The sequence below is a fragment of the Streptomyces sp. NPDC052036 genome (genome assembly GCF_040680495.1).
Taxonomy (GTDB): Bacteria; Actinomycetota; Actinomycetes; order Streptomycetales; family Streptomycetaceae; genus Streptomyces.
The window spans coordinates 244,892-302,189 of sequence record NZ_JBFAWW010000003.1 but is presented as its reverse complement, the minus strand read 5'-3'; the positions used below and the strand labels follow the sequence as shown (position 1 = coordinate 302,189).

Sequence of the window (57,298 nt, the reverse complement as noted above, 5' to 3'; positions counted from 1 at the left end):
GCGATGTTTCACGGGAAACATCAGCCCGGCATCACCGACGCCGTCCAGGCACACGGCCATCTCGCCGCCTTCGACCTGGCGGCGGGTGCGGGCCGCACGGAGGCCGCCGCGCTGCTGCGCCGCTGGTCGGTGACCGCCGAGCGGCTGATGGCCGGTGAGGCGGCACCGCACGATGACACCGACGTCGCCCGTGACGCCGGCCCCTCGGCCCTGACGGTCACGTTCGGCTTCGGGAACAGCTTCTTCTCCCGAACGGGCCTGGAGAAGCAGCGCCCGACCTCCCTGGACCCGCTGCCCGACTTCTCCTCGGACCGGCTGGACAAGTCCCGCAGCAACGGCGATCTCTGGGTCCAGATCGGTGCCAACGACGCGCTCGTCGCCTTTCACGCCCTGCGCGCCCTCCAGAAGGACGCGGGCAGCGCGGCGCGGCTGCGCTGGCAGATGAACGGCTTCAACCGCTCCCCGGGTGCCACCGCACACCCCATGACGGCGCGCAATCTGATGGGCCAGATCGACGGCACCCACAACCCGAAACCCACCGACGCCGACTTCGGCCGGCGGATCTTCGTCCCCGCCCCCGGTGACCCGGCCTGGATGGCCAACGGCTCGTACGCGGTCGTACGCCGGATCCGTATGCTCCTCGACGACTGGGAGAAGCTCTCGCTCCAGGCCCAGGAGGCTGTCATCGGTCGCCGCAAGGCCACGGGGGCACCGCTCAGCGGCGGCACCGAGACGACCGAGATGGACCTGGAGAAGTCCGCTGCCGACGGCTCCCCGGTGGTGCCGCTGAACGCACACGCGCGCATCACCCGGCCCGACCAGAACGGGGACGCGGCGATGCTGCGCCGCGCGTTCTCCTTCCACGACGGCTTCGACGCGGACGGGACGCCCGACGCGGGCCTGCTGTTCATCTGCTGGCAGGCGGACCCGCTGCGCGGCTTCGTCCCGGTCCAGCGCAAGCTCGACCGGGGCGACGCGCTGTCGCAGTACATCCGTCATGAGGCGAGCGGGCTGTTCGCGGTGCCGGGCGGAGCGGCGGAGGGAGAGTACGTGGGGCAGCGGCTGCTGGAGGGATGACAGAGCAGTGACCGAGCGGTGACCGCGGGACGCGATCATCGTTTTCCACAGGTTCGAGCCGGGTCCCGTCGAGGCCCATTAGGGTGAGGTCATGCCAGCCAGCTATGCGTATCTCGGTCCCGAAGGCACCTTCACCGAGGTCGCCCTGCGCACGCTGCCGGAATCCGCGACCCGGGAGCTCGTCCCGATGGTGTCGGTCCCGGCGGCGCTCGACGCCGTCCGCAACGGCGAGGCGGAGGCCGCCTTCGTGCCGATCGAGAACTCGGTGGAGGGCGGCATCACGACCACCCTCGACGAGCTGGTCGCCGGCGAGCCCCTGATGATCTACCGGGAGGTCCTCCTCTCGATCACTTTCGCGCTGCTGGTGCGGCCCGGCACCAAGCTCTCCGAGATCAAGTCGATCACCGCGCATCCCGCCGCGCAGCCGCAGGTGCGCAACTGGCTGAAGGCTCATCTCCCGGACGCCGTCTGGGAGTCCGCGGCGTCCAACGCGGACGGCGCCCGCCTGGTCCAGGAGGGTCGCTACGACGCGGCGTTCGCGGGTGAGTTCGCCGCCGCGCGCTACGGCCTGGAGGCGCTGGAGACCGGCATCCACGACGCGGAGAACGCACAGACGCGGTTCGTGCTGGTCGGCAGGCCCGCCCGGCCGGCGGCTCCGACCGGCGCGGACAAGACCTCGGTCGTTCTGTGGCAGCGCGACGACCACCCCGGCGGTCTGCGCGACCTGCTGGGCGAGTTCGCCGTCCGAGGGGTCAACCTGATGCTGCTGCAGTCCCGCCCGACCGGAGAGGGAATCGGGAACTACTGCTTCTGCGTCGACGCCGAGGGCCATATCTCCGACCGCCGGGTGGCCGAGGCCCTGATGGGACTGAAGCGGATCTGCCTCCAGGTGCGCTTCCTCGGCTCGTACCCGCGCGCGGACATCACCGCGGCGGATGTCCGCGTCCCGTCGACGGGGACGTCGGACGACGAGTTCATGGTGGCCGCGGACTGGGTGGCGCGCTGCCAGGACGGCCGGTTCTAGGACATCGGGTTCTGGAACGTCTGGTACGACCTGCGGATTTTCGTTGTCCACAGAAGTTATCCACAGGTGGGCTTCTCGATCTGGGGACAAGTCGACAACGCCCCGCATCCGGGTCGACAAATCTCTCCGATGGGCCCCGGCTGTCCATCATCGCGTCCGGCACAGTTGTCCACCTGTTTCTCTCGATCACCTCTTCGGGGCGACCCTTTTACACCCGAAAGTGCAAGTGGTGGGGCTTTGTGCGGTGAATTTTCCCCTCCTGGAGGGTCTTCGGAATGATCAATTCCGAAGTCCACAGACCTTCCGCACAGCCTGTGGATAACTTTCTGAGCCCTGTGGATGACTGTGGACAAGCGGATCTCAAATCCCGCTGCCCGCAAGGAATTCCAGTCAACCGAGTACACCCGGACCGCCCCCTTCCGGCGACAGCGTCCCCTTTCTTGACACGCTGCGTAATTGCCGCACAACGGAACATGCGCCACGGATCGATAAACGGAGTCGTAAGCCGTAACTCCGCACCGGTAGCCTTGAGGGGTGATTGACCTTCGCCTGCTCCGTGAGGACCCCGACCGTGTTCGCGCTTCCCAGCGCGCCCGTGGTGAGGATGTCGCGCTCGTCGACACCCTCCTCTCCGCCGACGAGCGGCGCAGGTCGTCCGGCGTCCGCTTCGACGAGCTCCGTTCCGAGCAGAAGGCGCTCGGCAAGCTGATCCCCAAGGCCTCCGGCGACGAGAAGGCCGAACTGCTGCAGAAGGCGAGCCGGCTCGCCGCCGACGTCAAGGCGGCCGACGCCGAGCAGCACGAGGCCGACGAGGAGGCCAAGCGGCTTCTGCTCCAGCTCGGCAACGTGGTGCACCCCGACGTCCCGGTCGGCGGCGAGGAGGACTTCGTCGTCCTGGAGACGCACGGCACCGTTCGCGACTTCGGCGCCGAGGGCTTCGAGCCCAAGGACCACCTGGAGCTCGGCGAGGCACTCGGCGCGATCGACGTCGAGCGGGGTGCGAAGGTCTCCGGATCGCGCTTCTACTACCTGACGGGTGTCGGCGCCCTGCTGGAGCTGGCGCTCGTGAACGCGGCGATGGCGAGGGCCGGGGAGGCCGGGTTCACCCCGATGCTGACCCCCGCCCTGGTCCGCCCGCGCGCCATGGAGGGCACCGGCTTCCTCGGCCAGGCCGCGGAGAACGTGTACCACCTGGAGAAGGACGACTTCTATCTGGTCGGCACCTCCGAGGTCCCGCTCGCCGCGTACCACATGGACGAGATCATCGACGCGGACAAGCTGCCGCTGCGCTATGCAGGCTTCTCCCCGTGCTTCCGCCGCGAGGCCGGCACCTACGGCAAGGACACGCGGGGCATCTTCCGTGTGCACCAGTTCGACAAGGTCGAGATGTTCTCGTACGTCGACCCCGAGGACGCCGAGAACGAGCACAAGCGGCTCCTGGAGTGGGAGAAGGAGTGGCTCACCGCCCTTGAGCTGCCGTTCCAGGTCATCGACGTGGCGACGGGCGACCTGGGCGCGTCCGCCTCGCGCAAGTACGACTGCGAGGCCTGGATCCCCACCCAGGGCAAGTACCGCGAGCTGACCTCGGCCTCGAACTGCGACGGCTTCCAGGCCCGCCGTCTGTCGGTCCGCATGCGGGACGGCAAGAAGGTGCAGCCGCTGGCGACGCTGAACGGCACGCTGTGCGCCGTACCGCGGACGATCGTGGCGATCCTGGAGAACCACCAGCTGGCCGACGGCTCCGTGCGGGTGCCCGAGGTTCTGCGCCCTTACCTGGGCGGCCGGGAGCTGCTGGAGCCCGTGGCCAAGTGAGCACGGCCGAGGGCGCCCGACTTCCGTACCGACTGATCGCGACCGACCTCGACGGGACGCTCCTGCGTCCCGACGAGACGGTCTCCGCGCGCACCCGTGCGGCGCTCGCCGCGGCCACCGAAGCGGGCGCGGCGCACATCGTCGTCACCGGCCGCGCCGTCCCCTGGACCCGTCCCATCCTCGACGACCTCGGATACCGGGGGCTCGCGGTGTGCGGCCAGGGGGCGCAGGTGTACGACGCGGGGGAGCAGCGGCTGCTGACGTCGGTGACGCTGGACCGGCAGATCGCGGGTCTCGCGCTGGCGAAGATCGAGGCCGAGGTGGGCCCGCTGCTGCTGGCGGCGAGCCGGGACGGGCTGGACGGTGAGGTCCTGGTCGCCCCCGGCTACCGGGTCCATGAGGGGCCGCTGCCGCACCAGCCGATCCGGGACGCGGCGGAGCTGTGGTCGGCGCCGCTGAACAAGGTGTACCTCCAGCACCCGACCCTGAGCGACGACGAACTGGCCGAGGCGGCACAGCAGGCCGCCGGGGGCCTGGTCGGAGTGACCATGGCGGGCGAGGGGATAGTGGAAATCCTGCCGCTGGGCCTGACGAAGGCCACGGGTCTGTCGCTGGCGGCCCGCCGCCTGGGGATGAAGGCCGCGGACACGATTGCCTTCGGCGACATGCCGAACGACATACCGATGTTCGCGTGGGCCGGCCACAGCGTGGCCATGGCCAATGCGCACGAGGACCTCAAGGCGGTGGCGAACGAGGTGACGCTGTCCAACGAGGAGGACGGCATCGCGGTCGTGCTGGAGCGGTTGCTGGGTTAGAGGGTGCTTGACCGGGCGGGGGCGCCGGCCGGTTCGGTGCTGTGCGCCGGGAAGGGCGCCGGTGTCTCGCGGAGGATGCGCGGATCGAACGCGCGCGGGGACTGACCCCGACCACGGCTTAGCAAGCCGGTGCCTTACCACTCGGCCAATCCTCCGGGTGGGCGGCCCGCGCGAATCCTGTCGCGCGCTCGAAGCGGCCGCCCCGGGCAGCTCCCCGTGTGGAGCGGGGCTCGACGGAGAGGTGGCTACTCCGGAGCCCGCCGCGGGCTGCCCTGTCGGGAGCTGGGCGTACTGCCGTGCAGAGACATCGCCCGGCTCCTCTCCCAGAACATGGCGCCGGCTCGGTCCGGCGTCGTGGACTCCACTGTGCCCGTCCGTCGTATCGGACGCCACTGAATAAAACGCACCGGCCGTGCGGGGAGAGCCCACCGGACTCCGGGGCAGGACGCACCGGACTCCCGGACAGGACCGCACCGCTCTCGCGAACAGGACGCACCGCTCTCGCGGGGAAAGCACACCAACCCCGCGGGCAGCACGCACCAGCCCCCGTGGCGGCTACGGCCGCTACCGGCGGCGCCACCTGCGACGGCGCGCCTTGCTGAAGAACCATCCGGCGGGCGGCTCGTCCGAGCGCCACGGCTGGGGGTCGGGCGCCTCGTTCCGCCAGCGCGCGGCCAGCATCCGGGCGCGCGCGGAGGGCTCCGTCGTCGGCGCGGACCGTATGAAGTCCTCGTCGAACACGGCGCCGTCCCAGGCGTCCCCGGCCTCGCCCGGCCCTTCGCCCCCTGGTGCCTCCGCTGTCATCCCCAGTCCTTTCGCAGCACATCCCCTTTGCCCAGTGTGCCCAGGCAGATGTGAAGCCGCTGTCAAAAACGCCTTCGAAAAGGGCAAGAACGACGGCTCGCCGCCGAGCCCGGTACGGGTGCGGCCTTCTGCTCGGCCGCACCCGTACCTGAGGCCCGCCGGGGCCCCGCGGGGTCCCTTACTCCTCGCCCGCGAGGGTCAGCGTCCGCAGCTTCTGGCCCGCGTACCAGGTGGTGGCCACGGTCACCACGATCAGCAGCACCGTCGCGGTGGGCAGTCCGACGTCCGAGGTGACGAGCGAGCTGTCGGAGACCTTGTGCGCCACGGCGAGCGCCCACTGCTGGATGCTGAGCGTGCGCGCACCGGAGACCAGCGAGCCGAAGAGCGCCTCCCAGACCAGCGCGTAGACCAGCCCGAAGACCACCGCGTGCCGGCTGACCGTGCCGAACAGCAGAAACAGCGCCGCGTAGGCGATGGAGGCGACCAGCGCCGCCACCGTGTACGCGACCGCGATCTGCTGGCCGTTGCCGTTGAGGATCATGCCCGCGACGAACGTGGGCAGCGCCGAGAACGCCATGGTGACCGCGATGGCGACGATCAGCTTGGTGATGATGATCGTGGGCCGCTTCACCGGCTTGGCCAGCAGATACACCACCGAGCCGTCGTCGATCTCGGGCCCGATCGCACCGGTGCCCGCGATGACGCCGATGATCGGCACCATGGTGGCGAGCGCGAATCCGCCGAGCACGTCATGCGCCACCTGGTCGTCGGCGCCGGTCAGCGCCCGGACGACCACGGAGATCACGATCAGCAGAGCGGGCAGCGCGCCGAGTATGAGGGCCCGGCGACGGCCGAGCAGGCCCCGGTAGGTGAGCCGGGCGACTGTGGGGTCGTACATCTTCGGCCTCCTACGCCGCGACCAGATACGAGAACACGGACTCGAGGGACTCGTCCGACGGGGAGACCGTGAAGAGCCGGATGCCGTGCTCGCGCGCGACCTTCGGCAACAGGGCCGTGAATCGGCCGAAGTCCACCGCCTGGATGCGCAGCGCGCCCTCCACGAGGTCGACCTCGATGCCGGACGTCGACGGGTCGGCGATCAGCGCGGCCGCGAGTGCCCGGTCGTCGCTGGAGCGCACCAGGTAGCGGTGCGGACGGTCGGTCATCAGACGGCGGATCTTCCGGAAGTCGCCGCTCGCGGCGTGCCGTCCGGCGACGATCACCTCGATGTGCGAGGCGAGCTGCTCGACCTCTTCGAGGATGTGGGACGAGAAGAGCACCGTGCGGCCCTCGGCACCCATGCGCCGCAGCAGTTCCATCAGCTGCATGCGCTGGCGTGGGTCCATGCCGTTGAACGGCTCGTCGAGCAGCAGCAGGGACGGATCGTGCACCAGGGCGGACGCCATCTTCACGCGCTGGCGCATGCCCTTGGAGTACGTGGAGATCTTCCGGTCCTGCGCGTACTCCATCTCGACCGTGGCGAGCGCCCGTTGGGCGGCCTTCGCGCCCAGGCCGTGCAGCTCCGCGTTGGCGACGACGAACTCCCGGCCGGTGAGGAAGTCGTACATCGCCTCGCGCTCGGGGACGATGCCGATGTGCCGGTAGATCTGCTCGTTGCGCCACACGGGCCGGCCGTCGAGGGTGACGGTACCGGTGGAGGGAGCGAGGAAGCCGCCCATCATGTTGATGAGGGTGGACTTGCCCGCGCCGTTCGGGCCGAGCAGGCCGGTGACGCCGGGGCCGACCGTCATCGTGACGTCGTTGACGGCGACCACGTTGCCGAACCAGCGCGAGACGTGGTCGATGGTGAGCGTGGTCACAGTCCGGCCTTTCGGTAGCGGCGCATCAGCAGGCCGTAGCTGCCCGCGATGAGTCCCAGGACGACGAGGAGGTAGACGAGTCCCTGCCCGGTCGAGGGTCCTACCCCGCCGGGGAAGGAGGAGCTCGCGCCCAGGAAGGCGGTCTGTACGCCGTCGATCAGCGTGACGGGCGAGAACAGTCCCATCCAGACGATGGCGGCGGTGTCGCCCGACTGCGCGTCCGCGATGGCCTGGATGGTGGAGACGGCTCCGTACGAGATGGTCAGGACGGCGATGACGGCCGCGATGCCGAAGCCGCGCCGGGGGGTGGCCGCCGCGATGACCAGGCTGATCCCGGCGAACAGCAGGGAGAGCAGGGCCACGGAGACCAGTCCCTCGGCGAATCCCTTCGTCTGGTGGCCGAAGTCCAGCTTGGCGAGCAGCGCGCCCACATAGAGGACGAGCAGCGGCGTGGCCGTCAGGACGAACATCGCGGAGGCCAGGGCCGCGTACTTGGCGCGGACGTAGTCGGAGGTCTCGATGGGGCGCGAGAAGTACAGGGGCACGGTCTTGAAGCGCAGATCCCGGGAGACTGACTGGGGCGCCTGGGAGGCGACGTACAGACCGATGACGGCCTGCATGATGATCGCGTAGCGCGTGTACTCGACCGGCAGGTCCTTCGCCTTCGTGGCGACCGCGACCGCGACCATGATCAGCGCGGGGGCGCAGATCACCACGAAGAGCAGCATCGGCAGCACCTTGGACTTCACCGAACGGCCGAGGCCGTAGGCGCCGCGCAGGGACTGCGAGTACAGCGACCGGCGGGCGTAGGCACGGCCCAGGCGCGGGCCGTCGTACGAGCGGTAGCCGATGTTGTGGATCCGGGTCTGCTCGGCCTCGTGAGCCGTGGGCTGCTCAACCGCCATGGCCGACCGCCTCCTTCCGCTGCTCGTCGCTGTCCTTGAAGACCTCCGCGATGTGGTGCCTGCGCTGTTCCATGCGGACCAAGCCGAGGCCCAGGTCGGCGACGACGTCCCGGACCAGGTCGTACGTCTGCTCCCCCTCCGCGGTCAGCAGCAGGACGTGCCCGGCACCCGGCAGCCCGCTGCCGTCGTGGGTGGTCACCCCGCGCGCGTGGAGCGCCTCGCGCACCGCGCGGGTGCCGTCCGGGTGCTCGTCGGTGTCGGTGACCTCGATCGCGAGGGTCGTGGTGGTCTGGGTGAAGTCCTGGGTGGAGCTGGAGCGCAGCAGCTTGCCGCCGTCGATGACGACGACGTGGTCGCAGGTGCGCTCCAGCTCGCCCAGGAGATGCGACGTGACCAGGACCGAGATGCCGAAGTCGGTGTACACGCGGCGGATCAGGCCGAGCATCTCGTCGCGGCCGACCGGGTCGAGACCGTTGGTCGGCTCGTCGAGGAACACCAGCTGGGGGTCGTGGACCAGGGCCTGCGCGAGCTTCACGCGCTGCTTCATGCCGGTCGAGTAGCCGCCGATGGGGCGGTAGCGCTCCTCGTACAGGCCGACATGGCGCAGGGTGTCCGCGGTGCGCTCACGGGCGGCGGCCGGGGGCAGCCCGGACATCCGCGCCATGTGGACGACGAACTCGGTGGCCGACACATCGGGCGGCAGGCAGTCGTGCTCCGGCATGTACCCGACGCGCTCGCGGATGGCGCCGCCCTTGGAGGCGACGTCGAGGCCGAGCACCTCGGCTCGGCCCTCGGTGGCGGGGGACAGACCCAGCAGGATCTTGATCAATGTGGACTTGCCGGCTCCGTTGGCGCCGACGAGCCCCGTCACACCGGGTCCGACATCCACGGAGAGCCGGTCAAGCGCGGTCACCCGGGGGAACCGCTTGCTCAGGCTTTCGGTCGCGATCACAGTCACACCGTCGACGGTAGTGACGCGTACCACTGACGTCGTCAGACCGCAGAGCTGTCTGCGGGTCAGCCTCCAGTCGTACGGGCCCGTAAGGGTCACCCTGAGGTCGAACAACCGGCCGGCCGAACCGGCTCGCATTGTCCCCCTTGCCGCGGTTGTCCACAGATGAACCGGGGCCTGTTGACGCGCTCTCTAACAACTGTCACATTCGCCGGTGTCACGCGACGGACACCAACTGTGGTCGGCGTGGACGGCGGTGCGGTCGCGGCAGGAGGCCCGGCACACCGACGTGTCCGCGGGGCCGGGCGGAGGACAAGTGACTCTTGAGGGGGCGCGGGAGCGCCGGGTACGGACGGGCGGGGTCGAGCTGAGCGTGGCCGAGCTGGGGGATCCCGGCCGGCCCACGGTGGTGCTCGTCCACGGCTACCCGGACAGCAAGGAGGTCTGGTCGGAGGTGGCTGTGCGGCTGGCCGGCCGGTTCCATGTGGTGCTCTACGACGTCCGAGGCCATGGCCGGTCGACGGCGCCGAGGCCACTGCGGGGCGGGTTCACGCTGGAGAGGCTGACGGACGACTTCCTGGCCGTCGTGGACGCGGTCAGCCCGGACCGGCCGGTGCACCTCGTGGGGCACGACTGGGGTTCGGTGCAGTCGTGGGAGTTCGTCACCGTCCGGCGCACCGAGGGCCGGATCGCGTCCTTCACCTCGATGTCCGGGCCGTCCCTGGACCACTTCGGCCACTGGATCAAGCAGCGGCTGCGTCGGCCGACCCCGCGCCGGGCGGCCCAGCTGCTCGGCCAGGGCGCCCGGTCCTGGTACGTGTATCTGCTGCACACCCCCGCCCTGCCGGAACTCATGTGGGGCGGCCCGCTCGGCAGACGCTGGCCGGAACTGCTGCGGCGCGCCGAGAAGGTCACGGGCGGCGGCCACCCGGCCCCGACACTGCCCACGGACGCGGCCCACGGCGCCTGGCTGTACCGAGACAACGTACGACCGCGGCTGCGCCACCCGCGCACCGACGCGTACGCGCACGCGCCCGTCCAGCTGATCACCCCCCTCGAAGACCCGTTCCTGTCGCAGCGGCTCGACGATGAACTGGAGCGGTGGGTACCGCAGTTGACGCGCCGCACGCTGCCGGCGAAGCACTGGATCCCGCGCACCCGCCCCGACCAGGTCGCCTCCTGGATCGGGGAGTTCGTGACGTCCGTCGAGGACGGAGATCCGTCACCGACGGCGAACGGACGGTACGCGGACCGGTTCGGGGGGCACCTCGTGCTGGTCACCGGCGCGGGCAGCGGCATCGGGCGGGCCACGGCCCTCGCGTTCGCCAAGGCGGGCGCGCGCGTGGTGGCCGTCGACCGGGACCCGCGGAGCGCGGCCGGCACCGCGGAACAGGCCCGGCTGCACGGCGCCGCCGGGGCATGGGCCGAGCAGGCCGACGTGTCGGACGAACAGGCCATGGAGAAGCTCGCCGAGCGCGTCGCCGCGGACCACGGGGTGGTGGACGTGCTGGTGAACAACGCGGGGATCGGCCTGTCGGGATCCTTCTTCGACACGACCGCCGAGGACTGGCGCACGGTGCTGGACGTCAACTTGTGGGGTGTGCTGCACAGTTGTCGGCTCTTCGGGAAGCGGATGGCCGAGCGAGGCCAGGGCGGCCACATCGTCAACATCGCGTCCGCGGCCGCTTACCAGCCGTCCAGGGCGCTGCCCGCCTACAGCACCTCCAAGGCGGCGGTCCTGATGCTGAGCGAGTGCCTGCGGGCCGAACTGGCCGGTCAGGACATCGGGGTTACGGCGATCTGCCCCGGTTTCGTCCGCACGAACATCACCTCGACCGCACGCTTCACGGGCGTGGACGCGGAGGAGGAGAAACGCCGGCAGAGGAGGGCGACGCGTCTGTACGGTCTGCGGGGGTATCCGCCGGAGAAGGTCGCCGCCGCGATCCTGCGTGCTGTCGTACGCAACCAGCCGGTGGTGCCGGTGACTCCGGAGGCGCGTGCGCTTCGCCTGGTGTCTCGCTTCGCTCCAAGCGCACTACGGGCCATGGCTCGTTGGGAGCCGCGATGGTGATGCGCGGTGGTGGAGCGGGTGGTTGGGGCGCCATGGTCTGCCACATCCCTTGCTGACGCTCAGTCAAATTGTCTGCGCTTCAGGGCATATCGCCAATCCGACGGGAAAGTGACCTCGGTTGGCGCACCAGTGAGTCAACGACCGGGTTACCGGTCTCGCAACAAGGCACAGGCAAGGAGCATTTGCCACGAACACTCCGCAACAGTCGCTGATGGGGCATAAATTGAGGAATACCTCGTAATCGCACGCCAGTTGTCCACAGTGGCGCCAATTCCCCTGTGGATAACCGCACTTGCTTGTGGATCAAACATCCGGAACAAAATCACATGCGTGATCCGCGTCTCTCCCGCACGCTGGGAGGATGACAGAAGGGAACGACGAGAGACGCACCGTGAAGGTGTCGAAGTACCTCTCGAAGCATCTGCGGCACCAGCCGGAGCGGATCGGCCTCACACTCGACGAAGGCGGCTGGGTGGAGATCGACACGCTGCTCGCCGCGGCGGCCTCACACGGCTTCCGGATCACCCGCCCGGAGCTGGACCACGTGGTCGCCACCAACGACAAGAGGCGCTTCGCGATCGAGGGCACCCGCATCCGCGCCAGCCAGGGACACAGCGTCGACATCGATCTGGGGCTGCCCCCGGCGACCCCGCCCGCGTACCTGTACCACGGGACCGTGGCACGCCATCTGGACGCCATCCGGGCGGAGGGCCTCAAGCCCATGAACCGGCACGACGTCCATCTGTCGCCGGACCGCGAGACCGCCACCCGGGTCGGGGCCCGCCGCGGCCGTCCCGTCGTCCTCACCGTGGACGCCGGCGCCATGCACCGCGACGGCCATGTCTTCCATAGGAGCGCGAACGGGGTGTGGCTCACCCAGGCCGTCCCCCCGCGCTACCTGCGATTCCCGGGGCCGCACTGACGCTGCGCCTCCGATGCCTAAGCCCGGCCGATCAAGCCCGCGCAAAGAGCACCCCGTGCCTCCGCTTAGGCTCGAAGCATGAGTCTGCGTCTGAGCACCGTGATCCTGCCGTACCTCCGCTGGCACGAGGGCGGGCGTTCCGCATGGCAGCGCGCGGAGCAGCTCGGCTTCCACACCGCGTTCACCTACGACCACCTGTCGTGGCGTTCCTTCCGCGACGGCCCCTGGTTCGGCGCGGTGCCGACCCTGACGGCTGCCGCGGCCGTCACCGACCAGCTGCGTCTGGGCACCCTGGTGACCTCGCCGAACTTCCGGCACCCGGTCACCCTCGCCAAGGAGCTGATCTCCCTCGACGACATTTCCGGAGGCCGGATCACGCTGGGTGTCGGAGCGGGCGGCACCGGCTTCGACGCCACCGCGCTCGGCCAGGATCCTTGGACCCCGCGCGAGCGCGCCGACCGGTTCGGCGAGTTCGTACCGCTGCTCGACCGGCTGCTCACCGAGGATTCCGTCTCCTACGAGGGCGTCCACTACTCCGCCCATGAGGCGCGCAACATCCCCGGCTGCGTCCAGCGGCCCCGGCTGCCCTTCGCGGTGGCCGCGACCGGGCCCCGCGGCCTGAAGCTCGCCGCCCGCCACGGCCAGGCGTGGGTGACGACCGGCGACCCGAAGCTGTACGAGAGCGGCACCCCGGAGCAGTCGGTGGAGGCCCTGCGCGGCCAGACCGAGAAGCTGGCCGACGCATGCGCGGCGATCGGCCGCGATGTGACGGAACTCGACAAGGTCCTGCTCACCGGCTTCACCCCGGACCGCGGACGGCCGCTGGAGTCCCTCGACGCGTTCGTCGACTTCGCCGGCCGGCACGCCGAGCTCGGCTTCACCGACATCGTGATCCACTGGCCCATCCCCGACTCCGACTTCGCCGCGGACGAGAAGGTCTTCGAGCAAATCGCCATGGAGGCCCTGGCCCAGCTCGACTGATCACGACCGAGCATGCCGGGGCACGACAGAGGATGGCGCGGCATGGCGCGGCATGGCGCGGAGTGACGTGGTGTGACGGCGCTGGTGAGGAGCGTCACCACTCACGTGTGCGGACTCACGCACGCCCGTGCGGGCATATGCGCGAGAATGGCGCCCGTGACCTCAGCGACCCGACAGCCCGAGACCCCGGCCGCCACCGTTCCGCCCCGGCTGATCGCGACAGATCTCGACGGCACCCTGCTGCGCGACGACAAGTCGGTCTCCGCGCGCACGGTCGCCGCACTGGCCGCCGCCGAGGAGGCCGGTATCGAGGTGTTCTTCGTCACCGGCCGCCCGGCCCGCTGGATGGACGTCGTCAGCGACCACGTCCACGGGCACGGGCTGGCCATCTGCGGCAACGGCGCGGCCGTGGTGGACCTGCACGGCGGCCCCGGCACACACCGGTTTGTCAAGGTCCGTGAGCTGGCCCGGGAGAACGCGCTCGACGCGGTACGGCTGCTGAGGGACGCCGCCCCGGGGACGGTGTACGCGGTCGAGCAGACGTACGGCTTCTACCAGGAGCCGGCGTACCCGAAGCTGCACATGGAGGTCCCGGACCTTCTCGCGCCCGCCGAGAAACTGCTGGCGCCGGACGCGCCGGGCGCCGGCGAACCGGTACTGAAGATCCTCGCCTACCACCCGGAGCTGGACCCGGACACCTTCCTCACCCTGGCCCGCCTCGCCGTCGGGGACCGCGCGACCATCACCCGGTCCAGCCCCAGCGCGCTGCTGGAGATCAGCGGCCCCGGTGTCTCCAAGGCGAGCACGCTCGCGCTGTGCTGCGCCGAGCGGGGCATCTCCCACAAGGAGGTCGTCGCCTTCGGCGACATGCCGAACGACGTGGAGATGCTCACCTGGGCGGGCCGGTCGTACGCGATGGGCAACGCTCATCCGGACGTCGTCGCCGCGGCGTCCGGGCGGACAGTCGCCAACAACGAGGACGGGGTGGCCGTGGTGATCGAGCAGATCCTCGCGGACCGCTCGTAGGTCACCGGGGGACTGACAGCCGCACGCCGTGCGCCGCCAGCCAGGGCACGGGGTCGATACCCGACCCCCACTCCGGGGTGGACCGGACCTCGAAGTGCAGATGCGGTCCGGTCGAGTTGCCGGTCGTGCCCGACTGGGCGATCAACTGCCCGGTCGTCACCCGGTCGCCCGGCCCGACGGTCACGGCGGCGAGATGGGCGTACTGCGTGCAGTAGCCGCCCGGATGTCTGATGACGACCTCCATGCCGAACGCGCCCCCGCACTTCACCCGTACCACCTGCCCGGACCCGACCGCCCGCACCGGCGTCCCGATGGGCACCGCGAAGTCCTGGCCCGTGTGCCCGTGCGACCAGTGGTCGCCGCCGCTGCCGAAGCCCGCGGAGAGCCGGTACGCCTCCACCGGCGCGATCCAGGGATGTCCGGCCCTGCGGCCCGGCAGATCCAGGCGGACCGCTGCCCGGCACGTCCCCGAGGCCGCTGACGCGTTGGCCTGGCTCTGCAGGGCCCATCGCGCCTGCTCCAGCTTCGCCTCGAGGGCCTGCTTGCGCGCCACCAGTTCCCCGTTCCGCTTCTGCAGCGCCCGCCACCGCGCCGATGCCTGTGCCCGCTCGGCGGCGAGGCCGGCCTCCGCCAGGCGACTCCGGATGACCGCGTTCGCGACCGCGAGATCCAGCCGAGCGAACGTGCTCTGACTCGCTATCAGCTCCTTCGCGCTGTCCGGGAGCAGGGTCTGCGCGCTGTACGGAAGTCCGCCGCTCTGGCGGTACTGGGCCCGGGCCATCCGGCCGAGATCCTGGTGCAGGGCCGATATGAGCCCGTGTTCACGGGTGAGGAGCTGGTCGTCCCGACCGGCTATGGCGCGCTGCTTCTGGGCCTCCTGGCGCCCGGTGTCGTACTGCCGTGTCACCGTCGCCGAGTCCTCGTAGAGCCGCGCCACCCTGACACTGACCCCGGTGTCCGCACCGTCGCTCGCCGCCCCGCTCCCACCCCCTGACGTGGCGGACCAGGCAGGGTGCACCGCGACCGTACCCAGGAGAAGGGGAACAAGCGTGGATGAAAGGAGAAATGAAGGCATGTCAACGATCGTGGCCCGTGTCCCGGCCGCCGTCCTGCTGACGTCCCACGGCCGGCGGAACGAGCGGCCACGGATGGCCCAGCGGCGTCCCCCGGCCGGGGGTCCGCCGCGTCGGCCTTGGTGCTGCGCGGGTGCCGTCCGTCAGACGTCGGCGAGGGCCGGCACCGTCCGGCCCCGGTGTCCCGCCCCGTCGTCCAGCAGATCCCCTCGGGCCTCCCGCTCCGCCATCGTGCGCAACGGCCCTTCCACCGCCGCCAGTTCCTCGTACGGGCCGCGCTGGACCACTCGGCCCTCCGCGAGCACGATCACCTCGTCGACCGCGTCCAGCCCGGCCAGCCGATGGGTGATCAGCACCGTCGTACGGCCCTCCGTGACGGCCAGCAGGTCTCTGGTGAGCGCGTCCGCCGTCGGCAGGTCGAGGTGTTCCGCGGGCTCGTCGAGAACGAGGACGGGGAAGTCGGCGAGCAGGGCACGGGCCAGCGCCAGCCGCTGACGCTGACCGCCGGACAGCCGTGCGCCATGCTCGCCGATCAGTGAGTCGAGGCCGTCGGGCAGCCCGTCGGCCCAGTCCAGGAGGCGCGCCCGCGCGAGCGCGTCACGCAACTCCCCCTCGCTCGCGTCCTTCCGTGCGAGCAGCAGGTTCTCCCGTACCGAGCTGTCGAAGAGATGCGCGTCCTGAGCGCACAGTCCGACCATGCGGCGGACCTCGTCACCGTCCAGCGCGCGGGCGTCCGTGCCGCCCAGCGTGTACGCGCCTGCCGCCGGGTCCAGGAACCGCAGCAGCACCTGCGCGAGCGTCGTCTTGCCCGCACCGGACGGGCCGACCACGGCGATCCTGCGGCCCTGTTCGAGAGTCAGCCCGAGTCCGGTCAGCGCGTCGCGCTGCTGTCCGTCATGGCGGGCGGTCAGCCCTTCCAGGACGAGCGGGAAGGGCGACGACGGCTGCGGCAGGGGCCGTTCCGGCTCGCGTACGGGCTCCGCGGCATCCAGCACCTCGTACACCCGCTCCGCGCTCCTGTGTACCCGCTGCCGGTGCTGCACCGCGAGCGGCAGCCCCAGGACCGCTTCGAACGCGGCCAGCGGGGTGAGCACCACGACGGCCATGGTGACGCCGCCGAGCCGTCCGCCGGCGACGGCCTGCGCCCCCACGACAGCCGCCGCCGCGACGGTCAGCCCGGTGACGAGCGCGGTGAGCCCGTCGCCCAGGGCGGTGGCGGTCGCGGCACGGGAGGCGATCCGCGTGAGCACCCCGTCGGCCCGCCGTACCTCGGCGGTCCGCCTAGGCAGCGCACCGGCGACCGTCAGTTCGGCGGTTCCTGTGAGCAGATCGGTCACCCGGGTCGCCAGCGCTCCACGGGCCGGTGCCAGTTGGCGCTCCGCACGACGCGCCACGGCACCCGTCACCAGGGGCACGCCGACTCCGGCCGCCAGCAGCCCGGCAGCGAGGACGGCACCAGCCTCAGGCAGCAGCCAGGCGGTGAAGCCGACCGAACCCGCCGAGACGACCAGCGCGGCCCCCACGGGCAGCAGCCAGCGCAGCCAGTAGTCCTGCAGGGTGTCCACGTCGGCGACGAGCCGGGACAGCAGGTCGCCGCGCCGGGTCGCGCGCAGTCCGGCCGGTGCGAGACGTTCCAGGCGCCGGTAGACCGCGACCCGGGTGTCGGCCAGCATCCGCAGCACGGCGTCGTGCGACACCAGCCGCTCCGCGTACCGGAACACGGCCCGTCCGATGCCGAACGTCCGCGTGGCCGTCACGGCGACCATCAGATACAGCACCGGCGGCTGCTGGGAGGCCCGCGAGATGAGCCAACCGGAGGTCGCCATCAGACCGACGGCGCTGCCGAGTGCGAGGCCCCCGAGCAGCAGGGCGAGGACCAGCCGCCCCCGGCGGGGGCCAGCCATCGCACGGACGCGGGCGAGCGCGCCGCCGCGCTCTGCCGGTGTGGGGACAGAGGGCAGTTCGGGGTGAGTCGTGGGCGCCTCCGGCGTCCGGGGGCGCGGCAGCGGCGCGGCTCCGGACGGCAGAGGACCGTTCGAGGGGTGCTCGTGCACGTCCAGGCGGACGATCCGGTCGGCGAGGCCGAGCAACGCCGGTCGGTGCACGACCAGCAGCACCGTCCGACCCGCCGCCAGCCGGCGCACCGCCGACACGACCTCCGCCTCGGTCGCCCCGTCCAGGGACGCGGTCGGCTCGTCGAGCAGCAGCACCGGACGGTCGGCGAGGAAGGCCCGGGCCAGGGCCAGCCGTTGCCGCTGACCGGCGGAGAGCCCCGCCCCGTCCTCACCGAGCAGGGTGTCGGCCCCGGCGGGCAGCGTGTCCACGAACTCCAGCGCACCGGCATCGGCCAGCGCACCGCGCACTGCCGTGTCGTCCGCATCGGGCCGTGCCAGCCGTACGTTCTCGGCAATGGTCCCCGCGTACAGATGCGGCCGCTGCGGCACCCAGGCGACCCGTGAGCGCCACTCCTCCCGATCGGCCGTGGCGAGATCGACTCCCCCGACCCGTACGCGCCCCTCGGTGGGCGTCACAAACCCGAGCAGAACGTTCAGCAGCGTCGACTTGCCTGCGCCGCTCGGTCCGACGAGAGCGACCGTCTCGCCCGGTGCGACCGTCAGAGACAGCCCGGACACCGCGTCGGACGACCGGCCGGGGTAGCGCACGGTCAGTCCCTCGAAGGCGATCTCCCCGTGGGGGAGACGCTGTGTCCCCGAGGTCGGCACCGGTGTCTCCAGCACCGTGAAGATCTCCTCGGCCGCGGAGAGTCCCTCCGCCGCCGCGTGATACTGCGTGCCGACCTGCCGCAGGGGCAGATAGGCCTCCGGCGCGAGCACAAGGATGACCAGCCCGATGTAGAGGTCCATGTCGCCGTGGACGAGCCGCATGCCGATGGTCACCGCGACGAGCGCGACCGAGATCGTGGCCAGCAGTTCGAGCGCGAAGGACGACAGGAAGGCGATCCGCAGGGTCCGCATCGTCGCCTGCCGGTACTCGCCGGTGATCCTCTTGATCGACTCGGCCTGCGCCTTGGCCCGGCCGAACACCTTCAGGGTCGGAAGCCCGGCGACCACATCCAGGAAGTGACCGGACAGACGGGAGAGCAGCCGCCACTGACGGTCCATCTGGGAACGCGTGGCCCAGCCGATGAGCATCATGAAGATCGGGATCAGCGGCAACGTGCCGACGATGATCGCCGCAGACACCCAGTCCTCGGTCACGATCCGCGCGAGCACGGCCGCCGGCACCACGACCGCGAGTCCCAACTGAGGCAGATAGCGCGAGAAGTAGTCGTCGAGGGCGTCGACTCCCCGTGTGGCCAGAGCGACCAGCGACCCGGTCCGCTGTGCGCTCAGCCATCCCGGACCGAGCGCCCCCGCACGCTCCAGCAGCCGCCCCCGCAGTTCGGACTTCACGGCCGCGCTGGCTCGGTGGGCGGCGAGTTCGGTGAGCCACGACACCAGTGCGCGGCCCACCGCGACAGCCACCAGAAGCAGCACCGGTGTACGCAGTGCGGCAACCGAGTCATGGTGCTGGAAGGCACCGACCACCACGGTGGCGATCAGCGTCGCCTGGGCGACGACCAGACATGCCCCGACGACGCCCAGACCGACCACCGCCACCAGGAAGAGGCGGGTGGTACGGGCGTACCGGAGGAGACGGGGATCGATCGGTTTCACGTGAAACACGCCCTTCGGTCCGGGTGGGGTGTTTCACGTGAAACACCCCACCCACCAGACTCAGTGCATGGCTCCGGCAGCTGCATCGGCGGCGATGTGCTGCGTCCCGATGCGCTTGCGGAACACCCAGTAGGTCCAGCCCTGGTAGAGCAGGATGATCGGCATGGCGATGCCCGCACACCAGGTCATGATCTTCAGGGTGTAGGGGGTCGACGAGGCGTTGCTCACCGTCAGGCTCCAGGCGGGGTTGAGCGTGGACGGCATGACGTTCGGGAAGAGCGTCAGGAAGAGCATCGCGACCGCCGCCACGATGGTGAGGCCGGAGAGCGCGAACGCCCATCCCTCACGCCGGGCCTGGTTGGCCACGAGCGCCCCGACAAGGCCGGCGACCGCCACCCACAGGGCGACCAGACTCTTGCTGTCACCCTGGTCGATCTGCGCCCAGCCGAGGAAGACCAGCGCCACCACCGCGGCCACCAGCCCGACTGCCAGAGCCAGCCTCTGCGCCCGCCGCCGGATGTCCCCGACGGTCTTGAGTGTCGTGAACACCGCCCCATGGAAGGTGAACAGGCTCAGGGTCACCAGTCCGCCGAGAAGCGCGAAGGGGTTCAGCAGATCCCAGAAACCGCCCACGTACTCCAGATGCTGATCGATCTTCACCCCACGGACGATGTTGCCGAAGGCCACACCCCACAGGAACGCCGGGATCAGCGAGGTCCAGAAGATCGCTGTCTCCCAGTTGCGCTGCCAGCTCTCCTCGGGCCGCTTGGCCCGGTACTCGAAGGCCACACCGCGCACGATCAGACAGACCAGGATGGTCAGCAGCGGGAGATAGAAGCCGGAGAAGAGGGTCGCGTACCACTCGGGGAACGCGGCGAAGGTCGCGCCGCCCGCGCTGAGCAGCCACACCTCGTTGCCGTCCCAGACAGGGCCGATCGTGTTGATCAGGACCCGCCGCTCGGGCCGGTCGCGGGCCAGCAGCTTGGTGAGGACGCCGACCCCGAAGTCGAAGCCCTCCAGGAAGAAGTAGCCGGTCCAGAGAACCGCGATGAGGACGAACCACACGTCGTGAAGTTGCATGATGTGAGCGCTCCCTCGGCCTAGTACGAGAAGGCCATCGGCTTGTCGGCATCCTGGGGGTCGCCGCCGATCCTGGTGGGCGGGTTGAGATCGGACTCGGTGAGCTCCGGGGGTCCGGCCTTGACGTACTTCGCGAGCAGTCTGAACTCGATGACCGCGAGGATCGCGTAGAGCAGCGTGAGTACGGTCATCGAGGTGATGACCTCGCCCTGGGAGACACCGGGGGAGACCGCGTCACGGGTGCGCAGCACGCCGTAGACGACCCAGGGCTGGCGGCCCATCTCGGTGAAGATCCAGCCCCAGGAGTTGGCTATGAGCGGGAACGCCAGGGTCCACACGGCGATGCGCCAGAACCACGTGGTGAGCACGGGGGCGAGGGCCTTGTTCCTGAAGAGGACCAGATGCGGCACCTCGTCCTCGCCGACCCGCAGATGCGAGGCCAGCATGAACTTCTTGCGGGTGAGCCAGAGTCCGGCCAGGCCGAGGGCGAAGGACGACATTCCGAAACCGATCATCCAGCGGAAGCCCCAGAAGGTGACGGGGATGATCGGGCGGTAGTCGCCCGGGCCGAACTTCTGCTGCTCTGCCTTGTTGGTGTCGTTGATGCCGGGGACGTACGAGCCGAAGTCGTCGTTGGCGAGGAAGGACAGCACTCCGGGGACGGACAGCTCGACGGAGTTGTGGCCCTTGCTCACATCGCCGTAGGCGAAGATCGAGAACGGCGCGGCGTCCTGGCCGTCCCAGAGCGCCTCGGCAGCGGCCATCTTCATCGGCTGCTGCTTGAACATCACCTTGCCGAGGGTGTCACCGCTGACCGCGGTGAGCAGACCGGCTATGACCACGGTGATCAGGCCCAGCCGCAGCGACGTCTTCATCACGGCGACATGCTTCTTGCGGGCCAGGTGGTAGGCGGCGATGCCGACCATGAACGCGCCGCCCGTCAGGAAGGACGCAGTCAGGGTGTGGAAGGCCTGGGCGAGTGCGGTGTTCTGCGTCAGGACGTGCCAGAAGTCCGTGAGTTCGGCCCGCCCCCTCGCCTTGTTGATCCGGTAGCCGACGGGGTGCTGCATCCAGGAGTTGGCCGCGAGGATGAAGTACGCCGACAGGATCGTGCCTATGGAGACCATCCAGATGCAGGCGAGGTGAAGCTTCTTCGGCAGCTTGTCCCAGCCGAAGATCCACAGCCCGATGAAGGTCGACTCGAAGAAGAAGGCGATGAGGGCCTCGAACGCGAGGGGCGCCCCGAAGATGTCACCGACGAAGCGTGAGTAGGCGGACCAGTTCATGCCGAACTGGAACTCCTGGACGATGCCCGTGACCACGCCCATCGCGATGTTGATCAGGAAGAGCTTGCCCCAGAACTTCGTCGCCCGGAGGTACTTCTCCTTCTCCGTGCGCACCCAGGCGGTCTCCAGGCCGGCGGTCAGCGCGGCGAGCGAGATCGTGAGCGGGACGAACAGAAAGTGGTAGACGGTGGTGATGCCGAACTGCCATCGCGCCAGAGTCTCCGGCGCCAAAGCCAGGTCCACGTCGTCTCTCCTTACGTCGCCGTGGTCGCAAGCGGCAGCTTGCCCCCGTTTGGCACACCCCTGGGGAGGGGCTTGTGAACGCGTTCACATTCACAAGCAATTATGGCGCATATGGGTTCGAGGGCGGACGGGCGGGGGGGCCTGAAAGGGCTGCCGGGCGTCGACACCCCCAAGCGCCCCGACCGCGCCCCAAGTCCGGAGATCCTTGGCGCATGCATGCCGTGCACAGCACAAAGCGGGGCGGCACATGTCCGCCCCGCCGCACCCCGCGGGGGCTGCCCCGTGCCCTCTCACAGCACAGGGCAGCACGGGAGAACCACCGACCCGTGGCCCGGAGGGCCAGGGGATGGCCCCTGAGGGCTGAGGGTATCCCCTAGAGATCCCGGCGGAAGCCCTCCGCCACCTTCACAAAGATGTCGTTCGCCTCGGCCTCGCCGATCGTCACGCGCACACCTTCGCCCGGGAATGGCCGGACGACCACGCCGGCCTGCTCGCAGGTGGCCGCGAAGTCCACCGTGCGCTCCCCCAGCCGCAGCCACACGAAGTTCGCCTGGGTCTCGGGAACCGTCCAGCCCTGGGCGCGCAGGGTGTCGACCACACGGTTGCGCTCGCACACCAACGAGCCTACCCGGCCGAGCAGTTCGTCCTCCGCGCGCAGGGACGCGATCGCCGCCACCTGCGCCAGCTGACTCACCCCGAAGGGCACCGCCGTCTTGCGCAGCGCCGCCGCCACCGGCTCATGGGCGATCGCGAAACCGACCCGCAGACCGGCGAGGCCGTAGGCCTTGGAGAAGGTGCGCAGCACGCAGACGTTCGGCCGCTCGCGGTACAGCTCGACGCCGTCCGGGACCTGGACGTCGCGGATGAACTCCCGGTACGCCTCGTCGAGCACCACCAGCACATCGCTCGGCACCCGGTCGAGGAAGCGCTCCAACTCGGCCCGGCGCACGACTGTGCCGGTCGGGTTGTTGGGGTTGCAGACGAAGATCAGCCGGGTCCGGTCCGTGATCGCGTCCGCCATCGCGTCGAGGTCGTGCACCTCGCCCGGGGTCAGCGGCACCCGGACCGAGGTCGCGCCGCTGATCTGCGTGATGATCGGGTACGCCTCGAAGGACCGCCAGGCGTAGATCACCTCGTCACCCGGACCGCTCGTGGCCTGCAGCAGTTGCTGGGCGACACCGACCGAGCCCGTGCCCGTCGCGAGGTGCGACTGCGGCACACCGAAACGCTCCGACAGCTCAGCCATCAGCCCCGTGCACGCCATGTCGGGGTAGCGGTTGAAGGACCCGGACGCCTCGATCACGCTCTCCATCACGCCCGGCAGCGGCGGATAGGGATTCTCGTTCGAGGACAGCTTGTAGGCTGCCGGGCCACCGGACGCGGCAGGCTTGCCGGGCCTGTAGGTGGGGATACCCTCCAGCTCGGCACGCAGCCTCGGGCTCGTCTCGCTCACCGCTGTCCTCCTCGCGCACGCACCGGCTCATGACCGCCACCGGCTTCCCATGCTCCTCACCTTATGAGGATTCGGCGCCGCTGCGAATGGGCTGTGGACAACCGAATCGGCTTGGGTGCCGTCCTCCCGGAAACCGGGCCGGAGGCGCCGTACGAACCTGGGCGCATCGTCACAGAAAGGCGCATGGATCAGGGGGCGCGTCGCCTTTCATCGCACGCGCCGGTAGCTCGCGCCGTGGCGCGCATCCCTCGTGAAGGTGAGTTGAGACCTCTTCGAAATATGGCCACCTTGGCAGGCCCATACGTGTCAACGCGTCACGTACTGTCCTTGGATCGCTCAAGCCCCTTACATTCCAAGGCTTTTCCCCACTCCTCACCATGCAGAAACGTGCCTGTCAACGCGTGCATATGCGTCCGCACTACCCCACCACATGAGCCCTACTATCGGCTCGCCATGACAGCAGCAGGGAAGCACCAGGTGAGCCGGGCGGAGACCGCCCGCCGAGGCAGTCGGCCGGGCCGGGCAGGCATCAGAGACGTGGCCGCTGCCGCCGGAGTCTCCATCACGACCGTCTCCGACGCCCTCAACGGCAAGGGCCGGCTGCCGGACGCCACCCGACGCCATGTCCGCGAGGTCGCCGACCGGCTGGGCTACCGGCCCTCGGCCGCGGCCCGCACGCTCCGCACGGGCAAGTCGGGCCTCATCGGCCTGACCGTGACCACGTACGGGGATGAACCTTTCACCTTCACCGAGTTCGCGTACTTCGCGGAGATGGCCCGAGCCGCCACCTCAGCGGCACTCGCCCGGGGCTATGCCCTGGTCATCCTGCCCGCCACCTCGCGCCACGACGTGTGGTCGAACGTCGCCCTGGACGGCACCGTCGTCATCGACCCGTCCGACCAGGACCCGGTGGTCAGCGAGTTGGTCCGGCAGGGGTTACCCGTCGTCTCCGACGGCCGGCCCGCCGGCACCCTCCCGGTCACCGCCTGGGTGGACAACGACCACGAGGCCGCGGTCCTGGGCATTCTCGACCATCTGGCCGCCGCAGGCGCCCGGCGCATCGGACTGCTGACCGGCACCACGACGGACACCTACACCCATCTGTCCACGACCGCCTATCTGAACTGGTGCGAGCGCGTCGGGCAGGATCCGGTCTACGAGGCCTATCCCGCCCACGATCCCTGCGCGGGCGCCGTCGCCGCCGACCGGCTGCTGGCCCGCCCCGACCGCCCCGACGCGGTCTACGGACTCTTCGACCCGAACGGCACCGATCTGCTCGCCGCCGCGCGCCGCTACGGACTGCGCGTCCCCGAGGACCTGCTGCTCGTCTGCTGCAGCGAATCCGCCGTCTACGCGAACACCGAGCCGCCCGTCACGACGCTCTCCCTGAAGCCGCGCCGGATCGGTACGGCAGTGGTCCAGCTCCTCATCGACGCCATCGAAGGCATCGAGTCGGACCAGCCGGTCGAGCAGGTCATACCGACGGAACTGATCGTGCGCACCTCGTCCCAGCGACGGCCGCCCCGGACCACGGTCAGTCCGCCCCGGTCGCCCGAGCAGGGGTGAGAGCTCCGTACGCAACGGACGCCCGGCTCGTACTCCCGTTCTATTCGGGAGCTCCGAGCCGTCGGTGTGCCACGAGTCACGCTCAGGCTGCCCACGGGCGGGTGACGCGCAGATCCCCCGCGGGCGGGTGACGTGCCTGGTCGCAGCGAGGAAAGCCCCGCCCATTTAGGGCGAAAGCCGCGGTGAGGCGGGGTCCTTCCCCGATTCACCACCCCTGGGTCATCACATGGCGCGATCCGCATTCCTATGATGGGCCCACGACACCGTGGACCGCTGCGACCAGGCAGTCCGATGCGGTGCAGATGCGGCGCGATGGTGGAGGGGTCGATGACTCAGGGGGCCGGTCAGGGAACCGAGGCGGAGCAGGCGGCGACGTTGCGTGACTTCCGGGTGCCCGCGTACGTCCACGAGACCGGTCCGTACACGCAGAGCACACCCCCCGGCGAGATCCCCGGACCCGTCGCACCAGCCGAGGCCTACCCCCACGGCTACTCCGACGCGTACACGCCCACCGAGCGGGACCTCCCGGTCATCAACCGCGGCGACACGCTCCAGGTGCCCGTCGACCCGGCGTCCGAGCCCGCCCCGCACCCCGCCGAAGGGCCAGGGCCACTGTTCGTGGTCGGGGACGTCCACGGCTATCTCGACCAGCTCCTCGCGGCGCTCCAGGAGAAGGGGCTCATCGACGCCGAGGGCCGTTGGTCCGCGGGCACGGCCAGGCTGTGGTTCCTCGGGGACTTCACCGACCGCGGCCCCGACGGCATCGGCGTGATCGACCTGGTGATGCGGCTGTCCGCGGAGGCGGCGGCGGCCGGCGGCTACTGCAAGGCGCTCATGGGCAACCACGAGCTGCTGCTGCTCGGCGCCAAGCGGTTCGGCGACACGCCCGTCCACTCGGGCGCGGGCACCGCGACCTTCCAGGCCGCCTGGCTGCTCAACGGCGGCCAGAAGACGGACATGGACCGCCTTCAGGACCACCATCTGCAGTGGATGGCCCGTCTCGACGCGGTGGAGGAGGTCGACGGGCACCTCCTGGTCCACTCGGACACCACCGCCTACCTCGACTACGGCGACTCCATCGAAGCGGTCAACGACACCATCCACGACACGCTCACCCGCAATGACGCGGACGAGGTGTGGGACCTCTTCCGGAAGTTCACCAAGCGCTTCTCCTTCCGGGACGAGGGCGGTGCCGACGCCGTGCGGTCCCTGCTGGGGACCTACGGCGGCCGGCGGATCGTCCACGGCCACAGCCCCATCCCCTACCTGCTGGGCGAGGTCGGCTCGGAGGACGGCGACGACGCCTCGGGTCCGGTCGTCGAAGGTCCCCACGTCTACGCGGACGGACTGGCGATCGCGATGGACGGCGGCGTGACCATGGCCGGAAAGCTGCTGGTCCAGCAACTCCCCCTGGATAGCTGAGGGTTCACCGGGCAGGCATGTCCCCGACGGGGGACGACCGAGGAGTGCCCGGGCCGTGGGGCAAATTCTGGAAACCCCCTGTCACCGTGTGCCGTCGCCGCTCTACCATCGGCTTATCCGTAGCAGGCTCCCCTCCGTTTCTGCCCGACGGCTCGTCAGCATGCCGAGCCACCAGCCCTACGGAGCATCGGGGGATGCACATGAACAGCGTTCCGCAGCACCTGCTGAGCGAGGACCGCCAGGACTATGAGCGGGTCCTCGGTGAGGCGCTGCGCTCCGCACCACACCACCCGGATCTGGCCGCTGTGGGACAGCGGCTCAACGCCGAACAGCTGCGCACCATGGCGCTGAACGCCACCGCCTTCATCACCGCCACGGCGGCCGCCGAATACCAGCACTACGTACTGGTACGGGAGCAAATGCGCCGACCGGCACCGCCCGCCCCACCCGTCCACGAGAGCATCGACGACAGCGACTCCACGGAACCGGACGCGGACGGCCAGGGGCTCGCCGCCACGGTGGGGGAGGCCGCGGCGGGCGCCGGAGCCGGTGCCGTCGTCGCCGTCCTCGCCCCCTTCCTCGCCGGTGCCGCCGCGGCGATCTTCCTGCTCGTGGGCTACATCCTCAAGATGGTCAACCCCCACCAGGTGTTCGCCCGGACCCTCCTGACCACCGGGTGGGTCTTCGGCGCGGTGACCGCGGCGGCGATCCTGGTCGCCGCCACCGGCCTGCTGCTCACCGCCCTGCGCAACAGCTCGTCGGCTCACGATTCCGACGCCCAGAGCGAGTTGATCGCGGAGGTGACCCGAGCCCGGGAGCTCTGGCACGAGGCCTTGCTGGAGCGCGGCATCCTCCCGTTCCTCCGCGAGGCCCTCGCCGCCCCGGGCACGGCCGCGATGAGCCGGAAGGAACCGGAGACGACCCCCAGCCGCATGCCGCACCTCGGCTACGACCGACCGGGCTTCAGCAGCCCCGACAGCGGCCCCGCCGCGGGCCCGCGCCCCAGCTTCAGCAGCCCGGACTTCACCAGCCCGGACTTCGGAGGCCCCGACCACCAGCCGGAGTGACAGGCCTCGACCGACACTCCGCCGACCGAACCGAGCAGGCGACGCAGGAGGCCGTCCCACGCCCCCAGGCCGTCTCGGCCCGAACCACCCGCCGAAGCCCGGCCCGCCCCTCACAAAGGACTGCGGGCCGGAACTTCAGCCTGGACCCGCGACGGCACCAGGCCATGTGCGTCACGGGCGCCAGGGAAGGTCAGTCCGCTATCGGCAGATACACCCGGTTCCCGCCCGCCGCGAACTCCTTCGACTTCTGGAGCATCCCCTCGGCGACCTCCTGCTCCGACGCACCCTCGGCCACCGCACCGCCGAAGCGCTGCGTGATGTCCTGGCTGATCTTCATGGAGCAGAACTTCGGACCGCACATCGAGCAGAAGTGGGCCGTCTTGGCCGGTTCGGCGGGAAGGGTCTCGTCGTGGAAGTCGCGGGCCGTGTCCGGGTCGAGGGCCAGGTTGAACTGGTCCTCCCAGCGGAACTCGAAGCGCGCGTCGGACAGCGCGTCGTCCCACTCCTGCGCACCCGGGTGCCCCTTGGCGAGATCGGCCGCATGGGCGGCGATCTTGTAGGTGATGACGCCGGTCTTGACGTCGTCACGGTTGGGCAGGCCCAGGTGCTCCTTGGGTGTGACGTAGCAGAGCATGGCCGTGCCCCACCAGGCGATCATGGCGGCACCGATACCGGAGGTGATGTGGTCGTACGCCGGCGCGATGTCCGTGGTCAGCGGGCCGAGCGTATAGAACGGAGCTTCATCGCAGATCTCCTGCTGCAGATCGATGTTCTCCTTGATCTTGTGCATCGGGACGTGTCCCGGGCCCTCGATCATCGTCTGTACATGGAAACGCCTGGCGATACGGCCGAGTTCCCCGAGGGTGCGCAGTTCCGCGAACTGTGCCTGGTCGTTGGCGTCGGCGATCGAACCGGGTCGCAGACCGTCGCCCAGCGAGTAGGTGACGTCGTAGGCCGCGAGGATCTCGCAGAGTTCCTCGAAGTTCTCGTACAGGAACGACTCCTTGTGGTGGGCGAGACACCACGCCGCCATGATCGAGCCGCCGCGCGAGACGATGCCGGTCTTGCGGTTCGCCGTCAACGGTACGTACGCCAGGCGCACGCCCGCGTGGACCGTCATATAGTCCACGCCCTGTTCGGCCTGCTCGATGACCGTGTCCTTGTAGATCTCCCAGGTCAGCTCCTCGGCCTTGCCGTCGACCTTCTCGAGCGCCTGGTAGAGCGGCACCGTACCGATCGGCACCGGGGAGTTGCGCAGCACCCACTCACGGGTGGTGTGGATATTGCGGCCGGTGGACAGGTCCATGACCGTGTCGGCGCCCCAGCGGGTCGCCCAGGTCATCTTCTCGACCTCCTCCTCGATGGAGGAGGTCACCGCGGAGTTGCCGATATTGGCGTTGACCTTCACCAGGAACCGCTTGCCGATGATCATCGGCTCGATCTCCGGGTGGTTGACGTTGGCCGGCAGTACCGCACGGCCCGCCGCGATCTCCTCACGGACGACCTCGGGCGAAACGTTCTCCCGGAGGGCCACGAACTCCATCTCCGGCGTGATCTCCCCACGGCGCGCATAGGCGAGCTGCGTCACCGCGTTCCCGTCGCGACCACGACGCGGCTGACGCGGGCGTCCCGGGAACACCGCGTCGAGATTGCGCAGGCCGCCCCGCGGCGAGGTGTGCTTGATCCCGTCGTCCTCGGGACGGACGGGGCGGCCCGCGTACTCCTCGGTGTCACCGCGAACGATGATCCAGTTCTCCCGGAGCGGCGCGAGCCCCCGGCGGACGTCGGTCTCGGCGACCGGATCGGTGTACGGGCCGGAGGTGTCGTACAGGGTGACCGACTGCCCGTTGGTGAGATGCACTTGCCGGACCGGCACCCGCAGATCGGGGCGCGAACCCTCGATATACGCCTTGTGCCAGCCGATGGACCACCCGGCCTCCTGAGGCTCTTCTCCCTGAGCGGAGGCAGGCGTGCGTACGTCCTTGACGGTCATGAGACCTACTCCCTACGCCGGCATTACCCGGTAACAGGTTCAGCGGTCGGCACAGCCCTCTCCGCTCGCTGATGTTCCACGTGAAACATCGCGTCTACGGAGGTCAGCGCCCTCTCAGCCCGGTGCTCCGAGCTCCCGCGTGTGCAAAAGTCCCTTCACGCTAGCGTCTAATTAGGTGAGCTGAACAGTGGGCCTTGCGCGTTCTTGCGATGATCGGGGGGTGCCCCCGACGCAGCATCCCCCCTCATACCCGCCGTCCGAGCCGCCGCACCACCGCGGCCCGGGCGACAGACACAGCCCCCCAGACGGGCACGGCCATGGGTCCGACGGTGGACACGGCCACTCCCACAGTCACAGCCATGGCCCCGCGGCCCCCGTGTCACGGCATCTGCGCAAGGTCATCGCCGCGATCCTCATCCCGTTCACCGCAGCGGTCATCGTCGGTCTCGTGGTGCTGTGGCCCGGAGGAGTCCCGTCACACAAACGCTCCGGCGTCGGATTCGACCGGCAGACCCAGCAGGCCACGGTCACCACGGTCGTGGCGGTGGACTGCAAGTCCGTGAACGCCTCGGGTGGGGGGCCGGTCGGCGACACCTCCCTCACCGGCGGCTCGTCGGCCCCGCAGACGCCTGCCGGCACCTGCAAGAAGGCGACCGTCCGCGTCGACACCGGCAAGGACAAGGGCCGTACGTTCACGGAGATCGTCCAGCCGGACCAGTCACGGCAGTTGCACCAGGGCGAGAAGGTCGTTGCGGCGTACGAGCCCTCCGCGCCCAAGGAACTCCAGTACTCGGTGACCGATGTGGACCGCAAGTTCCCCATGGCCCTGCTCGCCGGCATCTTCGCCGTGGCGGTGGTGGTCGTGGGCCGGATGCGCGGCGTCATGGCACTCGTCGCGCTGGCCGTCAGCTTTCTGCTGCTCAGCCTCTTCGTCCTGCCCGCGATCCTGGATGGCTCGAATCCGCTGCTCGTGGCCGTGGTCGGGTCGAGCGCCATCATGCTGCTCGCCCTCTATATGTGCCACGGACTCTCGGCCCGCACCTCCGTGGCGGTGCTCGGCACGCTTGTGTCCCTGTCGCTGATCGGTCTCCTCGGCTCGGAGTTCATCGGCTGGGCCGCGCTGACCGGCAACACCGACGACAACACCGGCCTGATCCACGGCCTGTACCCGCACATCGACATGAGCGGTCTGCTGCTCGCCGGGGTCATCATCGGTTCGCTCGGCGTCCTCGACGATGTGACCGTCACCCAGACGTCCGCGGTCTGGGAGCTGCACGAGGCCAACCCCTCGATGGGCTGGCGCGGGCTGTACCGGGCGGGCATCCGCATCGGCCGCGACCACATCGCCTCGGTCGTCAACACGCTCGTCCTGGCATACGCGGGTGCGGCCCTGCCCCTGCTGCTGCTCTTCTCGATCGCGCAGAGCAGTGTGGTCTCGGTCGCGGGCAGCGAGCTGGTCGCCGAGGAGATCGTGCGCACGCTGGTGGGCTCGATCGGGCTGGTCGCGTCGGTGCCGGTGACGACGGTCCTGGCGGCCATAGTCGTCTCGGCGGACCGTCCGGCCACGGCAGACGCCGCCTCGGCTCCCGTCCCGGCCCGTGGGGGAAGAGGGCGCCGCCGCAAGCGCTGAGGCTTCCTGCCGCGTTCCAGCTCCACCCGGGACTTCACCATGGCCACCGGGGACTTCACCCGGACCACCACGACCTTCGCGATCAAGGTCCGCAGAAGCGTTACGGCATCTCACCGCGCCCGTACCGTCGTCGAGGAACCGTTACGGCGTGAGGAACCGTTCCGGCGCCGCACGCCGTCTCAGCCCGCGCTCTGCTCCTCCGCCAGGATCCGGTCCAGAGCCTCGTCCAGATGCGCGTCGAAGTCGGCGAGGGAGCCCTCCTGCCCCAGCGGCACCAGCTTGTCGGTGCGGTCGAGGAACGCGACCAGAGGCACCGCGCCCGACCGGAACAGTGCCCGGTCGGCGCCCACCTGGAGGCGGATCAGCACATCGCCGAAGGTGTCCGGCTCGGCGGGCGCGATGTGCACATCGCCGTCGCCGCACGGCCGGCCCACCCCGTCCACCAGCAGTTCACGACCGAACGCCCATGTCACGGGGGCGTCGCCGGGCAGATGGAAGGTCAGACGCACCGCATAGGGATCACAGGTTTCGTAACACAGCTCCACCGGAATGCGGAAGGAGAGCTCCTCCGACACGAGAAAGCTCATCATGACCTCTGCCTGCACCGACTCGCGCATCGCCTACCCCGTCAGTAGCCGTCGACTGGCCAGGAATGATCCCCCTGACACCTGCTGGAAGTTTGCTGAAAGTGCATGGCAGATCACAAGGAGTGAGTTTTCAGATGCTGATAGAGATGGCGAGTGTCCCTGTCAGCCTGTCGATCTCCGACTGCAGCCGACGGACCGTCGGCAACAGCCGGTCGGCCTGGTGGGAGGGCAGGGAGATGGCCACTGCGGCTGCCGTCGCGCTCGTGGCGAGGGGGAGCGCCGCACAGGCCGTACCGAGGGCGTACTCCTGGCGTTCGGTGACCGGTTCCGTACGCTCCAGGTGCTCCAGACGGCGCAGCAGGCTGCGGTTGTCACGCAGCGTGTAGGGGGTGATCGGCCGCGCCGGATAGCGGTCGAGGTGGTCGCGCCGGGCCTCCTCGTCGAGCTGTGACAGCAGACACTGACCGAGCGCGTGCGCGTGCCCGGTCTCGCGGAAGTCGGCCCATTCCTCGGCCGCCGGGAGGCCCGGGCTGTCGGCAACACCGAGGACCTCGATCTCACCCTCGCGGTAGACCGCGTAGTAGACGGGCGCACCGATCGAATCACGCCATTGTGCGAGCGCTTCGTTCACCATGCTGCGACGTTTCTGCTGGGTCGCGCTGCCGCTCAGCCGCTCGGCGGCCTCCCCTAGGAAGAACAGGCCCTTCTCCCGGCGCAGATAGCCCTCGTGGGTCAGGGTGCGCAGAAGGTGGTACGCGGTGGGGAGCGCCAGGCCGACCTCGCGGGCCAACTGCTTGGCGGGGGCCCCGTATCCATGGTCGGCGACGGCCTCCAGCAGCCGCATCGCCCGCTGCACCGATCCGATCAGGGTGGTGGACTGCGCCGGCGTCGGCGGAAGGTCCGCTTCCGCCGGTGAGGCGCGCCGCTGTGCGGGCGGGGTGGTCGAGTGTGCGGGCGCGGTGCCAACCGTGGCCAAAGGTCACTCCCGGAGCACGAGGTCGGCCTCCCGTGGAAGAACACGGGAGGGGATGCACCGCGCGCGGGACCTGCCGCGCGCCGGGCTCCGGACTTTAACGGCCTCCCACCGGCCGTCGATGACGTCCCCGGGAAAACTTCCCTCGCCCGAGGGAACCTCAATTTCCCGTTACCGGCGGCCTCTTGCCGACCTCCGGTCCCGCCCTGCGCCACCCCCGGAGTGGCCTCAGGCCCGATACGCCCCCGGGTGGCTCACCAGTCGCCGCGTGACGACGAACTCGACATGAACTTCCGTACGACGTAGATCAGTCCGCCCACCAGGGCGACGAAGAGCAGCACCTTGAACAGCAGCAGGACGACGAACCCGACGACGGTCGCTATCACGCCGCCGAAGACGACGAGGGCGATGACCGGCACCGCGATCCACTTCACCCACCACGGCAAACCCGCGAAGATCTCTCGCATCGCCCTTGTCCTTGTCTGTCCGCCCGTTGCCCCGCGCCTTTTCGGGGGCTCCCCAACCGGGTCCTTCCGTACTGCTTCGATGCTAGGACCGCTCGGGGGCCGAACGCGGGCCTTGCGCCCCTTGTCCTCCCCTGATCGTCCCCTGAGGGAACCCCGAGACGGGACTCAGCTCTCCGGCGGAGAGAACACCACCAGAACCCTAAGATCCTCGGTGATGTGGTGGAACTTGTGGGCGACGCCGGCAGGCACGTAGATGACGCTTCCGCGTGCGATCTGGGTGGTCTCCAGGCCCACGGTGATCGAGGCGCGGCCGCTGACGACGAAGTACACCTCGTCCTGCTGGTGCGGCTTCTGCGGGTCGAGGTCGCCGGCGTCGAGCGCGTACAGGCCGGCCGACATGTTCCTCTCCCGCAGGAACTGCAGATAGGCGCCGTCGTTGGCGGCGCGCTCCGCCTCCAGTTCGTCCAGCCGGAAAGCCTTCATCGCTCCTGCCCGCCCTTGCTCACTACTCGCCGCTGATCCCGTCTGCCACGATCAGACACATGAAGAATTTCGTAGTCAAGACGATCGCCAACGCGGGGGCTCTGGCCGTCGCCGTCTGGGTACTCGACAAGATCACCCTGACGGGTACGAGCACCGGCAAGAAGGTCGGCACGCTGATCGTGGTCGCGCTGATCTTCGGACTGGTGAATTTCCTGGTCAAACCGGTCGTGAAGGTGCTGACCTTCCCCCTGTTCATCCTGACGCTCGGCCTGATAACCCTCGTCGTCAACGCCTTGATGCTTCTGCTCACCTCGTGGGTGGCGGGCAAACTGGACCTGAGTTTCCATGTCGAGGGCTTCTGGACCGCCGTGCTGGGCGGCCTGATCATCTCGATCGTCTCCTGGGCGCTGCACCTCGTGCTGCCCGACGACGAGGACTGAGAGAGCCGCATGACCTATCGCGTTTGTTTCGTCTGCACCGGCAACATCTGCCGCTCACCGATGGCGGAGTCCGTCTTCCGCGCCCGTGTGGCGGAGGCCGGTCTCGACGACCTGGTCGAGGTCGACAGCGCGGGCACGGGCGGCTGGCACGAGGGGGACGGGGCGGATCCGCGCACCGTCGCCGTCCTGGAGGAGAACGGCTACGGCGGCGGGCACACCGCGCGCCAGTTCCAGCCCTCCTGGTTCTCCCGGCTCGATCTGGTGATCGCCCTGGACTCCGGCCATCTGAAGGCCCTGCGCCGTCTCGCGCCCACCCCCGAGGACGCGGCCAAGATCAGGCTCCTGCGCTCCTACGACCCGGCCGCCGACGACGACCTCGATGTGCCCGACCCGTACTACGGGGGCATGGAGGGGTTCGAGGAGTGTCTTGAGATGGTGGAGGCGGCGAGCCCCGGCCTGCTCGCCTCGGTACGCGAGCACATGGAGGGACGGGCGGCATGACCACACGGGATGCGAACGCGTCCGGTCCGGGGACCGGCGACGGTACACGGGCGGTGCGGGCGGGGCTGCCCGAGCCGGTCAAGCACGAGCCGACCCTGCCGGGCCCGGTCTTCGCCGCGCACTTCCATCTGCCCGGCGAGCCGACCGGCCCGTACACCTACGGCCGGGACGAGAACCCCACCTGGACGCATCTGGAGCGCGCGATCGGCGAGCTGGAGGCGCCCGGCGAGGAGGACGTCGAAGCGCCCGGCGAGGAGGACGTCGAGGCGCTCGCCTTCGCCTCCGGCATGGCCGCGATCTCGGCGGTGCTCTTCTCCCAGCTGCGCGCCGGCGACACGGTGGTGCTGCCCGAGGACGGCTACCAGGTCCTGCCGCTGGTGGGCGAACAGCTGACCGCGTACGGCATCGATGTGCGCACCGCGCCGACCAGGGACGACGCCCAGCTCGGTGTCCTCAAGGGCGCAAAGCTGCTGTGGATCGAGACCCCGTCGAACCCGGGGCTCGACGTCTGTGATGTGCGGCGGCTCGTCGCGGCGGCCCATGCGCAGGGCACCCTCGTCGCCGTCGACAACACCCTGGCGACGCCGCTCGGCCAGCGGCCCCTGGCGCTGGGCGCCGACTTCTCCGTGGCCAGCGGCACCAAGATGCTCACCGGGCACGGGGACCTCCTGCTCGGCTATGTGGCGTCCCGGAATGCAGGGCTGATGACCGCCGTACGGCGCTGGCGCAAGATCGTCGGTGCGATCCCCGGTCCCATGGAGGCCTGGCTCGCACACCGCTCGCTGGCCACACTTCAGCTCCGCGCGGATCGGCAGTCGGACAGCGCGCTCGTGGTCGCCGAGGCGCTGCGCGGCCGCGCCGAGGTGACGGGGCTGCGCTATCCGGGTCTGCCCGACGACCCCTCGCACAAGATCGCCGCGCAGCAGATGCGGCGCTTCGGGTGCGTGGTGTCGTTCTCGTTGCCCACGCGTGCGCGTGCCGACCGTTTTCTGGACGCGCTTCGCATCGTGGACGACGCGACCAGTTTCGGAGGGGTGCGGTCCACCGCCGAGCGGCGTGGACGCTGGGGCGGCGACGTGGTCCCGGAGGGCTTCATCCGGCTCTCCGTCGGTGCCGAGGATCCCGAGGACCTCGTGGCCGATGTGCTGCGTGCGCTCGACGCATCGGCGGAATGACGAGGTCCTACAGGCTTCCGACTACGCCCGTCCAGCGGGCGATGGGTCCCCCCTGGGCCCTGCTACGTACGACGGACGGTCCGAACCTCCCCCCTCGTGGCTCGGACCGTCCCGGTTCCGCACGCGAAGAACCGCGCAGACAAGGCTAGTTGACTCTGTGTCAGTGTCCAATCACAGTAGGGGCAGAGACCTATCGACTTATTTATAGTTGGGCGCGGCAGCGGGGTGCCGGGACGGGAGGGAGCACCATGGATCTGGCCCTGCTGCGCACCTTTGTGACGGTGCACCGGGCCGGTTCCTTCACCCGTGCCGCGGCACTGCTCGGTCTCTCGCAGCCGGCGGTCACCTCCCACATACGCACCCTCGAACGGCAGCTGGGCCGCCCCCTCTTTCTGCGCCAGGCCCGCGGGGTGACCCCGACCTCCATCGGCGACGAGCTCGCGCACAAGGCCGCTCCGCATCTGGACGCCCTGGTCGAGATCGCGGAGACCGGCCTCGACGAGCACTCGTCGCTGCGCACGCTCCATCTGGCGGGACCGCCGGAGTTCACCGCCGAACGTGCCCTGCCCGCGCTGGCCAAGCTGACCGACGAGGACGGCCAGGGGCTTGCCCTCCGCGCCTCCTTCGGGAACGCCGAGGAGACCCTGGAAGGACTCGCCGCCGGGCACCATGACCTGGCCATCACCACGACCCGGCCCCGCGGAGCCCTGCTCACAGCCACCCCTCTCTGCGACGAGGAGCATGTCCTGGTCGCGGCCTCTCGCTGGGTCCGCCGCATCAGCTCCGGCAAGGTGCACCGCAGGGGTGCGCACCTGCTGGAGAACCTTCCGGTGGTCGAGGTGCACGAGTCGCTGCCTTTTGTCTCCCGCTACTGGGCGTCCGTCTTCGACTCCCGGCCCGCCGCCTCCGGCACGGTCGTCGTTCCCGACCTGCGGGCGGTTCTCGCCTGTGCCGCCACCGGCGCCGGGCTCGCCGTGCTGCCGCGCTACCTGTGCGCCGCCGCACTGGAGCGGGGCGATGTCGTGGCCCTTCATGAACCGGCGGTGCCTCCCCTGCGGACGTACTTCCTCGTGGTCCGCACCGGCACACTCGCCATGCCCCATATCGCCCGTGCCCATGAGTGGCTGCTGCGGGCCGCGGCCGCCTGGGGCTGAGATCCGGGGGCGAGAACACCACGCCGTGGTGCCGCGGTCCCCTGCCCGTTCCACCCGCTGTTCACGCTGGGTTCGGCGCCATGTGGGGTGCGGGATGTTTCACGTGGAACAGGCTGGGCCACATTTCACCCATGACCGTTCGCCCCGTGGTCAAGCGCACTGCCCGCGCCATCCTGCTGGATGGTGACGACCTGATTCTGATCAAGCGGACCAAGCCCGGAGTCGATCCCTACTGGCTCACGCCGGGCGGCGGGGTCGAGCCGACGGACGCGACCGTGGTCGACGCGCTCCACCGTGAAGTGCACGAGGAACTCGGGGCCAAGATCATCGATGTGGTCCCCTGCTTCGTGGACACGGTCGAGCACATCGGCGAGAACGGCGGGGCGACCGGCGTGAAGGTCCAGCACTTCTTCGTCTGCCGTCTCGAGTCCATGGACGAGCGCCTGCGGCACGGCCCCGAGGTCGAGGAGCCCGAGGGCGAGTACGAGATCGTACGGGTGCCCTTCACCCGCGTCGGGATCGCGTCCGTCCATCTCGTCCCGCTGTCGCTGCGGCACTACCTGGACGGAAACATCGAGGGAGTACGCGCGATGCACGCACCCGACCTGGGCTGACCCCTCGTTACGCGAGTGTGCCGAGACGGCGCTCGCGGGAGGGCGGCCCTACGGGCCCTGCACGCCGGCGAGGGCCAGTTCCTCCACCGAGTCGTGGCGTATGCGTTCCGACGGGACACCGACGTTCCGGAGCACTTGCACACCGCTGCGGATCATGCCGGGCGGACCCGAGAGATACACGTCGTACTCGTTCCACGGTCCGTACGCGCGTATGGCGTCCGGCAACCGGACGCGTGCCTGCTCGTCGACCACCGGGCGGACCGAGAGCCAGGGGTGGTTGTGCTGCAGCCGCAGCATGGTGTCGATGTCGTACAGATCGTGGCCGGTGCGGGCGCCGTAGAAGACCTCGACCCGGCGCCGCGCACCGTGCTCGGCGACGTCCTCGACCAGGGCCTTGATGGGTGCGATGCCGGTACCGCCGCCGAGGCAGAGCAGCCCGCTGTCCGTGGTGTGATCGACGGTCATCGTGCCGGCCGACGGGCCGAGCCGGATGATGTCGCCGGGGCGGGCCCGGTGGACCAGCGCATTGGAGACCCAGCCCGCCGGGACCGCCTTCACATGGAAGGTGAGCAGTCCGTCGGAGCGTGGTGCCGAGGCAAAGGAGTAGTGGCGCCATATCCGCGGCCACCAGGGGGTCTCCATGCTCGTGTACTGACCGGCCAGGAACGGGTACGGCTGGTCGGGGCGGACCGTGATCACCGCGATGTCGGGGGTCCGCAGATCGTGCGAGACGACCTCCGCGTACCACCAGGCCGGGGCGCGCAGCGCGTCCGCGGCCGCCGCGTCGATCATCACCTGGGACATCGTCGTGTACGCCCGCACCCAGGCGGCCTCTGTCTCGTCGTCCCAGATCGCGGAGGCGTACCTGCTCAGCGCTCCGATGAGGCACTCCCCTACGGCCGGGTAGTGCTCGGCCCGGGTGCCGTACTTGCGGTGCCCGCGGCCGAGGTTCTGCAGATACGCGACCAGGACCTCGGTGTCGTCGATGTGCTCCGCGGCGGTCAGCAGGGCCCTGAGCAGGCGGTCCCGCTGGGTGTCCATCGCGGCGGGGAACAGCGACCGCAGCTCGGGGTGGCGCACGAAGAGCAGTGCGTAGAAGTAGGAGGTGACCTTGTCGGCGATGGGTGCGACCTCGGCCATGGTCCGCTGGATCAGCACGGCGTCACGGGATGCCCGGGGCTCGGGGGCCGGTCGCTGAGCGGAGAGCTGTGGCCGGGCGGGGTCGGTGGTTCCGGGTGTCTCCTGTTCTCCGGTCGGGGCCGTCTGGGGGGTGTCGCGGGACGCGAACCAGCCGCCCCCCTCGTTGCCCCCGGACGCGCCCTTGTCGGCCGACGTGGTGGTCGGAGCCTCCATGGTGTGCCTCGCCTCGAACATCTTTCGGTCGGTCTGCGCACTTCCCCTGCCGGCGGGCGTCAGTATCCACACCGAGGGCTCTGCTTCTTTTCCCCGTTCCATCCCTGATGGTCCATGCGGCCACATTCCACCCGCGTTCCCGCCGTGTGCGGACAAGCAAGACGAGAGTGTGACAGGGACCGCGGTACTCAGACCGCAGCATCGCACTCCGGACCTCCGCCCGGCCGCGTAACAGAAAATGCGGGTCTTCGATCTCTCCGTCCCGTTAGGCTGCGTCGGCCTGCGTTCGCGCCCTGCAGACCGTGCGCACCTCACACCGGACGCGAACCGGACTCGACCATACCGGTCACTGTCGCACACACAAGCACCCCCTTGGCCTACCGTCAAAGGACGGCCGTTCCCGCAGGCAATTCCCTCAACTTCCAGGCATACGGCGCGAATTCACGAAGCCGTTCCGGAGCGGTCCCGATCGGTCCCTCACTGTTTCACGTGAAACGTCTGTCCATGTGCGGTGTAGAGGCATGACTTGGCCAAAAGCATGTGCGTTCGGCAGCAAACGGGTGGACGACCGTGGCCCCCGTCGGACAGCCTGACCTGCGTGTCGACACCTCCCCTCAGCGCTCTGCCCATCCGCCGCCTGACGCCTCGCGATCTCACCGCCTGCGCCGACTTGTCCGAGGACCGGGGGTGGCCCCGGGAGGAACACAAATGGGGCCTGCTCCTGGCCGCCGGAAGGGGGTACGGCATCGACGACCCCGAGGGGGGCCTTGTCACGGCCTGCGTCGTGACCGAATACGGATCGCTGTCCCGCCCGGACCTCTGCGGCATCGGCATGGTGCTCGTCGCCCAGCGGCATGCGCGCCAGGGTGTGGGCCGTCGGCTGATGCGTCATGTGGTGGCGGACATGGGCGGCGCCCCACTCACGCTGTACGCGACCCCCTACGGCCGTCCCCTCTACGAGGAACTCGGCTTCAAGACCATCGGCAGCTCCGAGATGGTGCGGGGACACTTCACGGCCGGTGGGCCGCCGTCCCCCGTCCCGACCCGCCCGGCCACCGGGGAGGACCTCGCCACACTCGTCAGACTCGACGAAGAGGTCTTCGGCGCCGACCGCACCCATGTGATCACCCGGCTGCCCGCCTTCGCCGACCAGTTGCGTGTCGCCGAGGAGAACGGGCGGATCACTGGATACGCCGCCGCCTGGCCCAATATGGACACGCATGTCGTGGGTCCGCTCATCGCGCGCGACACCGAGACGGCCAAGGCACTCGTCGCGTCCCTCGCCGCGCACACCGATCGCCCGCTGCGCACGGACGTCGACGTGCGGCACACGGACCTGCTGACGTGGCTGAAGGAGCGTGGGCTCGTCTCCGTCGGCATGAACGCGGTCATGACGTACGGCATCCCGGATCTGCCCGGCGACTGGATGCGGCGCTTCGCTCCGGTCACGGTGGCGGCGGGCTGAGCCCATCAGCACGGAACGCGTGCCTCCGACGGTCGGAGGCACGCTTCGCGCTTGTGGTGGCGGATCCGCTCAACGGCGGAGGGCGGCTGCCTGCCGTTCACTCGACGCGCTTTCCCCGACGGCGGCGCCCGGGGCGGTCTCGCGGCGCTCCAGGGCGGCCGAGAGGAACGCGAGCAGCAGAGCGGCCACAGCGAGAACGGCGCCCACCCAGTTCGGGGCGGTGTAGCCGAGACCGGCGGCGATGACGATGCCGCCGAGCCAGGCCGACAGTGCGTTGCCCAGGTTGAAGGCGCCGATGTTCGCGGCCGAGGCGAGGGTCGGGGCGCCGTGTGCGTGGTCCAGGACCCGCTTCTGCAGCGGAGGCACGGTCGCGAACCCAAGAGCGCCGATCAGCACGATGGTGGGCGCGGCGAGAGCCTTGTGGTGCGCGGTCAACGTGAACAGGGCGAGCACGAGGGCGAGCCCACCGAGCGACACATACAGCATCGGCATCAGCGCACGGTCCGCATACCGGCCACCGATGAGGTTGCCGCCGACCATGCCGAGGCCGAAGAGGACCAGCAGCCAGGTGACCGAGCCGTCGGCGAAGCCGGCCACCTGCGTCATCATCGGCGCGATGTAGGTGATGGCGGCGAAGACACCGCCGAAGCCGAGCACGGTCATCGCCATGGCGAGCAGCACCTGCACATTCTTGAAGGCGGCCAGCTCATGGCGCAGATGCACGCCCTCCGGCTTGGGTATCTCGGGCACGAGCTTCGCGACTCCGAGCAGTCCGAGCACGCCCAGCGCGGCGACCAGCGCGAAGGTGATCCGCCAGCCGGCCGACTGCCCGATCAGCGTGCCGAGCGGGACCCCGATGACGTTGGCCACGGTCAGACCGCTGAACATCATCGAGATGGCGCCGGCCTTCTTCTCCGGGGCGACCAGTTCGGCGGCGACCACCGAGCCGATGCCGAAGAAGGCGCCGTGGGCCAGCGAGGCCACCACCCGGCCCAGCAGCATCAGCCCGAAGACGGGGGCGATGGCGGAGAGCAGGTTGCCGATGATGAACAGACCCATCAGCGCCATCAGCATCCGCTTACGGGAGACCTTGGTGCCCAGCGCGGTCATGATCGGCGCACCGAACATCACTCCCAGGGCGTAGCCGGTCACAAGGAGTCCGGCGGTGGGGATGGAGACGCCGAAGTCGCCCGCCACCTCGGGCAGCACTCCCATGATCACGAATTCCGTGGTTCCGATTCCGAAGGCCCCGATCGCAAGGGCCAGAAGCGCGAGAGGCATACGGGCTGTACCTTTCAGACGATTGCATGAGCGCTTTGCGCCCCAACAACGTTAATTGCATACGCGGGATATATGCAACAGGCGTCTATTGCGATGGTGCTCTATCCTGGACACGAGCCGCTCCGGGACGGAGGAGAACGCCATGACAGCGACGGACCCCGCGCTCACCGCCCTCGCTCAGGGCTGGTGCGCCCTCTCCCTGCTGCACGGGAGAATCGAGGCCCACCTCGAACGAGCCCTGCAGGCCAAGCACGGCCTGAGCGTGCGGGAGTACTCCCTGCTCGACGTCCTCAGCCGGCAGCACGACGGCGTGGGCGGCCATCTGCAGATGAAGCAGGTCGCCGATGCGGTCGTCCTCAGCCAGAGCGCCACCACTCGGTTGGTCACCCGGCTCGAGGACCGTGCACTGCTCGCGCGCTACCTCTGCCCCACCGACCGCCGCGGCATCTACACCAATGTCAGCGAGGCCGGCCTCAAGCTCCTCGAAGAAGCCCGCCCCACCAATGACGCCGCGCTGCGCGAGGCACTCGACGAGGCGGCGAAGAACCCGGAGCTGGAGCCCCTCGTCCGTGTGGTCGAGTCGCTGAACGTGCCCCTCTCGAACCGCCTGCTCCCTGCACACCCGGGAGTGCCCAGCCCCGCATAGGCTGCGGACATGGGAGATCTTGAGATACGGCATGCCGTCGTGGACGACGTCCCGGCGATCGTTGCCCTGCTCGCGGACGATCCGCTCGGCGCCCAGCGGGAGTCACCGGACGATCTGACGCCCTACCTGACCGCGCTGGACCGGGTCGACAGTGATCCGAACCAGCATGTGATGGTCGCCGTCCGGGACGGACGCGTCATCGGCACCCTTCAGCTCACGATCATCCCGGGGCTGTCCCGCAAGGGCGCGAACCGCTCGATCATCGAAGGGGTACGCATTCACGCCGACGAGCGTGGCAGCGGTCTCGGCACTCAGCTCATCGAGTGGGCCATCGATGAATCGCGGCGCCGGGACTGCCAGTTGGCCCAGCTCACCTCCGACATCAGTCGCACCGACGCCCACCGCTTCTACCAGCGGCTGGGCTTCGAGGCCTCGCATGTGGGCTTCAAGATCCGACTCTGACACGGCGGTGTCCCGACCGGACGAGCGATGCCCTGCCCCGACCATGCGAAGGGTCCTGTTTCACGTGAAACAGGACCCTCCCCGGATCTGCCGAGCGACAACGCCTAGCCGATCCCCCGCCATCCCTCCGGATCCACTCCGCCGGGCACCGGGGCGCCCTCGTCGTACGGCCGGCGGGTGAAGACGAACGATCCGAGGTCCAGATGGCTCACGGACCCGTCCGGCCGCCGTACGGCCCGTAGCCGCTCTCCCGCGTAGTAGCCCTCCAGCCCCGTCCATGTGCCGTCGCCGTTCGCCCAGAACCGCGCGCGTCGGCCGCCACCGGCGAGCGGCCCCAACGACAGGAGCCCGTCCGCCGTGAGCCGCAGGGCGAAGGCCTGCGTGCCCCAGTACCACTGGCCCGCCAGCTCCAGTACGGACGGATCGATGCTCTTCGCCGGGCGCCACGGCTCGGGGATCCTGGGTTCGGCCTCGGCCACGATGCGGACGAGATCCGCACCCACGGCCGACAACAGCGGGCCGGAGGTGCAGTTGGCCAGGACCACGGCGGCGACATCGTCCTCCACGCTGAAGGTGAGGCAGGCGAGAAAGCCCGGCAGAGAGCCTGTGTGCCCGACGAGGAGCCGTTCACCCGAACGCCGGATCTCCAGCCCCAGACAGTAGGCGTACCCAGCCGCCACATCCGCGGCTTCGGGCGGAGCCGCCGGAGTGCGCATCTCCCGGAGCGACTCGGCGCTCAGCACCCGCTCGTCGCCCTGGACCAGAAAGACAGCGAAACGCGCCAGATCCCCCGTGGTCGACCAGAGTTGCCCGGCCGGTGCCATCCGGCCGAGGTCTTCGGCCGGCTCGGGCAGCATGACATCGGCCCAGGGATGCACCGCCCAGCCCCCGGCGTGCGGCGCCTGCGGGCTCGTACTCGTGCGGTGCAGGTCCAGGGGTTCGAGCACTTCGCGCCGGAGGACCTCCTCCCACGGAGCTCCGCGCAGCTCCTCCACAAGCGCTCCCAGGAGGGTGTAGCCGGGGTTCGAATAGTGGAACCGCCGGCCGGCCGTATGCAGGTGCGGCTGCTCACCGAGCACATCCGTGAGCGCCGGGCGCAGCGAGCCGGGTGTGCGTTCCCACCATGGCCCGGGCGTCTCAGCCGCAAGCCCGCCCGTGTGCGCGAGCAGTTCGGCGATGGTCGCCTCCCCCGTCCCCGTACCGGGCAGATGCTTCTCCAGCGGATCGCCGAGGTTCAGAGCGCCCTCGTCACGCAGCCGCAGTACCAGGACGGCGGTGAAGGTCTTGGTGATCGAGCCGATCCGGTACTGCACGTTCTCATCCGGGGCATGGCCCTCCACGGAGGTGCGCGCGCCGTGCCACACCGCCCGTCCGTCCCGGACGACCGCGGCGACCAGTGACGGCGCCCGCCCCTCGGCCTGGGCCACGGCGATACGGTGCAGCAGAGCCCGCCGTGTGGCGGGGAGCAGTTCTTCCTGCGATGTCGTCATGACACCCAGTCCACCTGTCACGGAATCCCGCGTCGAGTCCATTTCCCCGGAGTCCCCCGCACTGTCAGGGTCTCGTGGCTGGTGTCGGAGACCGCCCTCATCACCTGTAGCTTCTCCACAGCCTCACCGCGTGTCGGGCATCGAAGTCTCAACTTCGTGTCGTTTCCCCTGCGGTTGCCAGGTGGTTGGGGGACCAGCACGCCGGTGCCGGGTCGGCGTGCTGGCTCTCGCCGACGCCGCCGGCGAGAGCCAGCCGGCCTGGTCGCGGGCTACCGGAGCGGAACCCGCGTGGACAGGCCTCCAGGTGTGCGAGCACGCCCGATCGCGCCGTGCGGCCGATGAGCCTTCCCGGGCCCCGGACTGACAGGCGGGTCAGCGCAGTCCGGCGAAGAGATCGTTCTCGGGTACGGCCGCGCCGGTGGCGTCCTGGACACGTACGAAGGTCTCCATGCCCATCAACTCGCCGAACCTCTCCTTGCCCATCTTGAGGAAGAAGATGTTCTCGCCCTGACTGGCGTGCGCGGCCAGCGCGTCGAACTTCTGACCGCTGAACGCGACGGTGTCCACCCACGTGGTGATCTCATCGTCGGGGAGGCCGATCTCGGCCATCGCGGCAGCCTCGGCAGGATCCGGCTCCGGCATGTCCTCATGAAACTCGCGCATGATTTCGCCGAACCGCTGCATCATCGAGCGGGGCATCGTCGTCCAGTACACCTTCGGTGTCAGCGCGGTCATCTTCAGCGCCGCCATCGTGATGCGGTGGGCCTGGATGTGGTCGGGGTGGCCGTAGAAGCCGTTCTCGTCGTAGGTGACGACCACATCGGGTCGGTAGTGCCGCATAAGTTCCGCAAGTCGGGCGGCGCCTTCCTCCACGGGGGTCTGCCAGAAGGATCCGGGGGCGTCGTTGCTCGGCCAGCCCATCATCCCGGAGTCGGCATAGTCCAGCATCTCCAGATCGCTGACCTTCAGGACGTCACAGCTCGCCTTGAGTTCTTGACGGCGCATCAAGGCGACGGCCGCCGAATCGTGTCCGGGATCGCCCGGCTTGACACCTCCCGGTCCGTCACCGCAACCGCCGTCGGTACACGTCACGAGAACCGTGCGGATGCCCTCCGCCGCGTACCGCGCGAGGACCCCTCCGGTTCCGGTGGCCTCGTCGTCGGGGTGGGCATGCACTGCCATGAGCGTCAAGGGCCGGTCAACCATGAAACAGTCCTCCTGCAGAAATTCGTCTCGGTCCGGGTGTGCGGCGGGTGTAAGGCGATCCCGAGGGCCCGGATCCCGTCGGGGCGACGGCCTTGTGGTCTCCGTGTCCCCCGCCCGTGCGGCGCCGGTCCCTCGGTCGATGCAACAGCGCCGTCCGGACCGGCTGTTCCCGGCGTGCACGGAACACCTCGACACCTCGGGTCACTGGGCGGTCGGGGGCGCCGGAATCAGAAGGTGATCTCCAGGCCGATGACGAGATGCCTGACAGGGCGGCGGGTGAGCGCAGAGACAAATTTGAGACCCTCCATGCACGGGGCTCAGGTCTGTGCCATGTCCACGAAGCGGGAGTAGTGGCCCTGGAAGGCGACCGTGATCGTGGCCGTGGGGCCGTTACGGTGCTTGCCGACGATGATGTCCGCCTCGCCCGCGCGCGGCGACTCCTTCTCGTACGCGTCCTCGCGGTGCAGCAGGATGACCATGTCGGCGTCCTGCTCGATCGAGCCGGACTCACGCAGGTCGGAGACCATCGGCTTCTTGTCCGTCCGCTGCTCTGGGCCTCGGTTGAGCTGGGAGAGCGCGATCACCGGCAGCTCCAGCTCCTTGGCCAGCAGCTTCAGGTTTCGCGACATCTCGGAGACCTCCTGCTGCCGGCTCTCGGACCGCTTGGAGCCGGACTGCATCAGCTGCAGATAGTCGATGACGACCAGCTTGAGGTCGTTGCGCTGCTTGAGGCGGCGGCACTTGGCGCGGATCTCCATCATCGACAGGTTCGGCGAGTCGTCGATGTAGAGGGGCGCGGCCGAGACGTCCGGCATGCGGCGCGCGAGACGGGTCCAGTCCTCGTCCGTCATCGTGCCGGAGCGCATGTGGTGCAGGGCCACGCGTGCCTCGGCGGACAGCAGACGCATGGCGATCTCGTTGCGGCCCATTTCGAGCGAGAAGATCACGCTCGGCAGGTTGTGCTTGATGGACGCCGCTCGGGCGAAGTCCAGGGCCAGCGTCGACTTACCCATGGCGGGGCGGGCCGCGATGATGATCATCTGGCCGGGGTGCAGACCGTTGGTGAGCTGGTCGAGGTCGGTGAAGCCGGTGGGCACACCGGTCATCTCCCCCGAGCGTGAACCGATCGCCTCGATCTCGTCGAGCGCACCCTCCATGATCTCGCTGAGGGGCAGATAGTCCTCGGCCGTCCGCTGCTCGGTGACCGCGAAGATCTCGGCCTGGGCGGTGTTGACGATCTCGTCGATGTCGCCGTCGGCCGCGTATCCCATCTGGGTGATACGGGTGCCTGCCTCGACCAGTCGGCGCAGGACCGCGCGCTCGTGCACGATCTGCGCGTAGTACTCGGCGTTCGCCGCGGTCGGGACCGTCTGCACCAGGGTGTGCAGATAAGGGGCGCCGCCGACCTTGGTGATCTCGCCGCGCTTGGTCAGCTCGGCGGCCACCGTGATGGGGTCGGCCGGCTCGCCCTTCGCGTACAGATCGAGGATCGCCTGGTAGATCGTCTCGTGCGCGGGCCGGTAGAAGTCATGGCCCTTGAGGATCTCGACGACATCGGCGATCGCGTCCTTGGACAGGAGCATGCCACCGAGGACGGACTGCTCGGCGTCCAGGTCCTGCGGCGGGACACGCTCGAAGGAGGCGCCACCGCCGTCCCAGGCGCGGCCGTCGTCACCGCGGTCGTGCTGCTCGTCGCGGCCCCGGCCGCCGTCACGGCCCCGGCGGGAGGCGGGGACACGATCGCTGGGACCGCTGTCGGCCCACGGATCGTCCAAGGGCTCGGAAATGCTCACCGGCCCGCCTCCTCCCGTCCGCCACGCGGACCTCGCCGTGCCCCTCATTTCTAGGGCACGACACTGACAAAGCGAGAAGCCCAGCTCCGGTTCGGACGCGACTTTTCGCGTACTTTCCCAAGGCGGGCAGGGGAGTGGGCGCCGCACCACGTTAGGCCTGTCGGCAGCGTCAGCCAATCTGGTTATCCACAGGCCATGTGGACGACGGCCCCGATGCTGTGGAGAACTCCGCAAAACCTGTGCACGACACGGTGGACAGCCCTGTGAACAAGCCCTCAGCTGATTGAGCGAACCACGCCTGACCTGCATCTTTGCCATCCACCGGCTGTGCAGAAGAAAAACTTTCCCAGCAGGATCAAGATCACCGCGAAGGGGGCACGAGGCCGCACCCCGCCCACACAGAAGTAAGGACCCGCAGGGCTTTGCATCTCTTACCTGTGGACGATTAGATTGGTGGCCGTGACACAGACTCCCGCGCCACCCGGCGCCACCCGACGCCGACATGACCGGGAGATCATCGGCCTGGCCGTTCCGGCCTTCGGCGCGCTCGTCGCAGAGCCGCTCTTCGTGATGGCGGACAGCGCGATCGTCGGCCATCTCGGCACCGCTCAGCTCGCCGGGCTCGGCGTCGCCTCGGCGCTCCTGACCACTGCGGTGAGCGTCTTCGTGTTCCTCGCCTACGCCACCACGGCCGCCGTCGCCCGCCGCGTCGGTGCGGGCGATCTGCGCGCCGCCATCCGCCAGGGCATGGACGGCATCTGGCTGGCGCTGTTGATCGGGGCGGCCGTCATCGCCGTCGTGCTCCCCACGGCACCGGGCATCGTGGAACTGTTCGGTGCCTCCCAGACGGCCGCCCCCTATGCGACGACGTATCTGAGAATCTCCACGCTCGGTGTCCCCGCCATGCTGGTCGTGCTCGCCTCGACCGGCGTGCTGCGAGGCCTGCAGGACACCAGGACACCGCTGTACGTCGCGGTCGGCGGCTTCGCCGCCAACGCGGCCCTCAATGTCAGCCTCGTCTACGGAGCGCACCTGGGCATCGCCGGCTCCGCCTGGGGCACCGTCATCGCCCAGTGCGGCATGGCCGCCGCCTATCTGTATGTCGTCGTCCGCGGCGCCCGTCGGCACGGCGCCTCGCTGCGACCGGATGCGGCGGGCATACGGGCCAGTGCGCAGGCGGGGGTGCCGCTGTTGGTCCGTACCCTCTCGCTGCGGGCGATCCTGATGATCGCCACCGCCGTCGCCGCCAGGCTCGGGGACGCGGATGTCGCCGCACACCAGATCGTCCTGTCGCTGTGGAGTCTGCTCGCGTTCGCCCTGGACGCGATCGCCATCGCGGGGCAGGCCATCATCGGGCGGTACCTCGGCGCAGGCGACGCACAGGGCGCCCGGGATGCCTGCCGCCGTATGGTCCAGTGGGGGATCTCCACGGGTCTGGCCCTCGGACTGCTGGTTCTCGCGGCGCGTCCGCTCTTCCTGCCGTTGTTCACCGGCGACACGGCCGTCCACCGCACGGCCCTGCCCGCCCTGGTCCTCGTGGCGGTCTCCCAGCCTGTCTGCGGCGTCGTCTTCGTGCTGGACGGCGTCCTGATGGGCGCGGGCGACGGCCCGTATCTCGCCTGGGCCATGGTGCTGACCCTGGCCGTGTTCGCTCCCGTGGCCCTGCTGGTCCCGGTCCTCGGCGGTGGGCTCACCGCGCTGTGGGCGGCGATGACGCTGATGATGACCGTTCGGATGCTCACGCTGTGGCTGCGTTCCCGTTCGGGTCGCTGGGTCGTGACAGGAGCGACCCGCTGAGCCAGGCCGCGACCTCACCTCGCGCCGTTTCACGTGAAACGGCGCCATCCGGGAGTCCAGCGGGACAGGGACAGCCGCCGGTCACGCGGAAAGGGCCGCACCCCACGGGGTACGGCCCTTTCTCATCTGCTCGAACCGAGCGCGGCGTCAGGCCGAGACGACCTCGATGTTGACCTTGGCGGCAACCTCGGGGTGCAGACGCACGGACGTCTCGTGGGCGCCCAGCGTCTTGATCGGCGTACCCAGCTCGATGCGGCGCTTGTCGACCTCGGGGCCACCGGAAGCCTTGATCGCCGAGGCGACGTCGGCCGGGGTGACAGAACCGAAGAGACGGCCGGCGTCGCCGGAGCGGACGGCCAGACGGACCTTCACGCCCTCGAGCTGGGCCTTGATCTGGTTGGCCTGCTCGATGGTCTGGATCTCGTGGATCTTGCGAGCACGACGGATCTGCTCGACGTCCTTCTCGCCACCCTTGGTCCAGCGGATCGCGAACTTCCGCGGGATCAGGTAGTTGCGAGCGTAACCGTCCTTGACGTCGACGACGTCACCGGCGGCACCGAGGCCGGACACCTCATGGGTCAGGATGATCTTCATGAGTCGGTCACCCTTTCCTTATCGCGCGGTGGAGGTGTAGGGCAGCAGCGCCATCTCACGGCTGTTCTTGACGGCCGTGGCGACGTCACGCTGGTGCTGCGTGCAGTTGCCGGTCACGCGGCGGGCACGGATCTTGCCGCGGTCGGAAATGAACTTCCGCAGCATGTTCGTGTCCTTGTAGTCCACGTACGTGACCTTGTCCTTGCAGAAAGCGCAGACCTTCTTCTTCGGCTTGCGCACAGGCGGCTTCGCCATGGTGTATCTCCTGTGTGATCAAGAAGTTGGGTATACGGCCCACCCTCGACCCGTCCGAGTCCGGGGACCCGGCACTAGGGCCTAGAAGGGGGGCTCGTCCGAGTAGCCGCCACCGCCACCGCCGCCGGAGCCGGAGCCGGAACCGCCGCCCCAGCCGCCACCGCTCTGGCCACCGGCCGGAGCGCCGGACGCCCAGGGGTCGTCGGCCGGAGCGCCGCCCTGCTGGCCGCCACCGGGGCCGCCGCCCCAGCCGCCGCCACCCTGGCCGCCGCCGCCGTAACCGCCCTGGCCACCACGACCGCCGGCCGCGGCCTTGGTGACCTTGGCCGTGGCGTTGCGCAGGCTCGCGCCGACCTCGTCGACGTCGAGCTCGTAGACCGTGCGCTTGACGCCCTCACGGTCCTCGTAGGACCGCTGCTTCAGCCGGCCCTGCACGATGACGCGCATGCCTCGCTGGAGCGACTCGGCGACGTTCTCCGCCGCCTGACGCCAGACCGAGCAGGTCAGGAAGAGGCTCTCGCCGTCCTTCCACTCGTTCGTCTGGCGGTCGAAGGTGCGGGGAGTGGACGCGACGCGGAACTTCGCGACCGCCGCACCGGACGGGGTGAAGCGCAGCTCGGGGTCATCGACAAGATTGCCGACGACCGTGATGACGGTCTCGCCTGCCATGGGGGAACCTCTCGGCGGGTTTGCTGCTGGCTGCTGGTGCTGCTACTCGAATCCCGAGATCAGCTGAGCGGAAGCTCAGTGGGTCTCGGGGCGGAGGACCTTGGTCCGGAGGACCGACTCGTTCAGGTTCATCTGGCGGTCGAGCTCCTTGACGACCGCAGGCTCGGCCTGCAGGTCGATGACCGAGTAGATGCCCTCGGGCTTCTTCTTGATCTCGTACGAGAGACGACGACGGCCCCAGGTGTCGACCTTCTCGACCTTTCCGCCACCGTCACGGACGACAGAAAGGAAGTTCTCGATCAGCGGGGAGACAGCACGCTCCTCGAGATCGGGGTCGAGGATGACCATCACCTCGTAGTGACGCATGTGGAACCCACCTCCTTTGGACTCAGCGGCCACGGTCGTTCCGTGGCAGGAGGGTTGTGATGCGTACGCAACAGTGCCTGCCAGTACTTCTGCCGCACTGACGATCGACGTCAGTACATCAGCCGCCACTGACAATCGGGGTCACCCGACGATTGACGTGGCTCGGCGTGGGCAGACACCGGTGCAGACGGTACAGAGTACCCGCACACGAGCTTCCGGTTGAAATCCGGCCGCGAAGGCCGTCAATCTGTACACATCGGGTGTGTATGGCGCTACGATGCGCCGCCTTCCGCAGGAGGTGCCCCATGGCACAGGTATTGCGACCCAACACCACCGGCTCTCTCTTCGCCACGGACGGTAAGGCTCATCCCGTCCAGGACACCTTGACCCTGGTGACCCTGGTACTCGGGCTCACGGCCTTCAGCACGGCGTTGGCGTCCCACGGCCTGCATCTGATCAGTTCCTGGACCGGCCTGGTGGGGATCTTCACCGGCGCGTACGGCCAGTTCATCTCCGTCACGACCCGGCAGCGCTTCGGACTGATCCTGGGGCTCGGTGCCTCGGCCATCGGCTTCTTCCTCGGCATGGCCCACGGCGGTCTCTTCGGCGGGCTCATCGGCAGCTGAGGGGTGAGGTCGCCGGCCGGACCGCGGGGCCGGCCGGCAACCTCCATGGGCACACAGGTTCCATACGGCCAGACGGGGCGCTCGCGGGGCGCAGTAGGCTTCGGCGCGAGAGCCGGAGCCCCTGTACCCATGGGGACACACCAGCCCGAGGAGCGCCCCGTATGAGTCTGACCCTGAGGACGATCAGTCGCGAGCAGCATCTGGCATACATCCAGAGCCTGCCGGCGGCGAGCCACATGCAGGTTCCGGCCTGGGCAGACGTCAAGGCGGAGTGGCGGTCGGAGAGCCTCGGCTGGTTCGACAAGACCGGCGAACTGGTGGGCGTCGGACTGGTGTTGTACCGCCAGCTGCCCAAGATCAAGCGCTATCTCGCGTACCTTCCCGAGGGCCCGGTCATCAACTGGTACGCGCCGAATCTGGACGACTGGCTCCAGCCGATGCTGGCGCACCTCAAGCACCAGGGCGCGTTCTCCGTGAAGATGGGCCCGCCGGTCATCATCCGGCGCTGGGAGGCCGGCTCCATCAAGCAGGGCATCCAGGACCCGGATGTGAAGCGCCTGCGCGACATCGAGGCCGACTTCATCGAGCCGCGTGCCTTCGAGGTGGCCGACAAGCTGCGCCGCATGGGCTGGCAGCAGGGCGAGGACGGCGGCGCCGGCTTCGGCGACGTGCAGCCCCGCTACGTCTACCAGGTGCCGCTCGCCAACCGTTCCCTGGAAGAGGTCCACAAGAACTTCAACCAGCTGTGGCGCCGCAACATCAAGAAGGCCGAGAAGGCCGGTGTCGAGGTCGTCCAGGGCGGCTACCACGACCTCGAGGAGTGGCAGCGGCTCTACGAGATCACGGCCGTGCGCGACCACTTCCGGCCCCGCCCGCTGTCATACTTCCAGCGCATGTGGACGGCCCTCAACACCGAGGACCCCAACCGCATGCGGCTCTACTTCGCCCGGCACAACGGGGTGAACCTGTCGGCGGCGACGATGCTGATCGTCGGCGGGCACGTCTGGTACTCCTACGGCGCCTCCGACAACATCGGCCGTGAGTTCCGTCCCTCCAACGCGATGCAGTGGCGGATGCTGCGGGACGCCTACGCGCTCGGCGCGACCGTCTACGACCTGCGCGGCATCTCCGACTCGCTGGACGAGACCGACCACCTCTTCGGCCTGATCCAGTTCAAGGTGGGCACGGGCGGTCAGGCCGCCGAATACCTCGGCGAGTGGGACTTCCCGCTGAACAAACTGCTCCACAAGGCGCTCGACATCTACATGTCGCGCCGCTGATGCCGGAGCCCGCGCCGGACCGCCCGAGCGGTCCGGCATCGCGTCGGCTCGACGGATCCATCACAATTCCCTCTCAGACCTCTGATACACCGCAGCCACGAGAAAGGTTCCGGGACCGGCCATGGCGCTCACGCTCTACGTCGACACCGCGCGCTGGCGGGCACACCACAAGCACGTCCAGGAGCAGTTCCCGGGGCTCGTCCCGGTCTGCAAGGGCAACGGCTACGGCTTCGGCCACGAGCGGCTGGCGGAAGAGGCCACGCGGCTGGGCTCGGACGTCCTCGCCGTGGGCACGACGTACGAGGCGGCCCGGATCAAGGACTGGTTCGGCGGCGATCTGCTCGTGCTGACGCCGTTCCGGCGTGGCGAGGAGCCGGTGCCGCTGCCGGACCGCGTCATCCGGTCGGTGTCGTCCGTGGACGGCGTCTACGGGCTCGTCGGTGCCCGTGTAGTCATCGAGGTGATGTCCTCGATGAAACGGCACGGGGTGAGCGAGCAGGACCTGCCGCAGCTGCACCAGGCCATAGAGAATGTCCGCCTGGAGGGTTTCGCCATCCACCTCCCGCTCGACCGCACCGACGGCTCGGACGCCGTCGAGGAGGTCATCGGCTGGATGGACCGGCTGCGCGCGGCCCGGCTGCCGCTGCACACGATGTTCGTCAGCCACCTCAAGGCGGAGGAGCTGGCCCGTCTGCAGCAGCAGTTCCCGCAGACCCGCTTCCGGGCCCGCATCGGCACCCGGTTGTGGCTGGGGGACCACGAGGCGACCGAGTACCGCGGGGCGGTCCTGGACGTCACGCGGGTCGCCAAGGGCGAGCGCTTCGGCTACCGGCAGCAGAAGGCGGCCTCCGACGGCTTCCTGGTCGTCGTGGCGGGCGGAACGTCCCACGGGGTGGGTCTGGAGGCCCCCAAGGCCCTGCACGGCGTCATGCCGCGCGCCAAGGGCGTCGCGCGGGCCGGCCTCGCCACGGTGAACCGGAATCTCTCGCCGTTCGTCTGGGCGGGCAAGCAGCGCTGGTTCGCCGAGCCGCCCCATATGCAGGTCTCCATCCTGTTCGTCCCCTCGGACGCCACCGAGCCGAGGGTGGGCGACGAACTGGTGGCCCATCTGCGGCACACCACCACCCAGTTCGACCGGATCGTCGACTGCTGACCCCGGGCCCGACAGCACCAAGGCCGTACACGGAAGCCCGTGTACGGCCTTGTGCATGACGGCCCCGGCGCCTGTTCGCTCAGAGCGAACCGTCCTTCAGGGGTGCCACGCCCTGGCTGCCCCACTCCACGTGCGGCCCCTCGAAGGCCGCCGCGTGCCGCGGCGGATGGGCCGCGGCCCCCAGCACGAAGGCGTCCTCCGCTCCGTCCAGCACACCGCCGGACGGGTCGTCGTCACCGGCCCGGCGCACCATGTCCCGTTCCGGCATGAGGATGTCCCGCACGACGACGGCGCACAGATACAGCGTCCCCAGCAGATGGACGGCGATGGCCACCTGGTACCCGTCCGACGGCAGACCCTTGTGAGCGTCTCCACTGCTCGTGTACGCGAGGTACATCCAGATCCCCAGGAAGTACCCCACCTCGCAGGCCTGCCAGATCAGGAAGTCCCGCCAGCGCGGCCGGGCCAGCGCGGCGAGGGGGACCAGCCACAGCACGTACTGCGGCGAGTAGACCTTGTTGGTGAGGATGAACACCGCGACGATCAGGAACGCGAGCTGCGCGAAACGCGGGCGGCGCGGAGCTGTCAGCGTGATGGCCGCGATGCCGGCGCAGGCGGCCACCATCATGACCATCGCCCAGGCGTTGGCCGTGTCCGCGGGGATGTCGATGTTCAGCCAGCGCGAGACGAACAGGAAGACCGATCCGAAGTCGACCCCGCGCTCCTTGCTGAAACTGTAGAACTTCGACCAGCCCTGCGGCGCGAGGAACATCACCGGCACGTTGACCACGAGCCACGCCCCCACGGCGCCCAGCACCGCGGTCGAGAACTCCCGCCACTTGCCGGCCCGCCAGCACAGCAGGAGGAGCGGTCCGAGCACCAGGAACGGATAGAACTTGGCGGCCGTGGCGAGCCCCACGAGGATGCCGAAGGCCAGGGCGCGGCCGCGTGACCACATCAGCATCGCGGCGGCCAGCAGGGCCACGGCGAGCAGATCCCAGTTGATGGTCGCCGTCAGCGCGAAGGCGGGCGCGAGGGCGACCAGAAGGCCGTCCCAGGGCCGCCGACGGTGGATCCGGGCGGTGCACACCGCGATGGCCACGGCACACACCAGGAGCATCCCGGCGTTGACCATCCAGTAGATCTGCTCCCGGGACTGGATCTCGCCGCTGCTCGGCGTCAGCCAGGAGGCGACCTCCATGAACACACCGGTGAGCACCGGGTACTCGAGGTAGTTCATGTCGCCGGGGAGCTTGTCGAAGTAGGGCACGAGCCCATCGGCGAAGCCCCGGCCCTGGTAGAGGTGCGGGATGTCCGAGTAGCACGCGTGGGTGTACTGGGAGCTGGCACCGAAGAACCAGCCGCTGTCGTAGCAGGGCAGCTTCTGGACCATACCGAGGGCGAACAGGCCGATCGCGACGAGCGCCACGACCCGTACGGGAGTCCACCAGGACGTCCCGAGCAGTGCGCGCCGCCCGATGGGGCCGCCGATCAGCTCGCTCCCGGCCGCGGCGACCTCGTCCTCCCGGGTCGGCCGCACCACGTCCGGCTCGTGGACGCTCGCTCGCGTCGTCTCTGCACTGGGCATGGGGGTCATCCTGCCGCATGCACCTAGGAAAAAGCCGAGGGCCGCCCCACCTCGCTGGTGGGGCGGCCCCTCTTCGGCCGATGTTTCACGTGAAACAGAGAGTGTCACAGGATGGACGGTCAGTAACGGTCACCCGTTGGGGCCGCTGATGAACCCTCCTCCATTGCCATTGCCCCGGGTGCTTCCTCCGTTCCCGGAGGTCTCCGTCGGGCTCGACGTCACTCCACCCGTGCTGCCGGCATCGGTACCGCCGTTGGCGCCGCCGTTGCCGTTGGCTCCACCGTTGTCGTTGCCACAGTTCCAGCCGAAGGCACCGCAGGTGTCGCTGGGCGACGGCGGGGGAGAGATGAGCGTCTCACTCGGCGTCTCACTCGGCGTCGGGCTCGGTGTGCTGCTCGGCGTGGGCGTGGCGCTCACACTCGGGCTCGGGGTGTCGTTCACGATCTCACCGATGGGCTCCGGCGTCGGGAAGTTCTTCACCGGCTGGCCCTTGAGCGCCTGCATCATGTAGTCGTGCCAGATCTCGGCCGGGAACGAAGCGCCGTGGATCTTCTTCTGGCCGCCTGTTCCGTACATCTTGAGGAACTCGCGGGACTTGTTGTTCTCATTGTCGTCCAGCCGGAACATGCCGATCGAGGTCGACAACTGCGGGGTGTACCCGACGAACCAGGCGGACTTGTTGTAGTCGGTCGTACCGGTCTTGCCCGCGACCTCGCGGCCGGGCAGTTGCGCAGCGGTACCGGTGCCCTTGTCGACCACGGTCCTCAGGACGTCGGTCACGTTGTCGGCGACCTTCGAGGTGAAGGCGTCCTTGGGCTTGGCCTGGTGCTCGAAGACCGTGCCGTCCTTGCTCGTGACCTTCTTGACCGAGTACGGGTCGTTCTGCTGACCGCTGGCCGCGAAGGTGGCGTAGGCACCGGCCATACGGATGGCGCTGGGGTCGGAGGTGCCGATCGAGAACGAGGGGAAGTTGGCGCTCGCGAGGCTGGACTTGAGGATGCCCGCGTCCAGGGCCGCCTCCTTGACCTTGTCCAGACCGACATCCATGCCGAGCTGGACGTAGGCGGAGTTGACCGAGAGCCGCATCGCCTCACGAAGGTCGATCTTGTAGTCCGGCGGGCTGCCCACCGACTCGCCGCCATCGTTGGTCTGCAGCCACTCCTCGCCCTTCTCGTTCTTCCAGACGGTGTGGTTGTACTCCTGGATCTTCAGCTTGTTCTGACCGCTGTAGAGGCTCTTGGGCGAGACGATCGTGCGCTCGTCCTGGGCCTGCGACTCACCGAGGTCCGGGTTGCGCTTGCCCCAGGACATCGCCGCCGCCAGCACGAACGGCTTGAAGGTCGAACCCACCTGCGCACCGGTCTGGTCCGCGTTGTTGGTGAAGTGCTTGGTCGCGTCCTCACCGCCGTAGATCGCCTTGATGGCACCGGTGGTGGGATCCACGGAAGCCCCGCCGAACTGGACGAACTTGTCCGTGTTCGGGCGCAGCTTGGGCTTGATGTTGGCCTTCTGGACGTTCTTGACGGCGGTCTCGAGCTGTTGGACCTTGTCCTTGTCGAACGTCGTGTAGATCGAGTAACCGCCCCGCTGCAGATCGCTCTCGCTGATCTTCGTGTTGTGGACCAGGTACGCCTTGGCGAGGTCGACCAGATAGCCGATCTGACCGCTCAGCCGGCTGTTCGACCGCGGATTCTCGACCTTGGGCAGCTTGGTGTACTTGGCCCGTACCTCGGCACTCAGATGGCCGTACTGGACCATCTTGTTGAGGGTGTCCTGCATCTGGGCCTCGGCCCGCTTGGCGTTCGCCTGCGGAGTGGCGCTCGGGTCGAGGGACGTCGCACCCGCCGGGTCGTAGTACGTGGCGCCCTTGAGCATCGCTGCCAGGAAGGCGCACTCGCCCGGGTCCAGATGGGTGGCGTCCTTGTTGAAGTACGCCCGCGAGGCTGCCTGAAGTCCGTAGGCGCCCCGCCCGTAGTAGGCGGAGTTCAGATAGCCCGCCATGATCTGGTCCTTGGGGACGTTGGCCCCCACCTTGATCGCGACGAAGATCTCCTTGAACTTACGGGAGATCGTCTGCGACTGGTCGTCCAGCATCGCGTTCTTGACGTACTGCTGGGTGATGGTGGAGCCACCCTGCGTCTGGCCGCCCCTGGCCATGTTGAAGACGGCACGCGCGATGCC

50 protein-coding genes, 1 tRNA gene and 1 riboswitch (2 of these 52 cut by a window edge) are annotated in these 57,298 nt (G+C 69.2%); of the genes, 24 read left to right on the top strand and 27 right to left on the bottom strand.

Annotated features, from left to right (window positions below; genetic code table 11):
• The 4 genes from efeB to AB0L95_RS07655 form a co-directional block, all read left to right on the top strand.
• Window positions 1-1,077: the 3' portion of an iron uptake transporter deferrochelatase/peroxidase subunit gene (gene efeB / locus AB0L95_RS07670; RefSeq protein WP_365158466.1), read on the top strand. Its footprint begins 297 nt before the window's first position; only the last 1,077 of its 1,374 coding nucleotides appear in the window; its start codon lies beyond the left edge, outside the window; the stop codon is at window positions 1,075-1,077.
• A 91-nt stretch (window positions 1,078-1,168) separates the two neighbouring features.
• Window positions 1,169-2,101, top strand: coding sequence for a prephenate dehydratase (gene pheA / locus AB0L95_RS07665; protein WP_365158463.1), 933 nt, complete (start codon window positions 1,169-1,171; stop codon window positions 2,099-2,101).
• 534 nt (window positions 2,102-2,635) lie between these two features.
• Entirely contained in the window at window positions 2,636-3,913 is a 1,278-nt protein-coding gene (serS, locus tag AB0L95_RS07660) for a serine--tRNA ligase (RefSeq protein ID WP_365158460.1), read from the top strand.
• The gene (locus tag AB0L95_RS07655; protein WP_365158457.1) at window positions 3,910-4,728 is read left to right on the top strand and encodes an HAD family hydrolase; all 819 of its coding nucleotides are present in this window, start codon (window positions 3,910-3,912) and stop codon (window positions 4,726-4,728) included. The genes serS and AB0L95_RS07655 overlap by 4 nt, the downstream gene beginning before the upstream one ends.
• 69 nt (window positions 4,729-4,797) lie before the next feature.
• Here AB0L95_RS07655 and AB0L95_RS07650 read toward each other — a convergent pair.
• The 6 genes from AB0L95_RS07650 to AB0L95_RS07625 all read right to left on the bottom strand — a co-directional run bounded on the left by AB0L95_RS07650 (window position 4,798) and on the right by AB0L95_RS07625 (window position 9,209).
• Window positions 4,798-4,883 (bottom strand) — tRNA-Ser (locus tag AB0L95_RS07650).
• A gap of 409 nt (window positions 4,884-5,292) precedes the next feature.
• Entirely contained in the window at window positions 5,293-5,532 is a 240-nt protein-coding gene (locus tag AB0L95_RS07645) for a hypothetical protein (protein WP_311693894.1), read from the bottom strand.
• Between the two features lie 178 nt (window positions 5,533-5,710).
• Window positions 5,711-6,430 carry an ABC transporter permease subunit gene (locus AB0L95_RS07640; RefSeq protein ID WP_365158454.1) on the bottom strand — a complete coding sequence of 240 codons (720 nt, stop codon included), beginning with the start codon at window positions 6,428-6,430 and terminating at the stop codon, window positions 5,711-5,713.
• Window positions 6,431-6,440: 10 nt separating this feature from the next.
• A complete protein-coding gene (locus tag AB0L95_RS07635; protein ID WP_365158451.1) occupies window positions 6,441-7,352 on the bottom strand; it encodes an ABC transporter ATP-binding protein in 912 nt (303 codons plus the stop codon).
• Entirely contained in the window at window positions 7,349-8,257 is a 909-nt protein-coding gene (locus AB0L95_RS07630; RefSeq protein ID WP_365158448.1) for an ABC transporter permease, read from the bottom strand. Before AB0L95_RS07630 ends, AB0L95_RS07635 begins: the two co-directional genes overlap by 4 nt.
• Complete coding sequence (locus AB0L95_RS07625) at window positions 8,247-9,209, bottom strand: ABC transporter ATP-binding protein (protein ID WP_365158756.1); 963 nt, start codon at window positions 9,207-9,209, stop codon at window positions 8,247-8,249. Before AB0L95_RS07625 ends, AB0L95_RS07630 begins: the two co-directional genes overlap by 11 nt.
• 316 nt (window positions 9,210-9,525) lie before the next feature.
• Between AB0L95_RS07625 and AB0L95_RS07620 the strand changes: the two genes are divergently transcribed.
• The 4 genes from AB0L95_RS07620 to AB0L95_RS07605 all read left to right on the top strand — a co-directional run bounded on the left by AB0L95_RS07620 (window position 9,526) and on the right by AB0L95_RS07605 (window position 14,209).
• Window positions 9,526-11,280 (top strand): SDR family oxidoreductase, encoded by a 1,755-nt coding sequence (locus tag AB0L95_RS07620; RefSeq protein ID WP_365158445.1) that lies wholly within the window; start codon window positions 9,526-9,528, stop codon window positions 11,278-11,280.
• A 361-nt stretch (window positions 11,281-11,641) separates the two neighbouring features.
• A complete protein-coding gene (locus AB0L95_RS07615; protein ID WP_365158442.1) occupies window positions 11,642-12,202 on the top strand; it encodes an RNA 2'-phosphotransferase in 561 nt (186 codons plus the stop codon).
• 78 nt (window positions 12,203-12,280) lie between these two features.
• Window positions 12,281-13,183, top strand: a complete 903-nt coding sequence (locus AB0L95_RS07610; RefSeq protein ID WP_365158439.1) for an LLM class flavin-dependent oxidoreductase — start codon at window positions 12,281-12,283, stop codon at window positions 13,181-13,183.
• A gap of 156 nt (window positions 13,184-13,339) precedes the next feature.
• Window positions 13,340-14,209, top strand: coding sequence for an HAD hydrolase family protein (locus AB0L95_RS07605; RefSeq protein WP_365158437.1), 870 nt, complete (start codon window positions 13,340-13,342; stop codon window positions 14,207-14,209).
• A gap of 1 nt (window position 14,210) precedes the next feature.
• Here AB0L95_RS07605 and AB0L95_RS07600 read toward each other — a convergent pair whose 3' ends face one another.
• From AB0L95_RS07600 to hisC, 5 genes are all read right to left on the bottom strand, one after another.
• Window positions 14,211-15,146 (bottom strand): peptidoglycan DD-metalloendopeptidase family protein, encoded by a 936-nt coding sequence (locus AB0L95_RS07600; protein ID WP_365158434.1) that lies wholly within the window; start codon window positions 15,144-15,146, stop codon window positions 14,211-14,213.
• Window positions 15,147-15,425: 279 nt separating this feature from the next.
• Window positions 15,426-18,959 carry a thiol reductant ABC exporter subunit CydD gene (cydD, locus tag AB0L95_RS07595; protein WP_365158431.1) on the bottom strand — a complete coding sequence of 1,178 codons (3,534 nt, stop codon included), beginning with the start codon at window positions 18,957-18,959 and terminating at the stop codon, window positions 15,426-15,428.
• 60 nt (window positions 18,960-19,019) lie between these two features.
• Window positions 19,020-20,039 (bottom strand): cytochrome d ubiquinol oxidase subunit II, encoded by a 1,020-nt coding sequence (cydB, locus tag AB0L95_RS07590; RefSeq protein ID WP_365158429.1) that lies wholly within the window; start codon window positions 20,037-20,039, stop codon window positions 19,020-19,022.
• Window positions 20,040-20,059: 20 nt separating this feature from the next.
• Window positions 20,060-21,568: a cytochrome ubiquinol oxidase subunit I gene (locus tag AB0L95_RS07585; RefSeq protein WP_365158426.1), complete on the bottom strand. Its 1,509-nt coding sequence runs from the start codon at window positions 21,566-21,568 to the stop codon at window positions 20,060-20,062.
• A 373-nt stretch (window positions 21,569-21,941) separates the two neighbouring features.
• Window positions 21,942-23,021 (bottom strand): histidinol-phosphate transaminase, encoded by a 1,080-nt coding sequence (gene hisC / locus AB0L95_RS07580; RefSeq protein ID WP_365158423.1) that lies wholly within the window; start codon window positions 23,019-23,021, stop codon window positions 21,942-21,944.
• 453 nt (window positions 23,022-23,474) lie between these two features.
• Between hisC and AB0L95_RS07575 the strand changes: the two genes are divergently transcribed.
• From AB0L95_RS07575 to AB0L95_RS07565, 3 genes are all read left to right on the top strand, one after another.
• Complete coding sequence (locus AB0L95_RS07575) at window positions 23,475-24,587, top strand: LacI family DNA-binding transcriptional regulator (protein WP_365158420.1); 1,113 nt, start codon at window positions 23,475-23,477, stop codon at window positions 24,585-24,587.
• Between the two features lie 327 nt (window positions 24,588-24,914).
• Complete coding sequence (locus AB0L95_RS07570; RefSeq protein ID WP_365158417.1) at window positions 24,915-26,009, top strand: metallophosphoesterase; 1,095 nt, start codon at window positions 24,915-24,917, stop codon at window positions 26,007-26,009.
• 194 nt (window positions 26,010-26,203) lie between these two features.
• The gene (locus tag AB0L95_RS07565) at window positions 26,204-27,076 is read left to right on the top strand and encodes a hypothetical protein (protein WP_365158415.1); all 873 of its coding nucleotides are present in this window, start codon (window positions 26,204-26,206) and stop codon (window positions 27,074-27,076) included.
• Window positions 27,077-27,266: 190 nt separating this feature from the next.
• Here the strand turns inward: AB0L95_RS07565 and thiC are convergent, their stop codons facing one another.
• Window positions 27,267-29,069, bottom strand: coding sequence for a phosphomethylpyrimidine synthase ThiC (gene thiC, locus AB0L95_RS07560; protein ID WP_365158412.1), 1,803 nt, complete (start codon window positions 29,067-29,069; stop codon window positions 27,267-27,269).
• Window positions 29,062-29,218, bottom strand: a riboswitch (TPP riboswitch). (Overlaps the previous gene by 8 nt.)
• 71 nt (window positions 29,219-29,289) lie before the next feature.
• Between thiC and AB0L95_RS07555 the strand changes: the two genes are divergently transcribed.
• Window positions 29,290-30,699 carry a YibE/F family protein gene (locus tag AB0L95_RS07555; protein ID WP_365158409.1) on the top strand — a complete coding sequence of 470 codons (1,410 nt, stop codon included), beginning with the start codon at window positions 29,290-29,292 and terminating at the stop codon, window positions 30,697-30,699.
• Between the two features lie 179 nt (window positions 30,700-30,878).
• Here the strand turns inward: AB0L95_RS07555 and AB0L95_RS07550 are convergent, their stop codons facing one another.
• The 4 genes from AB0L95_RS07550 to AB0L95_RS07535 all read right to left on the bottom strand — a co-directional run bounded on the left by AB0L95_RS07550 (window position 30,879) and on the right by AB0L95_RS07535 (window position 33,209).
• Window positions 30,879-31,316 carry an SsgA family sporulation/cell division regulator gene (locus AB0L95_RS07550; protein ID WP_059127372.1) on the bottom strand — a complete coding sequence of 146 codons (438 nt, stop codon included), beginning with the start codon at window positions 31,314-31,316 and terminating at the stop codon, window positions 30,879-30,881.
• Window positions 31,317-31,416: 100 nt separating this feature from the next.
• A complete protein-coding gene (locus AB0L95_RS07545; RefSeq protein ID WP_365158754.1) occupies window positions 31,417-32,154 on the bottom strand; it encodes a helix-turn-helix domain-containing protein in 738 nt (245 codons plus the stop codon).
• Between the two features lie 359 nt (window positions 32,155-32,513).
• Window positions 32,514-32,726: a DUF5326 family protein gene (locus AB0L95_RS07540; RefSeq protein WP_365158406.1), complete on the bottom strand. Its 213-nt coding sequence runs from the start codon at window positions 32,724-32,726 to the stop codon at window positions 32,514-32,516.
• Between the two features lie 165 nt (window positions 32,727-32,891).
• Window positions 32,892-33,209, bottom strand: a complete 318-nt coding sequence (locus AB0L95_RS07535; RefSeq protein WP_365158403.1) for a cupin domain-containing protein — start codon at window positions 33,207-33,209, stop codon at window positions 32,892-32,894.
• A 59-nt stretch (window positions 33,210-33,268) separates the two neighbouring features.
• Here AB0L95_RS07535 and AB0L95_RS07530 point away from each other — a divergent pair, with 59 nt between their 5' ends.
• From AB0L95_RS07530 to AB0L95_RS07510, 5 genes are all read left to right on the top strand, one after another.
• Window positions 33,269-33,649 (top strand): phage holin family protein, encoded by a 381-nt coding sequence (locus AB0L95_RS07530; protein ID WP_365158400.1) that lies wholly within the window; start codon window positions 33,269-33,271, stop codon window positions 33,647-33,649.
• 9 nt (window positions 33,650-33,658) lie between these two features.
• On the top strand, window positions 33,659-34,150 hold the full coding sequence (locus AB0L95_RS07525; protein ID WP_365158397.1) for a low molecular weight protein-tyrosine-phosphatase: 492 nt from the start codon (window positions 33,659-33,661) through the stop codon (window positions 34,148-34,150).
• Entirely contained in the window at window positions 34,147-35,325 is a 1,179-nt protein-coding gene (locus AB0L95_RS07520; RefSeq protein WP_365158394.1) for a cystathionine gamma-lyase, read from the top strand. Before AB0L95_RS07525 ends, AB0L95_RS07520 begins: the two co-directional genes overlap by 4 nt.
• 248 nt (window positions 35,326-35,573) lie before the next feature.
• A complete protein-coding gene (locus AB0L95_RS07515; RefSeq protein ID WP_365158391.1) occupies window positions 35,574-36,479 on the top strand; it encodes a LysR family transcriptional regulator in 906 nt (301 codons plus the stop codon).
• A 131-nt stretch (window positions 36,480-36,610) separates the two neighbouring features.
• Entirely contained in the window at window positions 36,611-37,093 is a 483-nt protein-coding gene (locus AB0L95_RS07510) for an NUDIX hydrolase (protein WP_365158388.1), read from the top strand.
• Between the two features lie 48 nt (window positions 37,094-37,141).
• On the opposite strand, the gene AB0L95_RS07505 is transcribed toward AB0L95_RS07510, so the two are convergent.
• Window positions 37,142-38,467 (bottom strand): globin domain-containing protein, encoded by a 1,326-nt coding sequence (locus AB0L95_RS07505; protein WP_365158385.1) that lies wholly within the window; start codon window positions 38,465-38,467, stop codon window positions 37,142-37,144.
• A 577-nt stretch (window positions 38,468-39,044) separates the two neighbouring features.
• Between AB0L95_RS07505 and AB0L95_RS07500 the strand changes: the two genes are divergently transcribed.
• Window positions 39,045-39,911: a GNAT family N-acetyltransferase gene (locus AB0L95_RS07500; protein WP_365158382.1), complete on the top strand. Its 867-nt coding sequence runs from the start codon at window positions 39,045-39,047 to the stop codon at window positions 39,909-39,911.
• Window positions 39,912-39,980: 69 nt separating this feature from the next.
• On the opposite strand, the gene AB0L95_RS07495 is transcribed toward AB0L95_RS07500, so the two are convergent.
• A complete protein-coding gene (locus AB0L95_RS07495; protein ID WP_365158380.1) occupies window positions 39,981-41,192 on the bottom strand; it encodes an MFS transporter in 1,212 nt (403 codons plus the stop codon).
• 142 nt (window positions 41,193-41,334) lie between these two features.
• On the opposite strand from AB0L95_RS07495, the gene AB0L95_RS07490 reads away from it, so the two are divergent.
• Together AB0L95_RS07490 and AB0L95_RS07485 are read left to right on the top strand one after the other, a co-directional pair.
• The gene (locus AB0L95_RS07490; protein ID WP_365158377.1) at window positions 41,335-41,838 is read left to right on the top strand and encodes a MarR family transcriptional regulator; all 504 of its coding nucleotides are present in this window, start codon (window positions 41,335-41,337) and stop codon (window positions 41,836-41,838) included.
• A 9-nt stretch (window positions 41,839-41,847) separates the two neighbouring features.
• Window positions 41,848-42,300, top strand: a complete 453-nt coding sequence (locus AB0L95_RS07485; protein WP_365158374.1) for a GNAT family N-acetyltransferase — start codon at window positions 41,848-41,850, stop codon at window positions 42,298-42,300.
• Between the two features lie 104 nt (window positions 42,301-42,404).
• Here the strand turns inward: AB0L95_RS07485 and AB0L95_RS07480 are convergent, their stop codons facing one another.
• The 3 genes from AB0L95_RS07480 to dnaB form a co-directional block, all read right to left on the bottom strand.
• Window positions 42,405-43,790, bottom strand: a complete 1,386-nt coding sequence (locus AB0L95_RS07480) for a serine hydrolase domain-containing protein (RefSeq protein ID WP_365158371.1) — start codon at window positions 43,788-43,790, stop codon at window positions 42,405-42,407.
• Between the two features lie 372 nt (window positions 43,791-44,162).
• Window positions 44,163-44,996, bottom strand: coding sequence for a PIG-L family deacetylase (locus AB0L95_RS07475; protein ID WP_365158368.1), 834 nt, complete (start codon window positions 44,994-44,996; stop codon window positions 44,163-44,165).
• A 317-nt stretch (window positions 44,997-45,313) separates the two neighbouring features.
• The gene (dnaB, locus tag AB0L95_RS07470) at window positions 45,314-46,789 is read right to left on the bottom strand and encodes a replicative DNA helicase (RefSeq protein WP_365158365.1); all 1,476 of its coding nucleotides are present in this window, start codon (window positions 46,787-46,789) and stop codon (window positions 45,314-45,316) included.
• Window positions 46,790-47,248: 459 nt separating this feature from the next.
• Between dnaB and AB0L95_RS07465 the strand changes: the two genes are divergently transcribed.
• The gene (locus AB0L95_RS07465) at window positions 47,249-48,586 is read left to right on the top strand and encodes an MATE family efflux transporter (protein WP_365158362.1); all 1,338 of its coding nucleotides are present in this window, start codon (window positions 47,249-47,251) and stop codon (window positions 48,584-48,586) included.
• A 147-nt stretch (window positions 48,587-48,733) separates the two neighbouring features.
• On the opposite strand, the gene rplI is transcribed toward AB0L95_RS07465, so the two are convergent.
• From rplI to rpsF, 4 genes are all read right to left on the bottom strand, one after another.
• The gene (gene rplI / locus AB0L95_RS07460; RefSeq protein ID WP_365158359.1) at window positions 48,734-49,180 is read right to left on the bottom strand and encodes a 50S ribosomal protein L9; all 447 of its coding nucleotides are present in this window, start codon (window positions 49,178-49,180) and stop codon (window positions 48,734-48,736) included.
• An 18-nt stretch (window positions 49,181-49,198) separates the two neighbouring features.
• Window positions 49,199-49,435 (bottom strand): 30S ribosomal protein S18, encoded by a 237-nt coding sequence (rpsR, locus tag AB0L95_RS07455; protein WP_003949403.1) that lies wholly within the window; start codon window positions 49,433-49,435, stop codon window positions 49,199-49,201.
• Between the two features lie 81 nt (window positions 49,436-49,516).
• Window positions 49,517-50,104 carry a single-stranded DNA-binding protein gene (locus AB0L95_RS07450; RefSeq protein ID WP_365158356.1) on the bottom strand — a complete coding sequence of 196 codons (588 nt, stop codon included), beginning with the start codon at window positions 50,102-50,104 and terminating at the stop codon, window positions 49,517-49,519.
• A gap of 75 nt (window positions 50,105-50,179) precedes the next feature.
• Window positions 50,180-50,470, bottom strand: coding sequence for a 30S ribosomal protein S6 (rpsF, locus tag AB0L95_RS07445; protein ID WP_004985983.1), 291 nt, complete (start codon window positions 50,468-50,470; stop codon window positions 50,180-50,182).
• Window positions 50,471-50,775: 305 nt separating this feature from the next.
• Between rpsF and AB0L95_RS07440 the strand changes: the two genes are divergently transcribed.
• The 3 genes from AB0L95_RS07440 (at window position 50,776) to AB0L95_RS07430 (ending at window position 53,529) form a co-directional block, all read left to right on the top strand.
• Window positions 50,776-51,096, top strand: a complete 321-nt coding sequence (locus AB0L95_RS07440; protein ID WP_365158353.1) for a hypothetical protein — start codon at window positions 50,776-50,778, stop codon at window positions 51,094-51,096.
• Between the two features lie 161 nt (window positions 51,097-51,257).
• The gene (gene femX, locus AB0L95_RS07435) at window positions 51,258-52,376 is read left to right on the top strand and encodes a peptidoglycan bridge formation glycyltransferase FemX (protein WP_365158350.1); all 1,119 of its coding nucleotides are present in this window, start codon (window positions 51,258-51,260) and stop codon (window positions 52,374-52,376) included.
• A gap of 121 nt (window positions 52,377-52,497) precedes the next feature.
• Window positions 52,498-53,529, top strand: coding sequence for an alanine racemase (locus AB0L95_RS07430; protein WP_365158347.1), 1,032 nt, complete (start codon window positions 52,498-52,500; stop codon window positions 53,527-53,529).
• 79 nt (window positions 53,530-53,608) lie between these two features.
• Here AB0L95_RS07430 and AB0L95_RS07425 read toward each other — a convergent pair whose 3' ends face one another.
• The gene (locus AB0L95_RS07425; protein ID WP_365158344.1) at window positions 53,609-55,117 is read right to left on the bottom strand and encodes a glycosyltransferase 87 family protein; all 1,509 of its coding nucleotides are present in this window, start codon (window positions 55,115-55,117) and stop codon (window positions 53,609-53,611) included.
• Window positions 55,118-55,246: 129 nt separating this feature from the next.
• Window positions 55,247-57,298, bottom strand: the 3' portion of a protein-coding gene (locus AB0L95_RS07420; RefSeq protein ID WP_365158341.1) for a transglycosylase domain-containing protein. Its footprint extends 630 nt past the window's final position; only the last 2,052 of its 2,682 coding nucleotides appear in the window; its start codon lies off the right edge, out of view; the stop codon is at window positions 55,247-55,249.

Bases quoted from the DNA above. Each gene is read 5' to 3' on its own strand.
- pheA (WP_365158463.1), top strand. From the start codon at position 1,169: ATGCCAGCCAGCTATGCGTATCTCGGTCCCGAAGGCACCTTCACCGAG.
- AB0L95_RS07645 (WP_311693894.1), bottom strand. From the start codon at position 5,532: ATGACAGCGGAGGCACCAGGGGGCGAAGGGCCGGGCGAGGCCGGGGAC.
- AB0L95_RS07640 (WP_365158454.1), bottom strand. From the start codon at position 6,430: ATGTACGACCCCACAGTCGCCCGGCTCACCTACCGGGGCCTGCTCGGC.
- AB0L95_RS07630 (WP_365158448.1), bottom strand. From the start codon at position 8,257: ATGGCGGTTGAGCAGCCCACGGCTCACGAGGCCGAGCAGACCCGGATC.
- AB0L95_RS07615 (WP_365158442.1), top strand. From the start codon at position 11,642: ATGACAGAAGGGAACGACGAGAGACGCACCGTGAAGGTGTCGAAGTAC.
- AB0L95_RS07610 (WP_365158439.1), top strand. From the start codon at position 12,281: ATGAGTCTGCGTCTGAGCACCGTGATCCTGCCGTACCTCCGCTGGCAC.
- cydB (WP_365158429.1), bottom strand. From the start codon at position 20,039: ATGCAACTTCACGACGTGTGGTTCGTCCTCATCGCGGTTCTCTGGACC.
- AB0L95_RS07575 (WP_365158420.1), top strand. From the start codon at position 23,475: ATGACAGCAGCAGGGAAGCACCAGGTGAGCCGGGCGGAGACCGCCCGC.
- AB0L95_RS07570 (WP_365158417.1), top strand. From the start codon at position 24,915: ATGACTCAGGGGGCCGGTCAGGGAACCGAGGCGGAGCAGGCGGCGACG.
- AB0L95_RS07565 (WP_365158415.1), top strand. From the start codon at position 26,204: ATGCACATGAACAGCGTTCCGCAGCACCTGCTGAGCGAGGACCGCCAG.
- thiC (WP_365158412.1), bottom strand. From the start codon at position 29,069: ATGACCGTCAAGGACGTACGCACGCCTGCCTCCGCTCAGGGAGAAGAG.
- AB0L95_RS07550 (WP_059127372.1), bottom strand. From the start codon at position 31,316: ATGCGCGAGTCGGTGCAGGCAGAGGTCATGATGAGCTTTCTCGTGTCG.
- AB0L95_RS07540 (WP_365158406.1), bottom strand. From the start codon at position 32,726: ATGCGAGAGATCTTCGCGGGTTTGCCGTGGTGGGTGAAGTGGATCGCG.
- AB0L95_RS07535 (WP_365158403.1), bottom strand. From the start codon at position 33,209: ATGAAGGCTTTCCGGCTGGACGAACTGGAGGCGGAGCGCGCCGCCAAC.
- AB0L95_RS07530 (WP_365158400.1), top strand. From the start codon at position 33,269: ATGAAGAATTTCGTAGTCAAGACGATCGCCAACGCGGGGGCTCTGGCC.
- AB0L95_RS07525 (WP_365158397.1), top strand. From the start codon at position 33,659: ATGACCTATCGCGTTTGTTTCGTCTGCACCGGCAACATCTGCCGCTCA.
- AB0L95_RS07520 (WP_365158394.1), top strand. From the start codon at position 34,147: ATGACCACACGGGATGCGAACGCGTCCGGTCCGGGGACCGGCGACGGT.
- AB0L95_RS07515 (WP_365158391.1), top strand. From the start codon at position 35,574: ATGGATCTGGCCCTGCTGCGCACCTTTGTGACGGTGCACCGGGCCGGT.
- AB0L95_RS07510 (WP_365158388.1), top strand. From the start codon at position 36,611: ATGACCGTTCGCCCCGTGGTCAAGCGCACTGCCCGCGCCATCCTGCTG.
- AB0L95_RS07505 (WP_365158385.1), bottom strand. From the start codon at position 38,467: ATGTTCGAGGCGAGGCACACCATGGAGGCTCCGACCACCACGTCGGCC.
- AB0L95_RS07495 (WP_365158380.1), bottom strand. From the start codon at position 41,192: ATGCCTCTCGCGCTTCTGGCCCTTGCGATCGGGGCCTTCGGAATCGGA.
- AB0L95_RS07490 (WP_365158377.1), top strand. From the start codon at position 41,335: ATGACAGCGACGGACCCCGCGCTCACCGCCCTCGCTCAGGGCTGGTGC.
- AB0L95_RS07485 (WP_365158374.1), top strand. From the start codon at position 41,848: ATGGGAGATCTTGAGATACGGCATGCCGTCGTGGACGACGTCCCGGCG.
- AB0L95_RS07480 (WP_365158371.1), bottom strand. From the start codon at position 43,790: ATGACGACATCGCAGGAAGAACTGCTCCCCGCCACACGGCGGGCTCTG.
- AB0L95_RS07475 (WP_365158368.1), bottom strand. From the start codon at position 44,996: ATGGTTGACCGGCCCTTGACGCTCATGGCAGTGCATGCCCACCCCGAC.
- rplI (WP_365158359.1), bottom strand. From the start codon at position 49,180: ATGAAGATCATCCTGACCCATGAGGTGTCCGGCCTCGGTGCCGCCGGT.
- rpsR (WP_003949403.1), bottom strand. From the start codon at position 49,435: ATGGCGAAGCCGCCTGTGCGCAAGCCGAAGAAGAAGGTCTGCGCTTTC.
- AB0L95_RS07450 (WP_365158356.1), bottom strand. From the start codon at position 50,104: ATGGCAGGCGAGACCGTCATCACGGTCGTCGGCAATCTTGTCGATGAC.
- rpsF (WP_004985983.1), bottom strand. From the start codon at position 50,470: ATGCGTCACTACGAGGTGATGGTCATCCTCGACCCCGATCTCGAGGAG.
- AB0L95_RS07440 (WP_365158353.1), top strand. From the start codon at position 50,776: ATGGCACAGGTATTGCGACCCAACACCACCGGCTCTCTCTTCGCCACG.
- femX (WP_365158350.1), top strand. From the start codon at position 51,258: ATGAGTCTGACCCTGAGGACGATCAGTCGCGAGCAGCATCTGGCATAC.
- AB0L95_RS07430 (WP_365158347.1), top strand. From the start codon at position 52,498: ATGGCGCTCACGCTCTACGTCGACACCGCGCGCTGGCGGGCACACCAC.
- AB0L95_RS07425 (WP_365158344.1), bottom strand. From the start codon at position 55,117: ATGCCCAGTGCAGAGACGACGCGAGCGAGCGTCCACGAGCCGGACGTG.